This window comes from Pseudomonas sp. SDO5532_S415 (genome assembly GCF_054071155.1).
Genome location: NZ_JBSVWS010000025.1, coordinates 1 through 47554, shown reverse-complemented (window position 1 = coordinate 47554; position 47554 = coordinate 1). Strand labels below are relative to the sequence as shown.

Genomic DNA, 47554 nt, shown 5'->3' with positions numbered 1-47554 from the left:
AGCGAGCTCGCTCCTACAGAGGCTTTGCGTACGACACGGATGGACTGTAGGAGCGTGCCGTTAACCCGGGATCGATTCCCGGCTGAATGCCCCCACTTCCTTCACCAGCCCCTCGGCGGCCAACATCACCAATGCCCGGCCTTTTTCCGCTGTCGCCTGCGCCGGGTCCGAGCCCATGCGCCCGTCCGGATGGCGTGCGCGGAAATCCCGGGCTTCGCGGATGGGACCCCAGTTAGCGATCTGCGGCGAATAGCCCGCCGACTTGATCGAGTCAGGATAGGCCCACTGGGTGACGGCGATTTCCGAAGGCGTTGCATGCACACCGTGCCCCGTCGGGAACTGTTCCTTGGCAAGTTCATTGACCCCTTCCAGGTCCCACCAGTTGCACAGCTTCAGCGCGAACCCCGCTGGGCGTCGGGCGAAACTCGCTTCTGCGTAGAGCTCCGAGAATGCCGCTTCAATCGATGCAACGTTGCCACCGTGGCCATTGAGAAACAGGATCTTTTCAAAGCCGTGCGCGGCCAGCGATCGCACCCAGTCGCCAATGGCGGCGATGAACGTTGAAGGGCGCAGTGAAATGGTGCCCGGGAACCCGAGATGGTGTTGCGCCATGCCGATGTTGAAGGTCGGCGCGATCAGGATGTCGGCCCTGCTCTGAGCTTCGTGGGCAATGATTTGTGGACACATCCAGTCAGTGCCCAACAGGCCGGTCGGGCCGTGTTGTTCATTCGAACCGATGGGAATCACGATGGTGCGGCTGCGTTCAAGAAACTGGCCGATCTCGGCCCAGGTCGACAGGTGTAGAAGCATGGAAGTGCTCTCCTTTGGATGGTTCCTTGCGGAACGCGACGATTCAATTTCAGGGTTCAAAGTGACTGATCAGCCTGCACTGTATTGAGGCGCGACGTGTTCAGTCGAGAGTGATCTGTTGAGCGTGATGATAAGCACCGCGCACAGGGAGGCGCAGCCGACGACTACGATGCCGAGGTTCATGTTTCCGGTAGCGGTTTTTGCCCAACCAATGACCGCCGGCCCCCAGAAGCCACCGCACAGGCCGATGGTGTTGATGAAGGCAATGCCTCCCGCCGCCGCCTCACCCTTGATGTGTTCCGAGGGCATGGCCCAGAACACGGTATACGCCATGAAAATCGTAGCGGTCGCCCCGGTCAGCAGCGCCAGCGACACCAGAACATGTCCCTCGGCAAAAGGGAACATCAGCAGGCACAAGGCGGCGATGCCCGCCGGTACCGCGCAGTGGTAGCGGCGCTCACCGAGCCGGTCGGAGCGGCGTCCAATCAGGTACATGCCAATGGCGGCGCCTACGTAGGGAATGGCGGCATACCAACCCAGCTGCAGGGTGTCATTGACTCCTTGGGCCTTGAGAATGGCTGGCAGCCAGAAGCTCATGGCGTAGATCGAGAAGATGATGCAGAAGTAGGCCGACGCCAGGATGTAGGTTTTCGGGTCGCGCAACACGGCCCGGAACGAATGGACCTGGCTCGTCGATGTCCCCAGTTCAGCCTCCAGCAGATGCTTTTCCTCGACACTCAGCCAACGGGCCTCCGAGGGTCGATTGGCAAGCACGAAGTACGTAAGGATGCCGAGGAACACGCAAGGCAGGCCTTCAAGCAGAAACATCCACTGCCAGCCGGTCATGCCGCCCACACCGGCCAACGTGGTGATCAGCCACGCGGACAGCGGGCCACCGATAATGCCGCCTACGGGGCCGGCGATAAAGACGATGGCAATGGCGCGGGCCATCCGTGTCGGGCCGTACCAGCACGACAGGTAATAGATCATGCCCGGGGCAAAACCGGCTTCGAACACACCCAGCAGAAACCGCATCACGTAGAACGTCGGCACGTCGCGTACAAAGAGCATGCACGCCGAGGTGATGCCCCATAACACCAGGATGCGGCTGAAGGTCTTGCGTGCGCCAACCCGTGGCAGCATCAGGTTGCTCGGCAGCTCAAACAACACATACCCCAGGAAGAAGATGCCCGCGCCCGCGCCATAAGCCGCGTCGGAAAGCCCCAGATCACTTTGCATCTGCAGTTTGGCAAAGCCGACATTGATCCGATCCAGATACGCAAAGACATAGCAGATGAACAGCAGCGGCAGCAGCCGCCAATTGAGCTTGCGGTACAGGGCCGCAAGGGCCTTGCTTCTTGCCGAGGTGTCGAGGGTTGACATGCACGTCTCCGATTCTTGTTGTTGATCTGCGGTCGTGCCAGGGATGTTGAACCCACAGCCAAAGCCCAGCAAGAGCAACTAAGTTCGCGTATCGTTGCCCTACGAGCAACACTGAAACAACGGAGAGACGTCAGCCATGCGCGAAATAAACCAACAACGCCTGAGGTATTTCCACGAAGTGCTGGTCCACGGCTCGATTCGTGGCGCGGCAGACAGTATCAACACGTCGCCATCGGTGATTACGCGCCAGATCAAGCTGCTGGAAGAGGAACTGGGGGCGACACTGTTCGAACGCCAGGCGCGGGGTGTGCAACCGACCGAAGCGGCCGCGCACTTGCTGGAGTTCTGGCGCGGTTATCGATCCCATCAGGAGAAGCTCGAAGACCAGTTGCAAGCGATCAAGGGCCTGCAGCAAGGCCATGTGCGGGTGGTCATCAGCGAGGGTTATGTCGATGCGTTGGTTGACAACGTACTCGCGCCCTTCTGCAAGCAATACCCGAAACTCAACGTCACGCTGGACACGCTGCCGGTCGTCGACGTACTCCACGAAGTCGCCGAAAACCGCGCGCACATCGGCCTTGCCTACAACCCGCCCCTGCATGCGCACATCGATTTTCGCGCAACCTCATCGCAGCCGGTGATGCTGCTGGTTCGCCCCGATCACCCGCTGGCCTTGCGAGGGGGGCCGGCGACGGTCGCGGACATTCTCGACTGCCCGTTGGTGTTGACGCCCACCACCTTCGGCATCGGCCAGGCGATTGAAATGCTTGAGTACGCGGAAAAGATTGAGATCCGCCCGGTGCTGGTCAGCAACTCCCTGGCAGCACTCAAGCGTCTGGTGGCCGCCGGGGACTTCGCCTCGTTGCTCGGAGAATTCGCCGCCTACAGAGAAATCGCCCAGGGCAGCCTGGCCGCCATTGCGGTGGAACATCCGCTGTTTCAGGGGGTTGAGGCGAAACTGCTGGTGAAGTCCGGTCGACCGCTGGCGGCCCCGGCTCAGGAGTTGCTCAACTGGATGCTCAAGCGCCTGCCGATGTTTTCGCCTGACGGGTGCCCGGGCCCGGAAGGAAAAGTGACGACCTGAAGCGGAGGCTCCGGGGCCGAGCAACCGATGCAAGCGTTCACTGAAAATCACATTGTGGGAGCGAGCCTGCTCGCGAAGGCGGTGTGTCATTCAACCTGGATGTTGAATGGTACGTCCTCTTCGCGAGCAGGCTCGCTCCCACAGTGGGTCCGGTACATCTGTCAGGCCGCCTTCGCGAGCAAGCTTCGCTCCTACAGGTTTTAGTCCGCCAACCGGACCTGCAACCGGCTGCGATGGGACAAACCGGCCTGCAAGGCAAAGGCGACGATCACCGTTGCGGGCGCGGAAAAGCTACTCGCTGCGCCTGCGGAAAACATCAATGCCAGCCCCAACGCCGTCGCACCAAACCACGCGGTCAGGCCCACTGGATTGAACGCGGCCACACGCTCCAGCGCCGCTGCGTCATAGCGCCCGTAAACGATCTGCGCCAAGGCCACGCCGACCCAGGCCACCACGAAAATACCCTGATAGGCCAACGCCTTGAGCAAGTACGCAAACACATCCGCCAGCATCAGGCCGTAGACGATCACACCGACCGCCAGCGCCCACATCAGGTACGAACCCCGCAGGCCGAAACGAGCGAAGAACGCCTGCATGTTCAAGGTCGCCAGGTAGTAATTGGCGGTGTTGATCCGGGTTTGCGTGGCCCAGACAAACAACAATCCCCACAGCCCCATCAACTGCAGGATCGCCATCACCACCGACACTTCGTTGAGCGCGCCTTCGTGGGGAATGCTGCTGACCAGGTAGATGCCCGCCGCGCCGTTGAGCAAAAACGTCACCGCGTAGAACGGCATGCCGAAGTTCCAGCGGCCGTGATATTCGGCGTCCTCGGCCCTGCCGAAACGGGCGTAGTCGAAAGTGAACAGCATCAGGATCCACACGCCCATGTAGGCGACGAAGCAGTCCCACCAGCCGAAGGCGCTAGGGGTAGCCGGGCCGAAATCCAGCCATTGCGGCTGGTAGCCGTAACGGCTGATCGACAGCCCCACCGCCACCAGCAAGCCACCCAGGTACACCGGCAGCAACACGCCGTTGAGCTTGTCCAGCCAGTGCTGCACGCTGCCCAGGATCATCGGCACGCTGTACAGCACCACCAGCAATGCGGCCAGCGGATAGACCAGTTCCGGGTACAGGTGATTGAGCGCCACGGCGATCACCGAGCCTTCGAACACGGCGTAGTAGATCGCCGTCGAGAAGAAGATCAAGGTCGCCAGGCAGGCGCCGGTGCTGCCGAACAACAGCCGTGAAAACAACGCCACCGACAAGCCGCTGCGGATCGCAAAGCGACTGAGTACGGTGTTGACCAGTCCGTAGCTGATCACCGACAGCACCATCCCGATCAGCGCATTGCGCGCGCCATAGGACAACGCCAGGGACGCGCCGACCACGATGTAGAACATCGCGCTGCACACCGCCCACCAGGCCATGGTCAGCGACAGTCGGCCCATGCGCGCGCCGGTTGGAACGGGATGATTGGCCGGGTCTTGCCCGGTTTGACTCGATTGCGATAAAGCAGCCATGTGCGTGAACTCCAGAACCAGTCAAAGGTTGAAGCGCGGGCAGCCGTCACCGCACCGAAGTGCGGCGTTGGCTCACCGTTTGGCATGACCCGCGCAGTGCGGCGGGCAGAATCAGGAAGGGAACAGCTTGCTCAGGCAGCTGAGTTTTTTCTTGTAGGAACGTCGCGCTTGCAGCGCCTCTTCGAGGGTCACCGCCACGAAACGGGCTTTCTGGTTGGGTTGCATCTGGCCGATCAGGTCGAGATCGGCGCTGATCACCGTGCCGATCATCGCGTAGCCGCCACCGGATACCGCATCGCGGTGCAACACGATGGGCTCGAGCCCGGCGGGCACCTGGATCGAGCCGATCGGGTAGCAGCTGTCGACGATGTTCGACGGATCGGAACCGGCACCGAACGGCTGCTCACGGGGCTGAAAGCTCAGCGGGCTGCCGCCCTTGAAGCGATAACCAATGCGGTCTGCTTCAGAACCGACGGTCCAGGCCTCGGCGAAAAAGCTGTCCGCCGCCGCTGGGGTCAAGCGGTCGTAGTACAGCCCCGGCACCACGCGCAGGGTGATTTCGCCCCCCAGGGATTGGCGCAACGCCATGGGCAGGCTGGCCCCGGCGCGGCCCTTGCCACTGGCGATGCCCACCGGCAATTCGTCCCCGGCAATCAGCCGACGCCCCTGAAAACCACCGAGTGCGCCCAGGGCATAGGTGGAACGACTGCCGAGCACCACCGGCACATCGATGCCGCCGGCCACCGCCAAATAAGCCCGCGCGCCCGCCTTGGGGAAGTCAAAACGCAGCACTTGCCCGGCCTTCACCTCGAAAGCGGTGTCCAGGTGCATGTCCACGCCATCGACCTTTGGCGTCATGTGCGCACCGCACACCGCCACCAGCGCGTCTTGCCGGAACTCCAGTTCCGGCCCCAGCAAGGTGCATTCCAGCGCCGCCGAATTGGCCGGGTTGCCCACCAGTTGGTTGGCCGCGCTCAGGGCGTACTGATCCAGTGCGCCGGAAGGCGGAATGCCCAGGTGGTAATACCCTTCGCGGCCCAGGTCCTGTACCGAGGTGGCGAGACCGGGTTTGAGTACCTTGATCATGCCAGCACCTCCTGCAGCGACTTGGGATAGCCGATCGGGTCGGCGAGAAACGCATCCAGCGAGAATTCCACCGGACGAATCCGCAGATCGAAGCGCCCGGCTTCGACCTCGGCCACGGCCTGGTCATAGGCCTCCCGGTCCATCGGCTTGAACTGCACGATGTCCCCCGGACGGAAGAACACCATGTGCTCTTTCAGGTACGCCAGGTTTTGCTGCGGGTCGTAGATCGGCGCCGGCGTGACGCCGAACATCTGATAACCACCGGCACCGCGCACCGAGTAGATGCATCCGAAGCAACCGCCGTGACCGAGGGTCAATTTAGGCGTGTCAGTGCGCGGTCGCAGGTACTTGGGCACCTGCAACTGACGCTCGCGCTCGACCATCTGGAACATAAACGGCAGGCCGGCAACGAAGCCCACCATCGAGACAAACCACGGCGCGCCACTGTGGGCGGCGATGAACGCCTCGACGTCGGCCAGGCCGTTGATCCGTGCGGCGTATTCCAGGTCCGTGGCGCTCGGATCCTGATGGCGGTCGCGAAAACGCATCAGGGTTTCATGGGTCCAGGGATCGTTGTACAGCACCGGAATTTCGATGATCCGGGTCTGCAAGGTGCGCTCGGCAACCGCCTCGGCTTCTGCGCCTTTCACCGCTTCGAGCAGGTCGGAAGGTGCGATGCGGTCCGGGTCGAAACGGATCTGGAACGAGGCATTGGCCAGGCACACATCGAGTACGCCATCCAGTGCCAGTCGCTCCACCGCACGGGTCACGGCCATGCCCTTGAAGAACGCTTCAAGGGACATGCTGTCGCTGACTTCGGCAAACAGATGCTCATCGGCGCCAAAGCTGTAGCGGATTGGATTGCTCATGCTTCACCTCCGCTGCGGCGCGCAGCCAGCCAGGTTTCCAGGGTGCCGGTGTGGAAGTCGGCGCTGTGCAGCCAGGGTTGCTCCAGCAGTTCAGCGTGCAACGACAGGGTGCTCGCCATGCCGGTGAGCGTGGTCTGCTCCACTGCAAGGCGCGCACGGGCCAAGGCTTCGTCGCGATCCCGACCGTGAACAATCAGCTTGGCCAGCAACGAGTCATAGTAAGGCGGCACGCGGTAGCCTTGATACAGATGAGTATCGACCCGCACGCCCTCGCCTTGCGGCCAGACCAGCGATTCAACCAGACCGGGACTGGGGAAGAAATCCCGCGCCGGGTCTTCGGCATTCAGGCGCATCTGCAACGCGGCGCCATTGAGCTGGATATCGCTTTGTTGCAAGCGCAACGGCTCGCCACCGGCAATGCGTAGCATGGCCTGCACCAGGTCGATGCCGGTGATCAACTCGCTGACCGGGTGCTCCACCTGAATCCGCGTGTTCATCTCGATAAAGAAAAACTCGCCGGTGGCGTCGTCGTACAGATACTCCAGGGTGCCGGCGCCCTTGTAGCCCAGCGCTTCGGTCAAGCGTACGGCACTGGCGCACAGCGTTTCGCGCTGCTGCGGATTGAGAACCGGCGACGGCGCTTCTTCAAAGATTTTCTGCCGACGACGTTGCAGCGAGCACTCGCGCTCAAACAAATGCACCGCGTGCTTACCGTCGCCCAACACCTGCACTTCGATGTGCCGGGCCTTGCCGATGAACCGCTCCAGGTACACCGCGCCATTGCCGAATGCTGCCTGGGCTTCGCGCTGGGAACGGGGGAACTCTTCGCTCAGTTGTTGTGCGTTTTGCGCCAGACGAATGCCACGCCCACCGCCACCGGCCGAAGCCTTGATCAGCAGCGGAAAGCCAACGGACTCGGCCGCCTTGAGTGCCGACTCGACGTCGAACAGCTCACCGGGGGAACCGGGCACCACTGGCACACCGGCCGCTTGCGCAGTGCGCCGGGCTTCGGCCTTGTCGCCCATGCGCCGGATCGTCTCGGGGCTCGGCCCGACGAAAATAGCACCGGCGGCGAGGACCGCTTCGGCAAAATCCGCGTTCTCCGACAGAAAGCCGTAACCGGGGTGGATCGCATTGGCACCCGTGGCTTTCAAGGCGCCGAGCAATGCCTCGACGTTCAGATAGCTTTTATCGGCGCGGGCCGGGCCGAGGATGTGAACCTCGTCGGCCATGCGCGCGGCCTGGGAGTCGACGTCCGCCTCACTGCATGCCGCAACGGTGGGGATTCCCAGTGCTTTGGCGGCACGGATGATCCGCACGGCAATTTCGCCACGGTTGGCGATCAGTAATTTACGAATAGCTTGGGTCATGATCGTGCCCTACCCTCAATGGCCGTCGAGTGTTGCGATGACCTGACCCGGCTCCACCGGATCACCGTCTTCCACCACAAACGCACTCAGGCGACCGGCCGTCCCGGCGGTCAGTTCGGAAAACTGCTTCATGACTTCGATCAGGCCGATGACGGTGTCGGCGCTGACTTCTGCGCCCTCCTCGACGTAGTTCGCCGATTCCGGTGTGGCTTTGCGATAGAAGGTCCCGGGCAACGGGGTAATGATGGTGTGTTCGGCCATGTCTGTTCCTCTTGGAATAGTTGTAGAAAGGCAGGCAAAAAAGATGAATCGTGTATAAACCCTGGCGTCTCTGTACCGGGTGTTTCGTTCTGATCAGCGCGGTGCGCGAACCTTGATTCCCGCATCATCGAGCGCTTTACGCGTGGCTTCGACCAACGCCAGGGCACCCGGTGTATCGCTGTGCAAACAGATGGAATCGAATTCGATCGCCAGGTCTTCGCCTTCGACGGTGCGCACCACGCCTTCCTGACAGGCACGCAGCACCCGCGCCGCGACCTGGGCCGGATCGTAGGCACGCACATTGCGGGTAAAGACGATGGAACCGCTGAGGTCGTATTCGCGGTCGGCGTAGAACTCACGGATCACCGGTTGGCCAAGCTGCTTGGCGACGCGCCAGATCACGGAGTTGGGCATGCAATACAACAGCAGTTCAGGTTCCAGGCGCTGCAGGTTTTCCACCAGCAAACGCGCGGCTTCCTCGTCCCGGGCCAGGTGCATGTACAGCGCGCCATGGGGCTTGATGTGTTGCAGGGCCACGCCTTGAACCCGGGCGAGTTCACGCAGCGCCCCCAACTGATACAGCATGTCGTCCACCAGCTCCTGGGCCGGTGCATTGATGTGCCGGCGGCCGAAGCCGACCAGGTCGCGAAACCCCGGATGCGCGCCGATGGCCACGCCCAGGCGCTTGGCCTGCTCGACGGTGCGGCGCATGGTGCCGGGATCGCCGGCATGGAAACCGGTGGCGATGTTGGCGGTGCTGATGAAGCCCATCAGCTCATTGTCGACGCCATCGCCGATGGTCCATGGGCCGAAACCTTCACCCATGTCCGAGTTGAAATCTACTGCCTGCATGACGCTTGCTCCTGACGCTTGTGACTTCATGCAGACCACGTTAAATTCCAGCCAACCCCTTGGGAAGATCTATTATCAGATAGGTCATCTTCTGAAAAACAGATAGCTCTAAAAACAGAAAGCCCTGAAAAACAAAAAGCCCGTCCACCGGAGTGTTCATGTCACTGACCCTGCGCCAGGTCCGCTATTTCGTCGCCACCGCCGAGATCGGGCAAATCTCGCAAGCCGCGATCCATCTGAACATTTCCCAATCGGCGGTGACCACGGCGATCAAGGAACTGGAAGGCATGCTCGGCACCCTGCTGTTCCAGCGGTCGGCCCAGGGCATGAGCCTGACCGATGCCGGGCGGCACTTTCTCAATCGGGCCTACGTGATCTTGCGCAGCGTCGACGATGCCCTGAACAGCCCGCTGCCCGACGTGCGCGCCAGCGGGCTGCTGCGCCTCGCCGCCAGCTACACGGTGATCGGTTACTTCCTGCCGCACCATCTGCAGCGACTGGAGCACTGGCACCCGGACGTGGCCATTGAAGTCCACGAACAGGAACGGCAAGCCATCGAACAAGGCCTGCTCGAAGGTCGGTTCGACATGGCGGTGGTGCTCACCGCGAACCTCACGCACCCGGACATCGTCTCCGAAACCCTGTTCAACTCCGAACGCCGGCTGTGGCTGCCCAGCCACCATCCGCTATGCGAACGCTCGGCCGTCAGCCTGGCCGATGTGGCCAAGGAACCCTACATCCTGCTCACCGTCGATGAAGCCGAACAAAGCGCCATGCGCTACTGGGAACATGCTCATCAGCAGCCCAACGTCAGGGTCCGCACCAGCTCCGTGGAGGCGGTGCGCAGCATGGTCGCCAACGGCAGCGGCGTGGCGATCCTCTCGGACCTGGTGCACCGCCCCTGGTCGCTGGAAGGCAAACGCATCGAAACCGTGACCATCACCGACAAGGTCACCCCCATGAGCGTCGGCCTGGCCTGGCATCGCGAGCGCGAATTCAGCCCGGCGATGCAGGCGTTCCGCAATTACTTCCACGATGCGTTTCTGGCACCGCAGCAGCATTCGGCACGGCGGTGAAGGCGAGTGGAAAAAGACTGTGGGAGCGAGCCTGCTCGCGAAAGCGGAGTGTCAGTTGACATAAACCTCGCCTGATACACCGCCTTCGCGAGCAGGCTCGCTCCCACAGGAGTTAAAGTGTTCAATACACCGACCCGATTGGTTTCCCATTTTTTAAGGATGATCAAGGCATGTCCACCCTCGACACCTCCCTGCAAGACTCCGCCGCGCCGGATGGCGTTTGCTACGGTTGCGGCGGCCGCAATCCCCACGGGCTGCACATCAAGAGCTACTGGCATGAAGACGGCGAGCACGTCGTGGCCGAGCATGTGCCGGATGCCATGTACTGCGGCTGGCCGGACCTGGTGTACGGCGGCTTGATCGCGATGCTGGTCGACTGCCATTCCAACTGGACGGCGATGGCTTATCACTACCGCGCGGAACAACGCGAAGTCGCCAGCCTGCCCCGCATCAACTGCGTCACCGGCAACCTGGGCATCAAGTTCATCAAACCGACACCGATGGGCGTGCCGCTGATCCTGAAGGCAAAAGTGGAAGGCGATGTCGGGCGCAAGACCCGTGTCATCTGCGAGGTCTACGCCGGGGACGTGCTCACGGCGGTGGGTGACTCGGTGTTTGTCCGGGTTGATACCGAACAACTGGCGGATGCGGCACATGGTCGGTAATCCAACCGTGGGAGCTAGCCGGCTCCGGGCTGCGCTCCGACGAAGGGGTTGTGTCATGCAGCATAAATGTTGACTGACACACCGCTTTCGCGAGCAGGCTCGCTCCCACAGGGGATTGGGGTATATCCGTAATAGTCAGGTCGGTTGTCGGGCCGCCTCGCTTTGGTTGTTGCGGTGTACGCCCCCTCTCAATTTGAGGCCCCCAACCACCCGCCCCATTTCGGCTAACCTCTCAATGCGCCTTCGCCTCAATAACCCTGTACCCTGCGCACCGAAAACCCAGCGTAAATGAAACGGAGATCTTCCATGCTCAAGCGTACCCTGGCATTGGCCATCGGCTTGACCCTGTCGGTTTGCAGCGTGCTCGCGCAGGCCGCGGACACCCTGAAAGTCAGCGCCATTCCCGATGAGGCACCGACCGAACTGCTGCGCAAATTCAAGCCGCTGGGCGCCTACCTGGAGCAACAGTTGGGTATGAAGGTCGAGTTCGTGCCGGTGAGCGACTACCCGGCCGTGGTCGAGGCGCTGGCCACCGACCGCCTCGACCTGGCCTGGCTCGGCGGTTTCACCTTCGTACAGGCACGGCTGAAAACCGGCAATGCCATTCCATTGGTGCAACGCGAACAGGACGCGAAGTTCACCAGCAAATTCATCACCGCCGACCCGAACGTCAAGTCCCTGGCCGATCTCAAGGGCAAGTCCTTCGCCTTCGGCTCGGTGTCGTCCACGTCGGGCAGTCTGATGCCGCGTTACTTCATGCTCAAGGACGGCATCAAGCCGGAAACCTATTTCAGTCGCGTGGGCTATTCCGGCGCCCATGACGCGACAGTGGCCTGGGTGCAGGCCGGCAAGGTCGACGCCGGGGTCCTGAACGCCAGTGTGTGGGAAAAACTGGTCGCCGCCGGCAAGGTCGATACCGACAAGGTCAAGGTGTTTGCCACCACCCCGGCCTACTTCGACTACAACTGGACCGTGCGCGGCACCCTCGACCCGGCGCTCGCCGGCAAGATCAAGGCCGCGTTCCTGGCACTCGATCCGGCGAAGCCTGCGGACAAGGAGATCCTGGATCTGCAAGCCGCCAGCCGCTTCATCGAAACCAACCCCGAGAACTACAAGGGCATCGAGGAAGCCGCACGCGCCGCCGACTTGCTCAAATGACCATGCAATTGACCGGGGTCACCCTGACCCACGCCAACGGCGTCCAGGCGCTGCGTGGCGTGGACCTGCACATCGGTGCGGGCGAACAAGTAGCTATCATCGGCCCGTCTGGCGCAGGCAAGTCGAGCCTGCTCAATCTGCTGGCCACCGCTTTGCGCCCGGGCAGCGGTGAGTTGCAAGTGCTGGGCGAACACGCCTGGCAGCTGTCGGCCCGCCAGCGCCAGCGCCTGCGCGCCCGTATCGGCCTGGTGCATCAATCACCGCCCCTGCCCCCGCGCCAGCGCGTCGTCACGGCGGTACTCGCCGGCAAACTGGGGCAGTGGGGTCTGGGCAGGAGCCTGCTGAACCTGCTGCACCCGGTGGACATTCCCGGCGCACGGGCGGCACTGGCCCGGCTGGACCTCGGTGACAAGCTGTTTGCACAATGCCAGCAACTGTCCGGAGGCCAGCTCCAGCGTGTCGGCGTGGCCCGGGTGCTGTATCAGGCGCCCGAGGTGTTGCTGGCTGATGAGCCGGTGTCGGCCATGGACCCGGTGCTGGCCGGGCACACGCTGTCAGTGCTCTGTCGCCATGCCCGGGAGCACCACGTCACCCTGGTCGCCAGCCTGCATGCGGTGGAGCTGGCCCTGGCGCACTTTCCACGGATCATCGGCCTGCGTGACGGACAGATCCTGTTCGACCTGCCGGCCAGCGCCGTCGACCACGAGCTGCTCGACAAGCTCTACGCCAACGAGCAACTGCAATCGCCACCGGCGCCCCCGCCGCCCTTGAGCGTGCAGATTCCCCGATGCTGACCCGCGACTCCCGAGACCCCGCCACCCGCCCCCGCCTGCTGCTCAGCTTGCTGGCGATTGCCTTGTTGTGGCCCGGCATCCGCTTCAGCGAACTGGATCTGGGGGTACTGCTGGCGACCGACAGCCAGAGCGAAATGGGCCGCTTCGTCTCGACCTTCTGGCCTCCCGCCTATGGCGAAGAATTCCTCCAGCTCTTGTGGCAAGCCACCTTGCAAACCCTGGCCATCGCCACGGCCGGCATGACCCTGGCGTTGCTGCTGGCAGTGCCCGCCAGCCTGCTGGCCAGCCGTGCCCTGTCGCTGTCGGCGGCCTCCCGCGCCGGCCGCCCTAGTTACCTCGGCCGCCTGCTGCGCTGGCCGGTGCGCGGCTTGCTGATCTTCCTGCGCAGCGTGCCGGAAATCGTCTGGGCCTTGCTGTTCGTGCGCGCCGTCGGCCTGGGCCCGACCGCCGGGGTCCTGGCCATCGCCATTACCTACAGCGGCATGCTGGGCAAGGTTTACGCGGAGATTTTCGAGTCGGTGGACCAGCGTCCGGCCCACGCGTTGCTGCAAGCGGGCAGCGGTCGGCTCGCCTCGTTTTGCTACGGCATCCTGCCCAATGTCGCGGCGGAGCTGCTGTCGTACACGGTGTACCGCTGGGAATGCGCCATCCGCGCCTCGGTGGTGATGGGCTTCGTCGGAGCCGGCGGCCTGGGCCAGCAAATGGACCTGTCGCTGCGCATGTTCGCCGGCGGTGAAGTGGCCAGTCTGTTGCTGACCTTCCTGTTGCTGGTGCTGCTGGCCGATCAACTCAGCCGCCTGTTGCGCTGGAGGCTGGAATGAATCGCCTGATCAATCTGACCTTGCTGCTGTGCATCGGCGTCGCAGTGGTTGCCTCCTTCAGCTATCTGGGTATCGACCTCGGTGCGCTGGGTGGCAGTGACAACATCAAGCAGATGGGCACCTATGCGCAGCGCTTTCTCAGCCCCGACCTGAGCCCGGCCCACCTGCAGGCCATCGGTCATGGCGCGCTGGAAACCCTCGCCATGTCCGCCCTCGGCACGTTGCTCGCGGCGGTGTTCGGGCTGATCCTGGCGCTGCCGGCGGCGGGTCGGTTCGGCTGGCCGTTCAAGAGCGTATCGCGCCTGGTACTCAACGCCCTGCGGGCGATTCCGGAACTGGTCTGGGCCGCGCTGATGGTGTTGGCCGCCGGCCTGGGTCCGAACTCCGGCACCCTGGCGCTGGCCCTGCACACCACCGGTGTACTTGGCCGCTTGTTTGCCGAAGCGCTGGAGAACACCCCGCCGCAACCCGCCGAAGCGATCCGTCTGCAAGGCAGCAATGCCGTGTGGGCATTCTGTTACGGCACCCTGCCCAACCTGTTGCCCCAGCTGCTGGCCTATATCCTTTACCGCTGGGAAAACAATATCCGCATGGCCAGCGTGCTCGGCTTCGTCGGTGCCGGCGGCCTGGGGCAGATGTTGTATGTCAGCCTCAGCCTGTTCCAGGAAGCCCAGGCCAGCACCGTGATTCTGGCCATGCTGTTGCTGGTGCTCGCCGTCGACTCGCTGAGCAGCTGGAGTCGCCAGCGCTGGGTCAAGGCCTGACCTCAGGCTTCGCTGATCTGGTTGACGCTGGTGATCTGCCGGTTCCAGATCATCTCGTAATGGGCGCTCTGGACAATCGACAGAACCGCCCGTGGCGTCATCAATGCCCAGCAATGGCTGCCTGGCCTGCGAACGGAGTGATAACGCAGCCCCGGACACCCGGCCTTCCGAATGGCTTTGCCGAAGTGATGGGAGTCGGTGTAATCGTCCGGGTCATAGATCGGATCGGTCATCGAAATGGCCGTCGCATCTTTCATCGCCTTGTCCACGAAAGCACAGGACAGCCCCCGAAAAACAAAGCGCTCATAGTTGAGGTTGCGCACGTTGGACCAGTACCGCGTTTGATGATGCTGCACCTCGGCCAGCGCCGTTTCCATGCTGTCGGCCAGGTACAACACGCCAAAGCTGCCATCGCTGAACCGCGACCCCGCCGGGTTGACGTGGGTAAAGGGCGCGGTGGCATACGAGCAGCCGGGAATACCGAACGGAATCTCACTGCGGGCGACCAGCTCAAGTTGCCCGACCTCGTTTTTCAACCGCGGATTGGTCAGCGCCTGAATCTCATACAACACGTCGAATTCGTCGGCATCGGCCACGTCATCAAACATCGCAATCGGCGGAAACTTCGAATTAACCAGCCGATAGGCTTGCAACGACTCACCGGCAAACACCGGCAGCCGGTTCAGCCTCACCATTGTGCGCCCCGCAGCGCGTCGATCCGCCGAAACGTCTCGTACAGCGAAATCATGTCCCCTTGGGCCATGATCTCCAGCGGGGTCCGTCCGTTGAAAAACTCGTTGTCGTTGGCCATCGACGCAAACCCGTAGACGTTTTCCGGGTTATCGAAGATCAGGCGCAAGGTGGCGTGGATGTTCAGCACAAAACTGATGCGTTGCATCTGGTCCGCGTCCAGGGCCACGGCCCAGTCGGGATCGCGCTGCCTGGCGCGGGTGTAGGTACTGCGGGAAATGCGCAGGATGCGGCAGGCCTGCTCGCTGGAGGCCGCCCATTTTTCGAGGATGCCGACAGCGGCGCGCAGCCCGGTCACACACTGGTTCTTGGTAAACCCCTGCTGCGCCTGAAGGGCAACTGGCATGTAGAACATCTCCTTGCTAATCCATAGACTCAAACATAGGTATTTTGAATCTGTAGATCAACCACACTTCGACCAGTGGTACAGGCCATATTTCGCCCCCATGCCATGCTGACTACCAAGGATCGCTTCGCGCCCCTCGGCTGAGGTAATGAAGATGAAACACGAATTCGCGGCTGCCCTCGCCCTTTGCGTTTGCGCCCTCTTCAACGTGGCTTCAGCCGATGACAGCGTCCGCCCTTTCAAGGTCGCCATTGAAGAAAAGGTCCTGGTCGACCTGCGCCAGCGCATCGCGGCCACCCGCTGGCCGGACAAGGAAACCGTCGGCGACGCATCCCAGGGTGCGCCACTGGCACAGTTGCAACCCCTGATGCGCTATTGGGGCACCCAGTACGACTGGCGCAAGGCCGAAGCGCAACTCAACGCCCTGCCGCAATTCGTCACGACCATCGATGGCGTCGACATCCATTTCATCTGGGTGCGCTCGCCGACGCCCAACGCGCTGCCGATGATCATGACCCACGGCTGGCCGGGCTCGGTGTTCGAATTCATCCAGGTCATCGATCCACTCTCCAACCCGCTCGCCCACGGCGGCAAGGCGAGTGATGCCTTCGACCTGGTGATTCCCTCCATTCCCGGCTACGGCTTTTCCGGCAAGCCCGGCGGCACCGGCTGGGACCCGGATCGCATTGCGCAGGTCTGGGCGCAGCTGATGCAGCGCCTCGGTTACCCGCAGTACGTCGCTCAAGGCGGCGACTGGGGCGGGCCCATCACCGGTGCCATGGCGCGCCAGGCGCCAGCGGAGTTGCGGGGCATTCATTTGAATTTGCCGGCGACGATACCGCCTGAAGCGGGTGCCGCGCTGGCGGTGGCGGGTCCGGCACCGACGAGTTTTGATCCGCAGGAACGCGCGACCTACGAGGCCGTGGCCACCCTGATCAAACAGGGCAACCTGGCGTACAGCGCCATGATGGCGGCCCGACCGCAGACAATCGGCTACGGCGTGACGGACTCCCCGGTCGCCCTCGCCGCGTTTCTGCTGGTGCATCCGGGTTTCTCGCAATGGACCTATGGCACTGACGCGCAACAGTCGCCATCCCGGGATCAGGTGCTGGACGACATCAGCCTCTACTGGCTGACCAACAGCGGCGCTTCGTCCGCCCGGCTGTACTGGGAAAACAAAGGCCGCAGCCCACTGTCCTCCAGCGCCCAGAAGACCAGCGAAATCTCATTGCCGGTGGCGATCACGGTGTTCCCGGGTGATGTCTACTGCCCACCGGAAAGCTGGGCCCGACGCGCCTACAAAAACCTGATCTACTTTCGCCAGGCAGAAAAGGGAGGCCATTTCGCCGCCTGGGAACAGCCACAGCTGTTCACCGAGGAACTGCGCACGGCGTTTCGGTCGTTGCGTTGAAAGCCGGCAAAAATCCAAATGTGGGAAATCCTCCCCTGTGGGAGCGAGCCTGCTCGCGAAGAGGTCCTCACATCCAACATCTATGCTGACTGACCCGACGCTTTCGCGAGCAGGCTCGCTCCCACAGGTCGATGTACAGCCCTCGCAAGCAAGCTCGCTCCTACTCGGACACCACCACCTGGTTGCGCCCCCGAGCCTTGGCCCGATACAGCGCCTTGTCGGCGTTGCTCATCAAACTGTGCAGGTCCTTGTCACTGGAATCCATGGACGCCACCCCCACGCTGGCCGTGATGCAGTGCACCGGCCCGGTCATCAGCCCGGCAATGGAATGCACCAGTTCCTCGGCGATGTTCTGCGCAGCTTCAAGGGACGTGTCCGGCAGCAACACGGCAAACTCCTCCCCGCCCAACCGGCCATACACATCGGTTTCGCGAAATGACCGGCAGATGACCACGCCCATCTGCCGCAGCACCTGGTCGCCGACCTGATGCCCATAGGTGTCGTTGATGTGCTTGAAATGGTCCATGTCCAGCATCACCGCACACAGCGGCAACTGGTAGTTCTGGCAATGGTTATAGAGCCGCTGGGCATGCTCGAAAAACGCCCGGCGATTTTTCAGGCCCGTCAGTTCATCGGTCTGTGCGGCGCGGGTGGAAATGCTGTGCGCCAGCTCCATTTCACGGGTTAACCGGAAAGCCGTTTCCAGGGCATCGGAGAGCTTGCGCGTCGCGCTGCACACAAAGGAGGCGAACACCAGAACGGCCAGGCCCATGCCGACCTGAAGGGTCGTCGACTGCAACAACAGCCAAAACGTACAGGGCAACAACACCAGCGCGATGGAGACCACCGTCATGTAGCGATAGGCCGAGTAACAGGACACCGCACTGACCGACATGCCGACGGTAAACAACATGACCAGCGCCTGGGCCAACAGGTCGTCGGCCGGCATCACGGCCAGCGCGCCACCGCCCCAGATACTGGCGGACAGCACCAGGGTGACCAGATAAATGCGCTCCCAGCGTTGCGGCGTGCGCGCCGCTTCCGGGCTATGGAAATACACCACGAACATCGTGATGCGCACCAGCGTCGAGGCCGTCAGCAGGGCCACCCACCAGGCGACGACGACATGATCAAAACGCTCCCAGCACAGCCAGCAGAGCATGACCATTGCCAGGAAACTACCGAAAACGGCTGAAACCGACTGCCGAAACAGCTGTTGCAATCGGTCTGTACGCACCTGCTGGGCGATGAAGCGTTCCTGCTCTTGCCGAAATCCAAGGCCATCCATTGAGTTCGCCTGATAATGCTGCGGTGACGTTAACCATTGTGGCACATCGTTCGGGGGCCACTGCAAATCTGCGTAGGAGGCGCGCATTTCTCCTGCCGCCCCCAAATACCGAGCCCCTGTGGGAGCGGGCTTGCCCGCGAAGAGGCCGGTACACCCAACATTGATGCCGGTCGACACACCGCTTTCGCGAGCAGGCTCGCTCCCACAGGAGTGCGTTTGGTGAGTGGTTATATCCGCTTACATAAACCGCAGGCAATGAACGACTACCTGCCCGTGGCTTGCAGTTATCGGATAGCGAAGCGTGACGCCACTGAGCATCATCGCCGCGTCAAATTCAAACGGTAACTTGCTGATGCGCGCCAACCTCCTGATTTCTCTAGTGTTTCTTACTGCCTTGACGGGCTGCACAACAATGCCCGCTCCCGAGACACGACACACCGGATTCCTCGAAGACTACAGCCACCTTTCGAAGGATCCGAAATGGCCCGATAGCGAATACTGGGTCAAACCGACACTGGATATAAAAAAGGACTACCAAAAGCGCATCTACCTTGAACCGCCGCGCTTTTACTACGTGGGCAAAGACATTGAACTGGTCACGGAACAGCCCACCGATACCGCCACGATGTTGAAATATCTGCACCAGGCGATCCTCCTTGAGCTACTGACCAGCGGCTACGATGTCATCGCCCGCCCCGAACCCAATACCCTACGATTGCGCACGGCGGTCACCGGCACCGAGCGCACCCCACGGGATCTGTCCATTCCGGAATACCTGCCAGTGGGATTCATTGTCGGAGGCGTCATGCAACTGACCGGCACACGGGATGAGAGCTTGCGGATCTTTTTTGAAAGCGAACTCAGGGACGGCAAGACCGGAGAGTTGCTAGCGCAATCCGTCAGTGCCACGACGGGAAATGAAATTTCGCCTTCCGATAAAACCAAAATCGAAGACACCTTCCCGGCCCTCGATGCCTGGGCCAGGCAATTGCGCGAACGCGCGGACCAGGCATTTGCCGCCAACTGAGACCTTGGCGCTACTTCAAGACAATGGACTGTCTTGAGTCGCCGATTGAACAAGACCCGATCCTTGGCCCATCCAAATCGTTCCTATACTCTGCGCGAGCCCCTTTAACAGAGGATGTCCATGAACTACGCCTTCAAGTTGAAAAATGGTGCGACGGCTGTGTTCGATCCGCAGAACGCAACGTTGTCCATTACGACACCCCATGGCGATGTTCAGAACTCCCCGCTGGCGCGAGCCGAGGCGCGATTGCTGGAATTGCTCCTGATGGAGCCCGGTGTCACCAAAACCCGTGACGAGATCATTGAATACACCTGGAATGATCGCATCGTCGCCTCCGGCAGCCTGAACCAAGCGGTTTTCTCCCTTAGAAACATACTCAATGACAGTCGGGACCATGAAATCCTGATGACCATTCCTCGACGAGGCTATTGCTTCAATCGCAACTATGTCATCAGTGAAACAGCCGACTCGCATTTGCCCCTGGATCAACCAGAGACGCCAGTTGTACCCTCCCCCGAAGAACATGATCCAACGCATCGGGCTGAGCATCCCTTAGCCGGGACAAAACCGGACACGTTGAGCAACGCTACAAAAATCTTGCTGGCGGGTTATGCCCTGACCTTCTTGGTGTGCGCGTTCACCCTCTCCCGCTTCGACTTTCCCTTCGACACGCCGACCATCGAGGTCTCCAGCACCCGGCAGAACCAGATAACCCTGCATGCACTGGGCGACAGTGTGGCTGGCGCCCAATCGCTCAGGGACAGTTCCGCCCGGCAAGCTCAAACATTGCCACCACACCTCAGCGGTGAAGTCTGGATCAATCGCGTCAAATCCAGTTATTCCATCTCCTGCATTCGCGCCGACCTGAGCACGGCCAACCTGCAGTCAGACAGTGAACAAAAAGAACTCGCACCGTTGATTCGGCAATGCCTGGAAGCGGCCCTATGACGTTGCCGAAGCCATCAATCATCCAGTGGGTAGCACTTGGAGCCATCAACCTGCTCTGTCTGGTTGCACTGGCCTGGTCGCCGTCGCCCTATAAAGAAAATGCCAGTTACCACACCACAACCCGACTGTGGCTCGCCGACCATAGCCAGCTCAACACAGAGGAATACCTCACCCTCGGGCACGGCCGATTTACCCACTCGGTACTGGAAAGCATGAATGGAAAAATTCGCAACGCCACACTTTCCGCAGAAGTGACCCGGGCGAGCAAAGACCGCATCCAGGTGAAAATCACTAACGTCAAGCTCAGCCAGGATGACGAGTTATTCGCTATCGACAAGAGTCCGGATCTTTTCTTCAAGCGCCAGTATGTTTTCCAGGAAGGCGCCATTCTTAACTATCAGTTTCTACCCTCCCCGAATGACAAGTCGGTGTGCTTTTACATTCATGAGCTCACTCGCTTGCGCTGCTTGAATCATTAAACACAAACAAAAAATAATAATCATTGATTTGAATTAAAACGGACGCTCTTCAAAAATCCTCGCACCCGTTACTTTTGGAGTCGAGCGTGCTTAACCTTCCGCTGAACAAGTTGCCACTCAGGCATAAAATCGTGTTCGCCGTTCTTGCATACACCAGTGGACTGGCACTGGGGTGGATACTGGATTATTGATTCCGTCTACAACCATTATTCGATAAACAAAAGGAACAGTGATTCATGGCCAACCCATGGTTGCGCATCTTGCTGGTCGATGAAGATCATTCCACGCGGATGAATATCGAAAAGAATCTCGCCAGTCTCGGCTATCACCGCGTCGCACCGCTGAGTTCGCTACATGAACTGTTGGTCATCATTGACAGTGCCCTGTGCACATTTGATCTTCTGATCATCAATGAAGCGGTATTAAAGCGTGCTGGCCCAATACTTGATCAAGGTATTCGCGGCTACCCGGACATCCGGCACTCACTTATTTATCAGGACGCGAGCTTGCACTTCTCGCCCTTCGTTGACTGCTCGATGTCAGCGATGAATTTCACCCTGTCCGGCCCCCCGGACAGAGCCTCCATCAATCAGGTCATGAATTTCATTGATAAACCGGCCTGCTTGAGAACCACGGCCAAAGCGCCTGCGTGACCGTGGAAATACCAATTTTTGACTGTGATTAACGCCACCGCCGCTGAAAAATCCACACGCTGACCATTTGGAAAACCTGCTTAAGGAAGCACCCCCATGCTGCTCAAAAACATTGCAATCATCTCGTTCGCCTCCTTGCTTTCTTTCAAGGCAATGGCGGATGACAAAGGACTCTATGTGGGTGCCGGCGTCTCCAGCATCGAGACCGATAAAAAGACCCTGAGCGATGAAGAGACGGGATATAAGGTTTATACGGGTTATCGCATGAATGATTTCTTTGCCTTCGAAGGTGCAGTCGTCGATTTGGGAAACTTCAAAAACGAAAATATTAAGTTCGAAGGCAAGTCGGCGCAGATCGCGACCCATATTGGCTTCCCCATCGGACAACGTATTCGTGTGTTTGGCAGCGTCGGCGCTCACGCCTGGGATGCTGACGGAAATGCCACAGATGATGATACCGGGGTTGATCTGACTTACGGGGCCGGGGTCGAGCTGGATGTATTCCGTAATGTCGGACTGCGCGCCGAATACGAGGTACTGGAAGTTGGCAAGATCGAATTAAACCAAACAACCGCATCAGCCTATTTCCTCTGGTAAATCATCTGCCGGGAGCGGTCCGATTGATCGCTCCTTAAACTTAAGTCAATTTTTCAATTGCTTTAATGTTGAACTTCATGACCTTTGTAAAATCGGTTAAAACCCTTGGCGCCCGCCACATTCCAGAAAGACAAAAGATCGCGTTTAAAGCCATCGAATACATTCATGAAAACCTGAACGTTTCGCTCAACATGAACACATTGGTAGAACAACTTGAAACTACCAATCGCACCTTGCACCTGGGCTTTTTCGAGGCATTCGGCATTTCGCCGATTGCTTACGCCAAGAACCTGAGACTGGCGAATGCCCGGCGGGACCTGATCAAGAAAACCTGGCCAACCGTCACCGAAATCGCCATGCATTGGAATTTCCAGCACCTGGGTCGTTTCTCCCAGGATTACCAGCAAGCCTTCGGGGAACCGCCGTCGGAGACGATCCGACGCAATGCTGTGAAGCCGTAAGCCCCCTTCAGCGACGGAATGCTGTTCACTTGAGAAATTTTGAGCCTTACCAATCCTTGTGGCGAGCGAGCTTGCTCGCGTTGGGCTGCGCAGCGGCCCTAAAAACATCTTACAACCTTCATGATTTTTGTGAGTGCTGCGCACTCAAGCGGGAGCAAGCTCCCTCGCCACAGGTTTCTTGTTCGCCTGAACAGCATTACTTTCAGCCACGGCACCATTCCCCTCACGGACCGTTAAGAGATTGCGCCTATCAGCCCCTAATACTCGCGCTATTAGCTGACTTGCCTTTACGGGTCTACCTTTATTTAGCGTCGGCGTAGTCTGGCCGGCACAGACCTGATGTGAAGATAAGAATGAGTCGGAAACTGACCAGGCGTAGTGAGGGTCGTCACCACAACGATCAACGGATCGAAATGCGGGTCCGGCAACCTGAGTCATTGATTTCGCTCGCTTCTATTCCAGGCCCGCATCGGGCCGGGTAGCTGAATGAACTCGACCGAGGGTAGCTCACACATGGCAAATGAATCGAAATGCCCGTTCAACCACGCCGCCGGTGGTGGCACAAGGAACCGCGATTGGTGGCCGAACCAACTCAACCTGAACATCCTGCACCAGCACTCGCCCCTGTCCGACCCCATGGGCAAGGACTTCAACTATGCCGAAGCCTATAAAAAGCTGGATTTTGCGGCCGTCAAAAGAGACCTGACCGCACTGATGACCGACTCGCAGGAATGGTGGCCCGCTGACTTCGGCCACTACGGTCCGCTGTTCATCCGCATGGCCTGGCACGCCGCTGGCACCTACCGCACCGGTGACGGCCGCGGTGGCGCAGGCTCCGGCCAACAACGCTTCGCGCCGCTCAACAGCTGGCCGGATAACGTCAGCCTCGACAAGGCCCGCCGGTTGCTGTGGCCGATCAAGCAAAAGTACGGCCGCAACATTTCCTGGGCCGACCTGATCGTGCTCACTGGCAACGTCGCGCTGGAGTCCATGGGCTTCAAGACCTTTGGCTTCTCCGGTGGCCGTCCGGACGTCTGGGAACCGGACGAAGACGTGTACTGGGGCTCGGAAAACAAATGGCTGGGTGGTGACGTCCGTTACGACAAAGCACAAAAACCCGTGCAGGCACCCGGCGATGTTCCACTGGTGGCCGAACCCGGGAGAAACGAGGACAGCCGCACCGACCAGGGTCGTAATCTGGAAAACCCGTTGGCCGCCGTGCAGATGGGTCTGATCTATGTGAACCCGGAAGGTCCGGAGGGTAATCCCGACCCGGTCGCCGCCGGCCTGGACATCCGCGAAACCTTCGGCCGCATGGCGATGAATGACGAAGAAACCGTGGCGCTGATCGCCGGCGGTCACGCCTTCGGTAAAACCCATGGCGCCGGTCCTGCCGATAACGTCGGGGCCGAACCGGAAGCCGCTGGCCTGGAGCAACAAGGCCTGGGCTGGAAAAGCAGCTTTCGCAGCGGCAAGGGTCCCGACACGATCACCAGCGGACTGGAAGTGACCTGGACCACAACACCCACAAAATGGAGCAACAACTTTCTGGAGAACGTGTTCGGCTTCGAGTGGGAACTGTCGAAAAGCCCGGCCGGTGCCCATCAGTGGGTACCGAAAAACGGTGCGGGTGCCGGCATTATTCCGGACGCCTTTGATCCGTCCAAACGCCGCAACCCAACCATGCTGACCACCGACCTGGCCCTGCGATTCGACCCGATCTACGAGCCGATCTCGCGGCGCTTCCTGCAGAACCCGGATCAACTGGCCGACGCCTTTGCCCGCGCCTGGTACAAGCTGATCCACCGTGACATGGGGCCACTCTCGCGCTACCTCGGCCCGGAAATGCCCAACGAAGAACTGCTGTGGCAAGACCCGATCCCAGCGGTTGATCATCCGCTGGTCAACGACAGCGACGTCGCCGCGCTCAAGAGCAAGATCCTTGCCTCGGGCCTGAGCGTTTCGCAGCTTGTGTCGACAGCCTGGGCGGCGGCTTCCAGCTTCCGGGGCTCCGACAAACGCGGCGGTGCCAACGGTGGGCGCCTGCGCCTGGAGCCACAAAGATCCTGGCCAGCCAACCAGCCTGATCAACTGGCCAACGTGCTGGCAAAACTCGAAGGCATCCAGAAGGAGTTCAACGCCGGCGGCAAGAAAGTCTCGCTGGCGGACCTGATCGTGCTGGCCGGGTGTGCCGGCGTCGAGCAAGCCGCGAAAAATGCCGGGCAAACCGTCACGGTGCCATTCACGCCAGGGCGGACGGACGCGAGCCAGGAACAGACGGATGTCGAGTCTTTCGGCTTCCTCGAACCCATCGCCGACGGCTTCCGCAACTACCTGAAGACTCGTTACAAGGTATCGTCCGAGCATTTGTTGATCGACAAGGCGCAGTTGCTGACATTGACCGCACCAGAAATGACCGCGCTCATCGGCGGCCTGCGCGTGCTCGACACCAACGTCGGCCAAACCGCCCACGGCGTCTTCACCACCCGCAAGGAAGCGTTGACCAACGACTTCTTCACCAACCTGCTGGACATGGGCGTGGAATGGAAACCCATCTCGGACAGCAATGAAGAATTCGAAGGTCGCGACCGCAAGACCGGCCAGCCGAAATGGACTGCAACCCGTGTGGATCTGGTGTTCGGCGCCAACGCACAGTTGCGGGCGCTGGCGGAGTTCTATGCCAGCGCCGACAACAAGGAGAAGTTCGTGAAGGACTTTGTGGCAGCGTGGACCAAAGTGATGAACCTGGATCGCTTTGATGTGAAGTGACATAGCAGGCAAGACCCTTGGCCACCTCGGCATTGAATGCCGGGGTGGCCATTTTATTTCCCGCCCCCCCCGAATGATCGACCAGTGCATTCTTTGAATTGAGCAGCGGGACTACCTCTGCAACCTCAGCTCAATATACTATCCCGGCTATAATAGCCAGCACTGCGAAGACACTTATAACAATATGCATTAACACCACCAACCTTGTATTGTCCGGCTTGTTCAGATCCAAAAGTGGTGAGAACTGAGTGGGCACTGTCTGTGCCAATTGCCCCTTGTAGCTTTGTATTGAATTCCAAATTATTACTGCTTCCGCCTGCGACGAGGCAACCAACCGACAATTAAAAAATGAAAACATTACATAACCAAGCACAAACCAAAACAGTAACCCGGCTTTGGGACCATCGACTGACCAAGCGACCGCAACCGCTGCTGCTGTTACAGCTTGATAATAACCCCAGAACTTGTGCGTCTGATCCGTAGTGTTTCGAAGGTACGAAATTGCATCAGTCAGTTCCATGATCACTCCCGTATTCCTGCTTAGCCACCCATTACGATCCCATTGAAATTTTAGCGCCAGATCAATCCATTCATAATCATTCACCTGACCCATCAACGCTTCCAGATCAATATAGGTGGTAAAACAAAATCCGCCACTTTACCAGTCGCCTACTCCAGCCCCGGCAATGATGCCTTGCCAGTGAATTAAGGCACTAAGGGCCCAGGCCAGCGGGAGTCCGACCTGGACTTTTTCTATATTACTTCGCCCTATTTACATAATTGCGGAGTGATATAAGAAACAACCCATAGTCATCTATCTTTTCATGGAGTGATCGAGACTCCGTGGACTGCCCCTCTGCTCCACTAAAGGAAATATCGAGATCAATTAAAAGGGGCAATTAAAAGGGACAGTTTTATTTTCTCCTCAGGTCAAAATAGATCCGCCCCTTCCGACCTATAGTGCAACCCTAGACTGAAGTGACATTCATCATGCCGCCATCCACGCTAACCAAAACTTCTATTGCGCGCCGCTCCGCTACCCATCCTCCGTGACAGCCTCCCACCGTCAACCTCCCACTAATCGCGAGTCCGCTCCGTGCCGTATCCGAGCGCTCACATGCGACGGATAGACCTGACACGGTGAATGATCATGAAGATCCTGCTGATTCTTGGTGTGTGCCTGTTGACCGCCTGTACTGGCAACACCCCGATTCGAGACGACAAAGTGACGACATGCGACAAAGTCGAATCTTGCAGCAACAGCTACTACGAGCAGCATCCTAACTACGAGATTGGCTTCGTCGAGTACAGCGAGCGGGGCAACGATTTCGCCCCGGCGAGAACACAAAAGCTGCTCGATCGCCTGGAGAAGTATTCCGCCAGCGGCAAACTCGCCATGGTGGTCTTTATCCACGGTTGGAAGCACAACGCCGAGCAGAAAGATCCAAACGTCACCAGTTTCACCAAAGCGCTCGCCAACTTATCCAAATCTGGCGTACTGGGTGATCGCAAGTTGGTTGGCATCTATGTTGGTTGGCGTGGCTTGTCCCTGCACGGACTCGGGAGCGAGAACATTACCTATTGGGACCGAAAGTCGGTAGCGGAGGAAGTCGGCCGCGGTGGTGTCACCGAATTGCTCACGCAGTTGGAACAAATCGACCGTAACCAGGAAACGAATTATCTAGTCATCGTCGGCCACAGTTTCGGTGGCGCAATCGCCTTGAGTGCCTTGCATGATCAGCTACTCGAACGACTGCAGAATCAACAGGATGGACATCCGGTAAAAGCTTTCGGCGATGCTGTGATCATGCTGAACCCCGCGATTGAAGCCAACATGGGACTGCTGCTCAAGGAGAACAGCCTGAAGGTTGGCGCCTCAAAGGTGCGTGCACAGCCACTGCTTTACGTCATCAGTTCGGAGGGGGACGAAGCCACCCATTATGCTTTTCCGGCGGGACAGTGGCTGGGGGTAAATTTGACGTGGAGCCAGGTCGACCTCAACAGAAACTACAACGGCCAGGCCTATTCGATCAGGGAAGAAAAGATGGACACCACCGCCATCGGCAACTACACCCTGTTTCACACCGCACTGATCAAAGATCCTGACCTTAAGCAAACACATCCCCAGCCCACTGCCCTGGACTCCGCGACAGTCGTCAACAAGGCGATGGCCACACCCAAGGTACTGGAGGACACGAAGTTCGGCGACTGGGAGCTCGTAAGCTACTGCACACCTGATGGCAGCAATGGCGACCCCAACGTACCGCGCATGCCCTGCTATAGAAATGAGCCGGTAAACTTCATCTATACAGCAGACTCCTTCATCGATAACCACAACGATATCTTCAACCCTGCGGTGATCGCGTTCATGTCCACGGCTGTCAGCAAGGCCATCTACGAACGCACGAACGGAGAGTCTCGTTTCGATCAATGCCTGGATGAATCCAAGCTCCGGTTCAGCTTCAGCCTTTGTTACAACCACCACTTCACAGCGGCAGAGAAGGCAGAAAAAGAACTGAAGGAGCTGAATAAAGGCTAACGCCAGCGTCACACTCCCCCTGTAGGAGCTGCCGAAGGCTGCGATCTTTTGATCTTGATCTTCTTGCGACCACCCAAAATCAAAGATCGCAGCCTCGCATCACTCGACAGCTCCTACAGAGGATCAATCTGATCCAGCACCCGATTGGCCGTGATCTCCGCCAGCATGATGCTGTTGGAAATGCCCAGCAGCGCATTGCGATCTCCACCCTCCAGATGATCGACCAGTTGGTGGACCATCACATCAACCGAAGCCAGCGTCTCGACCAGATACACCATCAGGGTTTCGGTCGTGGTCTGCGGGTTCACGGTAAACAGGGTGCTGGGTGTTCGTGGGGTGGCCTTGATGTCGGCGGTTGAGGGGAAGTGGAAATCGAGGGCGCGTTCGGCGGCTTCGTTGTGCTTTTTTGAGTCGGGTTCGTACGGGGATGTGGGATCAGTATCTGGCGGGTTTGGCGTTACTTTGAACATAGTGAAACCCCTAGTTGGAATGAAGGAGCCTTCACCTCGCTACCAAACGAGGGGTGGCGGCCATACGCGGGTTGGTAGACCGGTAACTAGGACCCGGCGCCCCCGAAGGAGCCCTGCGCATGGCCACCATAAACCAGAGTCCGAAAAAGACCTGAGAGCAGTGACCTATGCGACTAGTTAATCCGGGCTACCAAACCCGGCCGCTGTTTTTCAGCGACCGGAAAACGATAGAACCCGGCCCCCAGGCGCACAAGCCGGCGGATTCTGGCGTAACCGTAGGCAACGACGCAAGGCTTTGTAGCTTTCAGGAAATGAGCGTAAGACCCGTTAAACACGCGACACTCGAAGATGTTTAAGAGGCGGTTCACCCCCTGAACGCAGGAACGATAATCCTCCTCTACCGATCTGCTCTAACCCCCAGAAAGCACGGCCGGATCTCCCGAACGCCAGACGTTGTCCACCGTAACGCTCTGGATGAGCCAGCCCTCGCCTTCTCTCACCAGCTTTACGTCGTAGCGGTTCTTCATCAGGTAGTGGCGTGAGTGATCATTTTGCGGCACGTGCTGGGCTTCCACGAGTGCATCAAGCTGCGCCCGATCCCCGTCAACACTGACTCGGGGATTGCTGACCGAGTGTGTGGTGTCGATCCGCGCGAGTGAGCCGGACAGCGCCGCGACGATAGTCTCTCGACCTGCCAGTACCGGGTATTCAAACCCGGCCTTTGCGGCGGCAGGCCTGAAGTCGGATATCGCATCTTCGGTAAACGCCGATGCAAGCAAGGCGTTGTCGCGCAAGTCGATACCGGCGGCAAACCGGTAAAGCGTTTCCACCACCGCGAGCTGGTCTGCGGTGTCCTGGGAGTATGTGGCTGACATGATTGACGCCTTAAGTGAAGTGAATCCGCATGGTATCTGTTGTATACCTGATATCAATTACGCACTTTGAAGTCATCAGGTATATCGGAGGAAACCCCATGGGCGAAATTGGAGACCGCACGCTGGCTCAAACCGGCTCGCACACCGACGCCAAAGTCGACTGTTCGAGCCGTTTTTTGCTGGATCAGATCGCGGATAAATGGTCAGTGCTGATCCTCGCCGCGCTGTGCCAGAAGCCACTGCGTTTCAATGAACTCAAACGAGGCCTGGAGGGCATCACCCAAAAGGCGCTGACGCAGGCGCTACGCCGGCTGGAGCGCAATGGCATTCTGGCTCGCCGGGTAATCCCCTCCTCGCAGATCGCGGTGGAGTACAGCATCACGCCGCTGGGCCGCACGCTGGAGGAACCGTTCAGGGCTTTGCATGCCTGGACCATCAATTACGTGGACGCCGTGGTGCAAGCGCAGGCGGATTTCGATGCACGCGACACCGAAGCGTTGTAGCGCTCTAGTATTCGGTGATGGTGGTTCCGTAGATGGTCTCGGCGAATCCGCTGCCGAATACCCGGGCAGGCGTTTCGAACCCCGGCCGTCGATCGCCCTCCAACACTCGCCGCGCGGCTTCAACAGCCACCAACGGTGTGTAGGAGTAGCCGTTGACGGTTTCAATGATCGAGCGCGCCACGCGGCCATTGGCGCCTGAGACTTCCACCACCGCTCGGGCACGATGCGCTTCGCGTTGTTCGACGCTTGGGCCATCAGGCAATTGCGACAGATCGCCTTGCGGGAACGCATCGCCGCTGACATGCACATACATGGCAATGTCGGGTATGCCGGTGGAGTGCCAGGCGGTCACCAGGTCACCGAACGACAGCGGCGCGCACAGCACCGGGCCGTCACCAAAATCGAAGTGCCGCGGCGGCGCGTCGGGGGTTGCAACCAGCAGTCCATCGACCCGCGCCAGAAGGCCTGCATCCATGATTTCGCTGACACTCAGGGCCGATCCCCGTGACATGGAACCTGCGACTTGCAGTGCGATCCTGAGTGAATGCGGTTCCTGCACACGTCTGGCGACCTGTATTGCCAGGCAATCCGTGGGCACCACATCCCAGCCGACACCGGGCAGTAACATGACCCCCGCCCCGGTGGCCTGGGCGCCGAGTTGCTCCGCCTGCCGATAGACGTTGATCTCCGCCGTGATGTCCAGGTAGTCGACGCCAGCGTTGATACACGCCTGCATCAAAACGTCCGCCGTATGAGCGAACGGCCCTGCGAAGTTCAGCAGCACCGCGATGCCCTCCAGTGCATTCGCTGCCTGGGCATCAGGGCTGAACACGCGATAAGGAACGTCCAACTGCGCGGCGAGCGATTGCAGTTTTTCGGCATTGCGCCCCGCGATGACAACGTCCAGCCCCTGCCCCTTGGCATGCTCGGCCGCCATGCGACCGGTGTACCCCGTCGCCCCGTAAATCATTAATGTGCTCATGGGGTGTGCTGCCAGTTTTTGTAGACGAATTCGAGACTGTAGCCGTCGGGGTCGAGGACATTGGCGGCGTAGTAGTTGGGGTCGTAATGCAGACGTGCGCCCGGGGCGCCGTTGTCGACAGCTCCACTTTGCAGCGCCGCCGCATAGGCTGCGTCGACGTCGGCCTGACTGCTCGCCACAAAGCCGACATGCACCGCCCGCCCCTCCACCACACCTTCGCGCAACCAGAAAAACATGCGTCCATGGGCACCGAAACCTTTCAGATCGGGATGCCCTGGCGGCCCGTCCTTGCCGTCGTAATCGAGCCGTGCGGTGATGCCCAGCGGGGTCAGTGCCGCGGTGAAGAAACGAACGGAACGGTCGATGTCACTGACCGACAGAAAAATGTGATCAAGCATGGAGAAGCCTCGCAATCGGATACTGATTCAAATGAAATAGCCGCCCGCCACTTCGATCGATTGGGCGTTGATCCAGCGCCCTTCTTCGGACAGCAGCATGGCGATCACGTGAGCGACGTCCTGCGGTTCGCCCACTCGGCCGAGCGCCGTTTGCGAGGCAAGCAACGCCTCGAGATCATCATTCAAACCGCCACCCAGCTCCGTACGAATAGCCCCCGGCGAAACAGCGTTGGCGCGTAGGCGTCGATCCGCGAACTCCTTGGCCATGTAACGGGTCAGCACTTCCAGCCCGCCCTTGAAGGCTGCATAGGGCGCCACACCGGGGGTGGCGACGCGGGTGGTGGCGCTGGTCAGATTGACGATACTCGCGCCCTCGCCCAGCAAGGGCAGCAGGGTTTGCGTCAGAAAAAACGGACCTTTGAGGTGAACATTGAACAGGCCGTCGAACTGCGCTTCGGTGATCGACGCCAGCGGATTGAACAGGCCATGACCCGCGTTGTTGACCAGCCCCGCCAGCGTTTCCACGCCCCAGGTTGCCTGCAGGGTCTGTCGCACGTTTTCGCGGAAATGGCCGAATTGGCTGACATCCCCAACGTCCAGTTCAAGCGCCACGGCGTTGCCGCCCGAAGCCTGGATACGCTGGACCACGGAATTGGCCGCAGCGACATTGCTTTTGTAGGTCAGAATGACGCCCATGCCCTGTCGGGCACAATGCTCGGCCGTACTGGCGCCGATGCCCCGGCTGCCGCCGGTAATAACGATAACGCTCATGCGCTGCTCCACGGTCACTGAGGTGAGTCACCACAGTAGCCACCTGCCTCGCGGCGAGCGCAGCCGTTCCTGCTCGAAACCTGCCTGTTTCTGCTTTTTGCTTGCGTGCCCGCCTGCGCGTGAGTTCAGATGAACGCCATGAAAACCCAACTGACAGAACTTCGCGCCTTGGCGCACCGCGCCGAAAACCGCCGCACGGACACAGGCATCCCGCGCGTCGCCATGGTCCAGGGTGAAATCCCTGAACACCTGCTGGCCGCCGTTTACGAACCGATGATCAACCTGATTCTGCAAGGCAGCAAATCCATGACCATCGCCGACCGCACGCTTCGATATGACCCGGCGACTTACTTCGTCATGTCCATCGACCTGCCCGCGGTCGGCCAGGTTCACCCCTCTGCAGGCGGCGAACCTTACCTGGCGGTGAGCCTGACACTGGATCCGGTTGTCCTGACGACGCTGCTGGCCGACTTGCCCAAACCGCTCGGACAGCATGAACAGGAAGCCGGCTTTTCGGTGGCCGCTGTCACGCCGGAATTGATGGATGCCTGGGTGCGGCTGCTGCGCTTGATGAACAAGCCCGAAGAAATCGCAGCCCTCGCGCCGGTCTACGAGCGAGAAATTCTGTACCGCGTCCTGCAAGGCCCCCACGGCTGGATGCTGCGCGACATCGCCGCCCCCGACAGCGCCATGGCCCGCGTCAACCTGGCCATTGCACACATCCGCCAGGACTTCGCCGACCCCATCCGGGTGGACGCATTGGCACAGCTGGCGTCAATGAGCGTGTCAGCCTTCCACCGCCACTTCAAAGCCGTCACCGCGCTGAGTCCATTACAGTATCAAAAACGGGTTCGCCTGCTACAGGCAAGGACACTGATGCTGGCCAATGCCAAAAGCGTCACTGGCGCGGCGTTTGAAGTCGGTTATGAAAGTGCTACGCAATTTAGTCGAGACTATGCGCGGGTGTTTGGATTGCCGCCTTCGAGGGATGCGGCTCGGATACTTGGGGAGATTCGGAGGGGAGCTGGGGGTGGTTGAGTTGGTTTGGGGGGTTTTTGTGTATGTTCTTAAAACTGGCGAAGAGCGTCCGTTTGGTCGGATTACACCGTTTGTGGCTGGGCACGATCGGCCAAAAGCGGCCCTTCACTTTAAAGTCTGAAACGCATGAAAAAGCCTTTTCCTTAACTGGCCTCCACACATGTGAGAAAGCCCGCTTGCGGCTCAGCCGCAAGCTGTGCTCTTGCTGTTTAGTGGCAGTGGTAGTCGTTCGTTTTATGGTTACGATGGCAACCTTTTGAATCAGTACCGCCACTGTGCGCGAAGACAGTAACGGACGTAATCGAAAGTAAAACGGCGATCAAAATGGCGGACAGTTTCATCAGGGTTTGCTCCATGCTCATGTTTTTTTATCCGTGAGATATCTCACGCTTCGCAGCGTATGGCTAATTGCCTTCATTGGGCAAGCGACTTCCTAACTGTCTACCCAACATTAGATGAACGGCTGAGCGCCTACTTCTTGAGCAGAAAAAGCAGAAAAAGGCGGACAAGGGATCTCGGTCACTCACCGGTTTTGCGCACACCGTAAATCTACTGTGGGAGCGAGCCTGCTCGCGAAAAATGCCCGGACAACGCGATCGTTCGGAAAGCACGCGTTATCGTTGACCTCCATCGCGGCGATGCGGCGACCCGACAAGCCCGCTCCCACAGGGGAAGGCGAACAGCAGACAGGTCGAGTGTCAACTCGCCTCGCTTGCTTTTGATCTGCCCGCCCCTCCACCCCTGAGCCTGTCCGTCAACCTGTGACGACCTCCATCGGCGCCTCTACCAACGTTGATCCGCGCCGGGGTGAAGCCTTTTGGTTCCTTTTTGACGTTTGAAAAAGGGACTCGCCGTAAGGGCGAAACCATAAGTCGCCGTTACCGCAGTAATGGATATGTACACCATCAAAAACTATGTCGCCTGACAGAAAGCCTTCGCGAGCAGGCTCGCTCCCACAGTTTTTTTCGGTGGATGTTCAGGCGGCCAGCCCACCATCAATCAGGTAGATCGCAGCAGAGAACGTCACGATTGAAAGCACGGTACTGACCAGAATGGAGGTGGCGGCTTCACTCTGGTAGGCGCCGGTCTGGTTCGCAAACATCGCCGGAATCGTCGCCGATGGCAGCGCGCAAAGCAGGATCATCTGTTGTGCGTAAAGGCCATGGGTGCCCAGCAGAACAGTGGCTGCGAACATCAATACCGGGTGAATCAACAGCTTGAGCCCAAGGTTGCCCCACACCTCGCCGGACATTTTCAGTTTCTCTGATGACATGATCAATCCCAGGCACAGCAGCGAAACGCCAGGTGTCGCCTTGCCCAGAAGATTGAATGATTCGGCAGCCAGAGGGGGCAGTTTGACCTGCAGCAGGGAGAGGATAATGCCCAGGGCCGGTGCCCACATCAGTGGGCGGCGTACCGCCCCCGACAGGCTCGACACAAAGGCCTGGGTGCCACTGCCCTTTCCATCGGCGAGGGTGAGCAACATGGTGGTCAGCGGGATCATCACCAGGCTCGCGACGAGGTTCAGCACGAGCACCGAATAGATGCTGCCCGATCCGAACATGGCGCCGAGGATAGGGATGCCCATGAAGGCAGCGTCCGGATAACCGTTGACGAAGCCCTTGAGCGTTGCAACCTTGAGATCGCGTGTGGTGAACCAGCCGATCGCCAGCGCTATCGTGTACATGCCCATGATGCCGATGAACGTGGCCACGATGAACTTGAAGTCGAAAAGCTGTTCACGAGGCGTGCTGGCCATCCCGACAAAAAGCAGCGCCGGGAATATCCACCCGAGTACCAGCCGGCTGATCAGCAGGCTGTCCGACTGGGTGAGCCGCCCGCGCTTGCCGGCGATGTACCCAAGGGCGATCACAAACGCCACGGGCAGAATGGGCCCTACAATTCTGTCTAACATGTCCTCAATCCTCGTATTTATTTTTATCAAGAATGTCGCCATGGCTGATCGAGGCCGGCGCAACGGCTGTTGCGCCGGCCTCGATCAAACGGCGTTTGTGGTCAGGGCTTGAAGCGATAGTCGCGAATGACGTCCGGGTCCGGCTCGATGCCGAGTCCCGGCCCTTGCGGCACGTCGATGCGTCCGTTACGCGGAATGATGGCGTCGCCGTAGAGTTGCGCTTCGAGATCGAAATAACGCCATTCCACCAGTGACTTCGCACCGCCAAGGGCGGCACTGCCATGCACGGCGGCCAGCAGGCCGGGGCCGTCGTAAAAGGCGTGGACCATCACGGTGACGCCATGGGCATTCGCCAGTGCGTAGACTTTTTGCAGTTCGGTGATGCCGCCCATTTTCGCCGGGCTGGGCTGAATGAAATCGACCGCGCCGGCTTCAAGCAGATGCTGGAAGTCCATCAGCGTTGAAGCATTCTCGCCGGCCGCCACCGGAATGCCGCCTTGCTTGCGCACCGTCGCCAGGCCCGCATAGTTTTCCGGCGGCCACACCGGCTCTTCGATCCAGCGCAGGTTCAGGGGGCGAAGCTTGTCGGTCATATCCAGCGCTTCGCGCACTGACCACGGGGCGTTGACGTCGAGGGTGATTTCCACCCCAGGACCGGCGGCTTCACACGCCGCGCGGATGACCTCGACATCAACCTCGTGCAGCTTGAGGTGGCGGAAGCCGCTGTTGACCGCGCGCTGCACATTGATGCGGATGAGTTCGGGGTCGGCATAGCGGATCAGGCTGGCATACGCCGCCAGCGACGTGGCCTCGCTGCCGCCAAGCAGTTGGTAGATCGGTTTGCCGGCCGACTTGCCGGCGATGTCCCACAGCGCAATATCAATCGCCGACAGGCCATAGATGAATGCGCCGCTGCGACCGAAGACGTGGAATTTCTTCTGCAGGTCGCCCTGCAACTTCTCGCGCCGCGTCACATCACTGCCGATCAATTCAGGCGCGAGGATCGTGTCGATGACGATTTTCACTGCCGGGATCGCGGTGAAGCCGAAGGTTTCGCCCCAGCCGACGATACCGTCATCCGTGGTGATCTTGACCACCAGGGAATCGACCATCTGCAGGTCTTTCGGCCCCCAGACCCCGCCCGCCGACTTGCCTCCGGTGGTGAAGGGAATCCGAAGCGGAATGGTTTCAATGCTGGCAATTTTCATAGGACTTCGCCTCAAGCAGGTTGCAAAGATGTCGCGGCGATTTCGGGTTTCGCCAACGCCAGGTTGAGGACAACGTACATGACGTCCTGTTGTCCTTCAACTGAACAACTAGCTCTCTCCTACAGACTTTCGTCTACTTATCTGACAACCAATTGATTTAATTGATTTTATTTATTTAACAGATTTCGTAATTTCAGTTTTAACTGACGGGAACAAGTCTCCTGATGTAGATTAAGAAGACAAGTGAGAGGGATGAACGAACATGAGTGAAATGACTGTGCAACCCGTGGAGCGGCGACCTCATCTGGCCGAGCACATCGCCAAATCCTTGAGCGACGAGATCGCTTCTGGACGTTTGCGGCCCGGAGACCGCTTGCCGACCGAACAGTTTCTCTCGCAAAACTTCGGCGTCAGCAGGAACGTTGTACGCGAGGGCATCGCGACGCTTCGAGCACAGGGATTGATACAGTCGCGCCAGGGCGTGGGCGTATTCGTCTCGGCCGCTCCCCCCTCTGCGGAGCCGTTGGCACCGCGCGAGAGCGCGCCCTTGCTGGACGGCGACAATACGATTCGCAACATGTTCGAAGTGCGGGCCGTACTGGAAAGCCAGGCTGCCGCCCTGGCGGCGTCGCACATGACGCCCCGCACGCTGAAAACGATCCAGGCAGCGGTCCTTCGCATGCAATACGAAGGCGAACCGACCCTGGACACGGTCAACGCGGACCTCGACTTCCATCGAGCGGTGGCCGCAGCGTCAGGCAATGACTATCTCGAAACGATGATTCGCACGGTGCTAGAGCCGATGCGCGCCCTGATCACGATGAACTTTGCACGCCGAGGCCCGGTGTTCAGCAATATCCCCCATGCCGCACGCGGCGAGCATGAAGAGCTCGTGCAGGCACTCACCGACCGGAATGCGGCGGCGGCGCGTCAGATCATGGGACAGCACATCGTCAGCGCGGCTTCACGGTTCGGCTATGAGATCAAGTTCTACTGACCTCAGCTGTCTTGTTGTTCTACAAGTAAAGAACAAGTGAGGTTCTGCGCGGTATGCGCCGCCTTCCTTGCTACTGCGCAAACTCGTCCCGATAACACACCGGCGAGCTGGCGCCCTGGAAGCGATCAAGCTCATCTTCCAGCCATTGGGCGAGCACGACGCCAGGGTTTTGCAGTGGATCATCCGCCGTGAACACCAGCGTCAAACGCTCTGATTGCCCGTACTGCAAAAGCGTCCACCAATGCGTCGGCTGGGCGGCCAGTTCCCGGCGATAGGCGGCAGTGAATCCGGCAAAATCCAGCTGCCCGGACATGAACGCCTGGTGTACATCCGCCGAGGGCGCGACGTCGGGGAGCCAGGCATCGAACGGCATAGGCTCCTTGGGGCAATCTTGCGGCCATAGACGGTCCACCAGAATCCGCCGCCCGTCTTCGGGCGCGGCAGGGTCGCAGGTGCGTTTGCACTGAATCATGATTACTCACCCCCTCCACTCTCGCGGACTGACCCCGGTTTTACGGCGAAAGGCCCGGGCCAATGCCGACGGGCTTTCGTAGCCGACTTCTTCGGCAATCAACGCAATCGGCTTGCCTTCGCGCAAACGCTTTTGAGCCAGGCTGATGCGCCAGCTCACCAGGTAATCCACCGGTGCCTGGCCGACGACGCGCTTGAAGTGCTCGGCGAAGCTGGCCCGGGACATGTTGGCCAGCACCGACAGCTCAGCCACGCTCCAGGCCTTGCCCGGCGCTTCGTGCATCTGGCTCAAGGGCCGCGCCAGACGCGGGTCAGCCAACCCGGCCATCATGCCCGGCTGCTGATTGCGCGTGCTGAGGATGTAGCGCAGCAACTGAATCACCAGCAGTTCGAACAAGCGATCCATCATCGCTTCACGGCCACAGTTGCCTTCAAACGCTTCGGCGAACAACCATTGCAGGGTAGCGGCCAGGGTCGGAATTTCATCGAGCTTGAGCACCAGGTACTCGGGCAATGCCGCCGCCAGGGCATTGCCCGAGCCGCCATCGAAGTTCAGCGACGCGCACACTAACTGCGTGCCGCAAGCTTCGGTGGCGAACAAGCGATGACGGTAGGGTCGCGGGAAAAAGATCAGTGTCGGTTCGCTAAGGCGCAGTTCGCGCTCATCGGCCAGTTTCAGCACGACCTCGCCGGCCTGCAGCAAATGCACATGACCGCATGCCTGGCTGCCGTCGAAGGCCGTCGTGCCGCAAAACGTCCCGCTGTGAAAGGTGCCGGCGTTGACGCCGAAATGCGCAAGCAAGGTGGACAAGCGATCCATGGGCGGGCTCCCGAAAGCAGTTCTGGACGATCTGTCGCATATCGTCGACGATTCGCATCCAATAAACCAGCACGAATCACTAGCATGGACTCCGTACCCAGCGCCTGTCGCGCTTCACATCACGGAGATTCACCATGACCCGCATTGCCCCTGTCAGCCTTGAACACACCACCGACGCCACCCGCCCCTTGCTGGAAGGCGTGCAGAAGAAAATCGGTTTCCTGCCCAACGTATTCCGGGTGCTGGCCCACGCCCCCGCAGTGCTGGCCTCGTACCTGCAAAACTCGGCGGCCCTGGGTAAGACCTCACTGAGCGCCACGGAGAAAGAGGCGATCTCCCTCGCCACCTCGCAGGTCAACGGCTGCGATTACTGCCTGGCGGCGCACACAGTGTTTGCCGGCAAGGCCGGGCTGTCCAGCCAGGAAATCCGCAGCGCCCGTGAAGGCCGGCTCGACGCCTATGCCCTGCTCGCCCGGCAGATCACTGAAAGCCGCGGCCACCTGAGCAGCGAACAGATTGCCGTCGCCCGCGCCGCCGGAATCAACGACGCGAAGATCATCGAAGTGATTGCCCACGTAGCTTCGCAGACGCTGACCAACTACCTGAACAACGTCGCCCTGACCGATATCGACTTTCCGGCCACCGACGCCTGATTGCGGGCAAATTCCTGTAGGAGCGAGCTTGCTCGCGAGAAACGCAATGACGCCGCGTATATCCAGAATGCACGTGTCATCGTTGACGACCATCGCGAGCAAGCTCGCTCCTACAGTTACAACCAGTCCAATGTGGAGAAACACTATGAACACCGTAACCCTGTACACCACCGACACCTGCCCGTACTGCCGCAGCGCCAAATCCCTGCTGGCCAGCAAAGGCATCGCAATGCAAGAGATCAACATTCAACGCGAACCCGGCAAACTCGAAGAAATGCTCGAGCGCAGCGGACGACGCACCGTGCCGCAGATTTTCTTCGGCGACAGGCACATCGGCGGCTTCGACGACCTGGCCAAGCTGGATCGCCAGGGTGGGTTGATGTCGATGCTGGCCTGAACCGATTCTGAGGCACACCCAATCCCTGTGGGAGCGAGCCCGCTCGCGAAAGCGCCGGTAGACTCAATGCAAGTGGTGAGGCTGCAATCGCATTCGCGAGCAGGCTCGCTCCCACAGGGTTCCATGGTTCTATCAGGTATTGGTTTTGAGTGCCGCAGATCTTCTTTGGCAACACGCACATCGGCGGCTTCGACGACCCGGCGAAACTGGATCGCCAGGGTGGGCTGATGTCGATGCTGGCCTGAACCAAGTTCGCCTCCCCCCAATCTCCTACAGGGCTTTGTGTGGAGCACAAAATGGGTGATCGAACCCGAACATCTGTGGGAGCGAGCCTGTTCGCGAAAGCGTCGCATCTGTCCCATCAATGCAGTATGTGCCGCCGTCTTCGCGAGCAGGCTCGCTCCCACAGGGCTCCAGGGTTCTATCAGGTATTGGTCTTGAGCTTGGTCCACAACCGTGTGGTCAATCGCGCAATGGACGCCGGCAGGTCTTCCACGGTGAACAGCTTGTCCATCACCGTTTTCGGCGGATAGATTGCCAGGTCCTGTTTCACCGCAGGCACCACATAGGCATCCGCTGCGCTGTTGGGATTGGCGTAGTGGATGCTGTTGCTGATGTGGGCGATCACCTGAGGCTGCAGCAGGTAGTTCATGTAGCTGTAGCCGTTCTTCTCGTGGGGTGCGCTCTTGGGCATCACCACCATGTCGAACCACAGCGTCGAGCCTTCGTCGGGGATTGAATAGGCAATGTCGATCCCGTTCCCGGCTTCCTTGGCGCTGGCCGCTGCCTGCACGATGTCGCCGTTGAAACCGATCACTGCGCAGACGTTGCCGTTGGCCAGATCGCTGATGTACTTGGAGGCGTGGAAGTACTGCACGTAAGGTCGGATCTTCAGCAGCGCCTGTTCAGCTTTCTTGTAATCCGCCGGCGTGTGGCTATGGGGTGGCAGTCCCAGGTAGTTCAGGGTGATCGGCAGCACCTGGGTCGGGTTGTCGATGATTGCCACGCCGCATTCGCTGAGTTTCTTGATGTTGGCCTCGTCGAAAAACAGGCTCCAGGAACGGGTGACGTCGGTGTTGCCGAAGATCGCCTGGATCTTCTCGACGTTGTATCCGATGCCGGCGGTGCCCCACATGTAGGGGTAACCGTACTGGTTGCCGGGGTCGTTGACTTCGAGCTTTTTCAGCAGCGCCGGGTCGAGGTTTTTCCAGTCCGGCAACTGGCCCTTGTCGAGCTTCTGGATGGCGCCGGCCTTGATCAGGCGCGACAGAAAGTGGTTCGACGGACTGACCACGTCGTACCCGGTGTTGCCGGTCATCAACTTCGATTCCAACACTTCGTTGCTATCGTGGATGTCGTAAGTGGCCTTGATCCCGGCTTCCTTGGTGAAGGTGGTCAGAGTGTCGTCGGCGATGTAGCCGTTCCAGTTGGAAATGTTCACGGTTTCATCAGCGTAAGTGGTGGCGCAACAGGTCGAGAGCAGAGCCACCAGGGAAATTGTATTGACGCGCATGTTCGATCACCTTCGTGCAGAAGTGTTTTTGTTGGTGTTGAAAATGGGTGTTTCAGATTTCTGATTTGGCCCGGGCCGTTTCGATGCGCATGCGCAGCATGGCACCGATATCGAGCAGAGGCTTGGGCGGCAGCCAGCCGGGCCGGGCGCGCGCCATGACTGATTGCAGCAAGGGCGAGCCACCACCCGACGCCAGTTCCGCGAGCAACCGTCCCCACAGCGTGCCCCGCGCCACGCCGGAACCATTGCACCCGGCCACGGCGAAGACGCCCTCCTCGACCTTGGCGAAATACGCTTGCCCGGAACGCGATGCGCTGAGGTGACCGGTCCAGGTGTACTGGATGTCCTGTTCGCCCAACATCGGAAACCGGCGCTGCAAACCCAACACGTGATGCTGGCGGCGGGTTGCCAGCTCACTGAGGGACAAATCCTGCGCGCGGTATTCGGCGGTGTTGCGGATCATCACCCGTCGATCCGGAGTCAGGCGCACCGTGGCCCCCAGCGGCCGGGTCGACAGCACGCCCCAGGGCTGCGGTGCACCGATGGCTTGGAATTCTTCGTCGCTGAGCGGCCGGGTGAGGCTGGCACTGAGCTCCATCGCGAAGGTGCCGCTGTCGCTGATGCCCGAACGAGGAATGAAGGCGTTCAGGCAGACCAGCACCTGCTTGGCCTCGACGCAGCCATTGCGGCCGTTGGCTCGAACCCGACCGTTGCCCATGCGTTCCATACCGGTGATCTCGGTGTTCTCGAACAGCGTCACCCTCTGCGGCAGCGCATCGAGCAACCCCTTCACGTACTTCGCTGGCTGCAGCAGTGCGTTGCCATTGCCGCACCAGATTGCCGCCTGGTAGTGCCGGGTGCCCAGCTTCTGGTGCAGTTGCTCGCCCTGCAGAAAATGCGCGGACGCACCGACGGCACGCAGGGTCTGCAACTTGGCTTCGACATCGGTCAACTTGCGCGGATCGCTGACCGCAAAGAAGTAGCCCGACTCACGGAAATCGCACTCGATGCCATGCCGGGCAATGCGCTTGCGCACCTCATCGCTGGCGGCGCGGGAAATCGATGTGTCCACCTGGAAACCGGCGAACCCGGCATTGCCTTGCAGCTCGCAAGCGCCCGGGTGTTCATGGGCCACCACAAACCCGGAGTTACGCGCCGAGGCCCCTTGCGCGGCGCGTTGCCGGTCGACCACCACGATCCGCGCCTGGGGATGCATTTCGGCCAGTGAATGGGCAGCACACAACCCGGTGATGCCGGCGCCGATGACCAGCCAATCGGCCTGTTGCGTACCGCTCAAGGGATCGCGCAGCGGAGAATCCCCGGCCTGCGCAATCCAGCCACATCTGTTTTCCATGCATCACCTCGTTGACGTTCGTTCCGCAACTGTCAATTCGTATGCACTCATTGCATGAATGGTTTGAGATGACAGCGGCCATAGCTAGAATCTAAAGGGTCTTCATGGCCACAACCAACGTTATTAAATCATCCAGGTATTCTGAAAACGCATGGATAAAATTCGCCACATTCCCTCGCTCCAGGGCTTGCAGGCGCTGGTCGAAGTCGCCGATTCGGGCAGCTTCACCCAAGCGGCGCAAACGCTGTGCCTGACCCAAAGCGCGGTGAGCCGCAAGGTTCAGCAACTGGAAAGTCACTTTGGTGTGGCGATGTTCGTCCGCAGCAGCCGCAGCCTGAGGCTGACGCCCGAGGGCGAACAGGTGCTCGCCAGTGCGCGCATTATTTTCGAACAACTGAAAACCCTCGAAGACCGCATCGCCCCACAGAAACGCCCGTTCCGCATCCGCATGCATGTGTCGCTGGCGGTGCGTTGGTTGCTGCCCAAACTCAGCGACTTCTATCGCCATCACCCGGAGGTTTCCCTGGCCATCGAAACCGTGGCCACCGAGGTGGTGGAACCGGCCAGCGACAGCGATGCGTACATCCTCTACCTGCCCGAACCGTCCGCAGCGCCGGACTGCCTGACCTTGTTCGAAGAGGCGCTGGTGCCGGTGTGTGCGCCTGGTTTGGCATTGGCGTCGCAGGAGGACCTGGCAGACTTTGCGCTACTGCATCGTTCGAGCGATAAAAACGACTGGCGGTATTGGCTGGCGACCAACGATGGCAGATCACTGGATGAGTTTCGCCACATCCCCTTCAACCTCGACGAACTGGCACTGGATGCCGCGGCACGGGGATTGGGCGTGGCCATGACCGACATGACCCTGGCGGGAGAGTCGATTGAACGCGGTGTGTTGCACATTCCTTTCGGCGAGCCGTTGAAGACGCGGGGGATTTACTCGCTGTGCCTGCAGCCTTCGGCGGCGTCGCATCCGGCGTGCGGGTTGGTGATGCAGTGGTTTGCCGGACAGACAAGTTAAGTTACCCCCCCACAAGGGAGTTGTGCCGGGCACAAAAATCCCGCCCCCCCCAATCCACTGTGGGAGCGAGCCTGCTCGCGAAAGCGGTGCATCTGTCCCATCAATACTGAATCTGCTGCCGTCTTCGCGAGCAGGCTCGCTCCCACAGGGTCAGCGCACGGAGTCAGTCATCCTCATGCAACTTGATCCCCCGCGCATGCAGCAGGTGCGGCACTATCAGTACCAGCAACGTCAGGGCCAGGAAAAACGCCGAGATCGGCTGCGTGAGAAAAATCATCCAGTCGCCCTCGCTGATGGACAGGGCATTGCGCAATTGCTTCTCGGCCATCGGCCCCAGCAGCATGCCCACGATCACCGGCGCGACCGGAAAGTCGAAACGCCGCATCAACACGCCGGCCCAGCCAATCCCCAGCATCAACAGCAAGTCGAAAGAAGAATGGCGCATGCCATACACGCCGATGGTGGCGAATACCAGAATCCCGGCGTTCAGGTAGGGCCGGGGGATTTGTAGCAGCTTGACCCACAGCCCCACCAGCGGCAGGTTCAGCACCAGCAGGATGAGGTTGCCGATGTACAGCGAGGCGACCAACGCCCAGACCAGCTCGGCGGAGGTTTCGAACAGCAGCGGCCCCGGTTGCAGGTTGTAGTTCTGGAACGCCGCCAACAGAATCGCCGCCGTGGCGGACGTCGGTATGCCCAGGGTCAGCAGCGGCACCAACGACCCGGTCGCACTCGCATTGTTGGCCGCTTCCGGCCCGGCAACACCTTCGATGGCGCCTTCGCCTTTATTGGCGGAAAACTCTTTCGGAAATTTGCTGAGCTTGCGTTCGGTGGAATAGGACAGAAACGTCGGGATTTCCGCACCACCGGCCGGGATCGAACCGAACGGAAAGCCAATCAGCGTGCCGCGCAACCAGGCGGGAACCGAGCGCTTCCAGTCGGCGCGGGTCATCCACAACGAAGTCAGGCGATGCCGGCCTTCCGCTTGCTCCTGTTGATACAGCAGGCTGTAAAGCGCCTCCCCCACCGCAAACAAACCGACCGCCACCAGCACCACTTCGATGCCGTCCACCAGTTCGGGAACGCCCAGGGTGTAGCGAGCGATGCCCGACGTCGAGTCCAGACCGATCATGCCGATGGTCAGCCCGATTCCCAGTGATGCGAAACCCCGCAACATGGAAGCGCCGAGCACCGCCGATACCGTGGTGAAGGACAGCACCAGGATCGCGAAGTATTCCGCCGGCCCGAAGTTGAGCGCCAGCCGGGCGACGACCGGGGCGAACAGGGTCAGCAAAATCGTCGCAATGGTCCCGGCCACGAAAGAGCCAATGGCAGCCGTGGCCAACGCAGGTCCCGCCCGGCCATTGCGCGCCATGCGGTTGCCTTCCAGGGCCGTGACCATGGAAGAAGATTCGCCGGGCGTGTTGAGCAGAATCGAAGTAGTGGAACCGCCGAACTGCGCGCCGTAATAGATCCCGGCAAACATGATCAACGCCCCGGTCGGGTCGACCTTGGCGGTGATCGGCAGCAGCAATGCCACTGTCAGTGCCGGGCCGATACCCGGCAACACGCCAATCGCAGTGCCCAGCAGGCAACCGATGAACCCCCACATCAGATTGATCGGCGTCAGCGCCGCGCTAAACCCCATCAACAAACTTGAAAGAATGTCCACGCAGTCGATCTCCTTGGCGCTGGATCAAATCCAGGCATTGACCAGCGGCGGCAGGGAAACCCCCAGCCCGGCGTTGAACAACCAGTAGATCGGCAGGGTCAGGGCAATGCCGATGGCCAGGTCCCGCAGCGGATGACGACTGCCAAAGCCCCGCGCCGAACAGGCAAACAGCAAGGCCGCGGCCAGCACAAAGCCGATCAGGTTGATCAGCAACGCCACGCCCAGTAACCCGCCCGTCACCCAGGCCGCGCCGGTTTTACCGCCGGGAATCACACCGTTACGGCTATCCAGCTCGCGAAAACCGCCGGTGAGCGCCTGATAACTCAGCAACAACCCCACCACGGCGAGAAACCCGGCGACGAGGTAGGGATAGACGTAGGCCGGCAGAATCACGAAACCCATCTCGGGCGGAAAGCGGTAAGCCCCCACCGCCAGCACGGCGCTGAGGGCGATCAGTCCAAGGCCGATCGCCAATTGCGTCGGCACGATTGCGCGCGGCCCGGTCATTCTTTAAGCAGTCCGACCTGGACCAGCATCGCGCGCAACCGCACGTGCTCTTCATCGACGAATTTGCCGAACTCATCACCGGTCACAACGTTTGCCGTCCATGCGTTGGTCTGAATATTCTCTTGCCAGACTTTGCTTTTGCTGGCGGCCAGGACCGCATCAGTCACTTCCTTGCGCTGCTCGGGTGTGAGGTTGGCGGCGCCGTAGACCCCGCGCCAGTTGCCGATGATCACGTCGTAGCCGCTTTCCTTGAGAGTTGGGGCATCGATTCCGGGAACACGCTCGGGCGCACCGATGGCAAGGACGCGGATCTGCCCGTTCTTGATGTATTGACCCAGTTCGGCGTAGCCCCCGGTGAGCACCTTGATCTGCCCGCCCAGCGTCTGGGCCACAATTTCACCCCCGCCGCCGGTGGCGATGTAATTGACCTTGTTGACCGGAACATCCAGCTTGCCAGCCAGCTCGGCAATGCCGATGTGGTCGATCGACCCCTTGGAACCACCGCCCCAGGTGACACTGGTTGGTTTTGCCTTGAAGTCTTTGATCAGGTCGTCGAGGGTCTTGTAGGGCGAATCCTTGCGCACGGCAATCACGTTGTATTCAGTGAATAGCCGGGCAATCGGCGTCACGTCCTTCAGGGTGATTTGCGGTTTGTTCTGTTCGATGCCCGCGACCATGATCGCGCCGACCACCAGCAGCGCATTGGGATCGCCCTTGGTGCTGTTGGCGAACTGCGCCAGGCCCAGGGTTCCACCTGCACCCCCCTTGTTTTCAAAGGTGGTGGATTTGGCCGCGTTGGCTTCGATCAGGGCCTTGCCCAGCACCCGTGCGGTCTGGTCATAACCGCCACCCACGGAACCGGGAGCCATGAACTTGACGGTGTCCAGCGCAAGCGCGGGGGTGGTGAGTGCGACAGCGGTCATGCCGACTGCCAGGTAACGACTGAAGCGGCGCAACAATGCGGACATGGTGTATCTCCCTGGATTGTTTTTATAGGTGCCGTCAGCCCGTCGATCAGGGGGTCAGTCCTGTTCAAGGAACATTGGCCTGCGCATAAGCGTAGGACATGGTTGCGTTTATTGACGTTCTTTCAAACGAAGGCCCGCCGGCCCCCGCGAGGCCTGCGTCACAGATGGAAACATTCCTTTGGTCCGGGTGTGTCAGGCCACGAAATGCGCCGACTATCCTGAAAAACATCGACGAACACGCTGTCGGGCATCCATCTACGACTTGAACAGGAGAACGTGTCATGAACGTCATGCTCAAGGGCTTTGGCGCGACATTGCTGCTGGTTGCCACAGCGGCATTCGCCCATCACGGCTGGAGTGAGTACGACTCCAGCAATCCATTGAATCTGACCGGCACCATCGAAGCGTCCGGATACTCCCATCCCCACGGTTTCGTGAACCTGAAAACGGCGGACAAAACCTGGAACGTGGTACTCGCGCCCCCGTCGCGTATGGAAAACCGTGGTCTGTCCAAGGAGATGCTGGCGGTCGGCACCCAAGCGACCGTGGTCGGTTACGCCAACCGCAACAAACCTGATGAGATGCGCGCGGAACGCATCACGATCGGCGGCAAAACCACCGAGTTACGCTGATGCAAGCCTCGCAGAACTGGATGGACTGGTTGAACGACTCACCGCTGGGCGAAGCCATGCGCGGCGATCTGTGGCTATACCCGCTGGTTGAGGTGATGCACATCGTTGGCTTTACGATACTGGTCGGTGCGGTGGTGATGTTCGACCTGCGGGTGCTGGGGCTGTCGCGCAGCATTCAGGTCACCGCCCTGGCCCGCCATCTGCTGACCTGGGCCATCATGGCGCTGCTGTTGATCGTACCGGCCGGGCTGATGATGTTCACCGCCCACCCTCACGATTTCGCCTCCAATGACATTTTCATCCTCAAGCTGTGCCTGATCGCCACGGCGGGCCTCAATGCCTTGCTGTTCCATGTTGGCGTGTACCGTTCCGTCCCGGCGTGGGACACCGGTGCACCGGCGCCCGGGGTGGCCAAATTGCAGGCGCTGTTTTCGATTGTGATATGGGTCAGTGTGATTCTGTGTGGGCGGTTGTTGGCTTATACCTGAGGGAGCAGAAGGATCACGGGGCTGACAGCCGACCTGATTTTTTGCGGATATACCCAATCCCCTGTGGGAGCGAGCCTGCTCGCGAAGGCGGTCTCGCAGTTGCCATTGATAGCGGCT

At 59.9% G+C, this 47554-nt stretch carries 50 protein-coding genes and 2 pseudogenes; 25 read left to right on the top strand and 27 right to left on the bottom strand.

Translation table 11 applies throughout. From position 1 onward, the window contains the following. Positions 1–60 precede the first annotated feature (60 nt). Both ACW9HW_RS09515 and ACW9HW_RS09510 read right to left on the bottom strand, forming a co-directional pair. A complete protein-coding gene (locus ACW9HW_RS09515) occupies positions 61–810 on the bottom strand; it encodes a creatininase family protein (RefSeq protein ID WP_457399618.1) in 750 nt (249 codons plus the stop codon). 69 nt (positions 811–879) lie between these two features. Continuing rightward, complete coding sequence (locus tag ACW9HW_RS09510; RefSeq protein WP_457399616.1) at positions 880–2193, bottom strand: MFS transporter; 1314 nt, start codon at positions 2191–2193, stop codon at positions 880–882. 136 nt (positions 2194–2329) lie between these two features. Here ACW9HW_RS09510 and ACW9HW_RS09505 point away from each other — a divergent pair, with 136 nt between their 5' ends. Next, positions 2330–3277: a LysR family transcriptional regulator gene (locus tag ACW9HW_RS09505; RefSeq protein WP_095196094.1), complete on the top strand. Its 948-nt coding sequence runs from the start codon at positions 2330–2332 to the stop codon at positions 3275–3277. A gap of 200 nt (positions 3278–3477) precedes the next feature. Here ACW9HW_RS09505 and ACW9HW_RS09500 read toward each other — a convergent pair whose 3' ends face one another. The 6 genes from ACW9HW_RS09500 to ACW9HW_RS09475 all read right to left on the bottom strand — a co-directional run bounded on the left by ACW9HW_RS09500 (position 3478) and on the right by ACW9HW_RS09475 (position 9238). After that, entirely contained in the window at positions 3478–4800 is a 1323-nt protein-coding gene (locus ACW9HW_RS09500; RefSeq protein ID WP_457399614.1) for a purine-cytosine permease family protein, read from the bottom strand. A 111-nt stretch (positions 4801–4911) separates the two neighbouring features. After that, positions 4912–5886 carry a 5-oxoprolinase subunit C family protein gene (locus ACW9HW_RS09495; RefSeq protein ID WP_457399611.1) on the bottom strand — a complete coding sequence of 325 codons (975 nt, stop codon included), beginning with the start codon at positions 5884–5886 and terminating at the stop codon, positions 4912–4914. Next, a complete protein-coding gene (locus ACW9HW_RS09490; protein ID WP_095196091.1) occupies positions 5883–6755 on the bottom strand; it encodes a 5-oxoprolinase subunit B family protein in 873 nt (290 codons plus the stop codon). Before ACW9HW_RS09490 ends, ACW9HW_RS09495 begins: the two co-directional genes overlap by 4 nt. Then, positions 6752–8125 carry an acetyl-CoA carboxylase biotin carboxylase subunit gene (locus tag ACW9HW_RS09485; protein WP_457399609.1) on the bottom strand — a complete coding sequence of 458 codons (1374 nt, stop codon included), beginning with the start codon at positions 8123–8125 and terminating at the stop codon, positions 6752–6754. The genes ACW9HW_RS09490 and ACW9HW_RS09485 overlap by 4 nt, the downstream gene beginning before the upstream one ends. 15 nt (positions 8126–8140) lie before the next feature. Further along, positions 8141–8386 carry an acetyl-CoA carboxylase gene (locus ACW9HW_RS09480; RefSeq protein WP_095196089.1) on the bottom strand — a complete coding sequence of 82 codons (246 nt, stop codon included), beginning with the start codon at positions 8384–8386 and terminating at the stop codon, positions 8141–8143. Positions 8387–8479: 93 nt separating this feature from the next. Further along, entirely contained in the window at positions 8480–9238 is a 759-nt protein-coding gene (locus ACW9HW_RS09475; protein WP_457399607.1) for a 5-oxoprolinase subunit PxpA, read from the bottom strand. Positions 9239–9396: 158 nt separating this feature from the next. On the opposite strand from ACW9HW_RS09475, the gene ACW9HW_RS09470 reads away from it, so the two are divergent. The 6 genes from ACW9HW_RS09470 (at position 9397) to phnE (ending at position 14516) form a co-directional block, all read left to right on the top strand. Beyond that, positions 9397–10314 carry a LysR family transcriptional regulator gene (locus tag ACW9HW_RS09470; protein ID WP_095196087.1) on the top strand — a complete coding sequence of 306 codons (918 nt, stop codon included), beginning with the start codon at positions 9397–9399 and terminating at the stop codon, positions 10312–10314. 170 nt (positions 10315–10484) lie between these two features. Continuing rightward, the gene (locus tag ACW9HW_RS09465) at positions 10485–10979 is read left to right on the top strand and encodes a PaaI family thioesterase (protein WP_095196086.1); all 495 of its coding nucleotides are present in this window, start codon (positions 10485–10487) and stop codon (positions 10977–10979) included. A 306-nt stretch (positions 10980–11285) separates the two neighbouring features. Beyond that, positions 11286–12137, top strand: coding sequence for a putative selenate ABC transporter substrate-binding protein (locus tag ACW9HW_RS09460; RefSeq protein ID WP_095196085.1), 852 nt, complete (start codon positions 11286–11288; stop codon positions 12135–12137). Continuing rightward, positions 12134–12931 carry a phosphonate ABC transporter ATP-binding protein gene (locus tag ACW9HW_RS09455; RefSeq protein ID WP_457399604.1) on the top strand — a complete coding sequence of 266 codons (798 nt, stop codon included), beginning with the start codon at positions 12134–12136 and terminating at the stop codon, positions 12929–12931. The genes ACW9HW_RS09460 and ACW9HW_RS09455 overlap by 4 nt, the downstream gene beginning before the upstream one ends. Then, the gene (locus ACW9HW_RS09450; protein ID WP_457399603.1) at positions 12925–13752 is read left to right on the top strand and encodes a PhnE/PtxC family ABC transporter permease; all 828 of its coding nucleotides are present in this window, start codon (positions 12925–12927) and stop codon (positions 13750–13752) included. Before ACW9HW_RS09455 ends, ACW9HW_RS09450 begins: the two co-directional genes overlap by 7 nt. Next, positions 13749–14516 (top strand): phosphonate ABC transporter, permease protein PhnE, encoded by a 768-nt coding sequence (gene phnE / locus ACW9HW_RS09445; RefSeq protein ID WP_457399601.1) that lies wholly within the window; start codon positions 13749–13751, stop codon positions 14514–14516. Before ACW9HW_RS09450 ends, phnE begins: the two co-directional genes overlap by 4 nt. A 2-nt stretch (positions 14517–14518) precedes the next feature. Here phnE and ACW9HW_RS09440 read toward each other — a convergent pair whose 3' ends face one another. Further along, positions 14519–15211 carry an RES family NAD+ phosphorylase gene (locus ACW9HW_RS09440; RefSeq protein WP_095196081.1) on the bottom strand — a complete coding sequence of 231 codons (693 nt, stop codon included), beginning with the start codon at positions 15209–15211 and terminating at the stop codon, positions 14519–14521. After that, entirely contained in the window at positions 15205–15612 is a 408-nt protein-coding gene (locus ACW9HW_RS09435) for an antitoxin Xre-like helix-turn-helix domain-containing protein (RefSeq protein ID WP_095196210.1), read from the bottom strand. The genes ACW9HW_RS09440 and ACW9HW_RS09435 overlap by 7 nt, the downstream gene beginning before the upstream one ends. 154 nt (positions 15613–15766) lie before the next feature. On the opposite strand from ACW9HW_RS09435, the gene ACW9HW_RS09430 reads away from it, so the two are divergent. Next, the gene (locus ACW9HW_RS09430) at positions 15767–17023 is read left to right on the top strand and encodes an epoxide hydrolase family protein (protein ID WP_457399599.1); all 1257 of its coding nucleotides are present in this window, start codon (positions 15767–15769) and stop codon (positions 17021–17023) included. A 160-nt stretch (positions 17024–17183) separates the two neighbouring features. Here ACW9HW_RS09430 and ACW9HW_RS09425 read toward each other — a convergent pair whose 3' ends face one another. Beyond that, positions 17184–18311, bottom strand: a complete 1128-nt coding sequence (locus ACW9HW_RS09425; protein ID WP_095196080.1) for a GGDEF domain-containing protein — start codon at positions 18309–18311, stop codon at positions 17184–17186. A gap of 301 nt (positions 18312–18612) precedes the next feature. Here ACW9HW_RS09425 and ACW9HW_RS09420 point away from each other — a divergent pair, with 301 nt between their 5' ends. The 7 genes and pseudogenes from ACW9HW_RS09420 to katG all read left to right on the top strand — a co-directional run bounded on the left by ACW9HW_RS09420 (position 18613) and on the right by katG (position 25245). Continuing rightward, positions 18613–19338 carry a DUF3313 domain-containing protein gene (locus ACW9HW_RS09420; RefSeq protein WP_095196079.1) on the top strand — a complete coding sequence of 242 codons (726 nt, stop codon included), beginning with the start codon at positions 18613–18615 and terminating at the stop codon, positions 19336–19338. Between the two features lie 120 nt (positions 19339–19458). Continuing rightward, positions 19459–20286 (top strand): winged helix-turn-helix domain-containing protein, encoded by an 828-nt coding sequence (locus ACW9HW_RS09415; RefSeq protein ID WP_457399596.1) that lies wholly within the window; start codon positions 19459–19461, stop codon positions 20284–20286. Further along, a complete protein-coding gene (locus ACW9HW_RS09410; RefSeq protein ID WP_095196077.1) occupies positions 20283–20765 on the top strand; it encodes a hypothetical protein in 483 nt (160 codons plus the stop codon). Before ACW9HW_RS09415 ends, ACW9HW_RS09410 begins: the two co-directional genes overlap by 4 nt. Positions 20766–21001: 236 nt before the next feature. After that, a complete protein-coding gene (locus tag ACW9HW_RS09405) occupies positions 21002–21418 on the top strand; it encodes a histidine kinase (protein ID WP_457399594.1) in 417 nt (138 codons plus the stop codon). Positions 21419–21514: 96 nt separating this feature from the next. Next, entirely contained in the window at positions 21515–22015 is a 501-nt protein-coding gene (locus tag ACW9HW_RS09400) for an outer membrane beta-barrel protein (RefSeq protein ID WP_457399593.1), read from the top strand. Between the two features lie 113 nt (positions 22016–22128). Further along, positions 22129–22476: pseudogene (locus tag ACW9HW_RS09395) on the top strand (helix-turn-helix domain-containing protein); the annotation flags it as partial. A gap of 513 nt (positions 22477–22989) precedes the next feature. Continuing rightward, positions 22990–25245: a catalase/peroxidase HPI gene (gene katG / locus ACW9HW_RS09390; protein WP_457399591.1), complete on the top strand. Its 2256-nt coding sequence runs from the start codon at positions 22990–22992 to the stop codon at positions 25243–25245. Between the two features lie 130 nt (positions 25246–25375). Here katG and ACW9HW_RS09385 read toward each other — a convergent pair whose 3' ends face one another. Next, the gene (locus ACW9HW_RS09385) at positions 25376–25858 is read right to left on the bottom strand and encodes a hypothetical protein (protein ID WP_457399590.1); all 483 of its coding nucleotides are present in this window, start codon (positions 25856–25858) and stop codon (positions 25376–25378) included. Between the two features lie 537 nt (positions 25859–26395). Between ACW9HW_RS09385 and ACW9HW_RS09380 the strand changes: the two genes are divergently transcribed. Then, positions 26396–27784, top strand: coding sequence for an alpha/beta hydrolase (locus ACW9HW_RS09380; protein WP_141233007.1), 1389 nt, complete (start codon positions 26396–26398; stop codon positions 27782–27784). A gap of 113 nt (positions 27785–27897) precedes the next feature. Here ACW9HW_RS09380 and ACW9HW_RS09375 read toward each other — a convergent pair whose 3' ends face one another. Both ACW9HW_RS09375 and ACW9HW_RS09370 read right to left on the bottom strand, forming a co-directional pair. Continuing rightward, positions 27898–28254 (bottom strand): DUF6124 family protein, encoded by a 357-nt coding sequence (locus ACW9HW_RS09375; protein ID WP_457399588.1) that lies wholly within the window; start codon positions 28252–28254, stop codon positions 27898–27900. A gap of 410 nt (positions 28255–28664) precedes the next feature. Beyond that, on the bottom strand, positions 28665–29129 hold the full coding sequence (locus ACW9HW_RS09370; protein ID WP_095196068.1) for a nuclear transport factor 2 family protein: 465 nt from the start codon (positions 29127–29129) through the stop codon (positions 28665–28667). Positions 29130–29227: 98 nt separating this feature from the next. Here ACW9HW_RS09370 and ACW9HW_RS09365 point away from each other — a divergent pair, with 98 nt between their 5' ends. Beyond that, a complete protein-coding gene (locus ACW9HW_RS09365; protein ID WP_457399586.1) occupies positions 29228–29632 on the top strand; it encodes a winged helix-turn-helix transcriptional regulator in 405 nt (134 codons plus the stop codon). A gap of 4 nt (positions 29633–29636) precedes the next feature. Here ACW9HW_RS09365 and ACW9HW_RS09360 read toward each other — a convergent pair whose 3' ends face one another. The 3 genes from ACW9HW_RS09360 to ACW9HW_RS09350 are packed head-to-tail and all read right to left on the bottom strand — an operon-like array spanning position 29637 to position 31783. After that, positions 29637–30614: a saccharopine dehydrogenase family protein gene (locus ACW9HW_RS09360; protein WP_457399584.1), complete on the bottom strand. Its 978-nt coding sequence runs from the start codon at positions 30612–30614 to the stop codon at positions 29637–29639. After that, a complete protein-coding gene (locus tag ACW9HW_RS09355; RefSeq protein WP_457399582.1) occupies positions 30611–31012 on the bottom strand; it encodes a VOC family protein in 402 nt (133 codons plus the stop codon). The genes ACW9HW_RS09360 and ACW9HW_RS09355 overlap by 4 nt, the downstream gene beginning before the upstream one ends. 27 nt (positions 31013–31039) lie before the next feature. Continuing rightward, positions 31040–31783, bottom strand: coding sequence for an SDR family NAD(P)-dependent oxidoreductase (locus tag ACW9HW_RS09350; protein WP_457399580.1), 744 nt, complete (start codon positions 31781–31783; stop codon positions 31040–31042). Positions 31784–31921: 138 nt separating this feature from the next. On the opposite strand from ACW9HW_RS09350, the gene ACW9HW_RS09345 reads away from it, so the two are divergent. Further along, entirely contained in the window at positions 31922–32821 is a 900-nt protein-coding gene (locus ACW9HW_RS09345) for an AraC family transcriptional regulator (protein WP_170948711.1), read from the top strand. 209 nt (positions 32822–33030) lie between these two features. Here ACW9HW_RS09345 and ACW9HW_RS09340 read toward each other — a convergent pair whose 3' ends face one another. The 3 genes from ACW9HW_RS09340 to ACW9HW_RS09330 all read right to left on the bottom strand — a co-directional run bounded on the left by ACW9HW_RS09340 (position 33031) and on the right by ACW9HW_RS09330 (position 35944). After that, positions 33031–33162, bottom strand: coding sequence for a YHYH domain-containing protein (locus tag ACW9HW_RS09340; protein ID WP_095196207.1), 132 nt, complete (start codon positions 33160–33162; stop codon positions 33031–33033). 635 nt (positions 33163–33797) lie between these two features. Next, positions 33798–34778, bottom strand: a complete 981-nt coding sequence (locus ACW9HW_RS09335; RefSeq protein WP_256590313.1) for an AEC family transporter — start codon at positions 34776–34778, stop codon at positions 33798–33800. Positions 34779–34837: 59 nt separating this feature from the next. Continuing rightward, a complete protein-coding gene (locus tag ACW9HW_RS09330) occupies positions 34838–35944 on the bottom strand; it encodes a mandelate racemase/muconate lactonizing enzyme family protein (RefSeq protein WP_457399578.1) in 1107 nt (368 codons plus the stop codon). A gap of 262 nt (positions 35945–36206) precedes the next feature. Here ACW9HW_RS09330 and ACW9HW_RS09325 point away from each other — a divergent pair, with 262 nt between their 5' ends. Further along, entirely contained in the window at positions 36207–36941 is a 735-nt protein-coding gene (locus ACW9HW_RS09325; protein WP_095196057.1) for a FadR/GntR family transcriptional regulator, read from the top strand. Between the two features lie 70 nt (positions 36942–37011). Here the strand turns inward: ACW9HW_RS09325 and ACW9HW_RS09320 are convergent, their stop codons facing one another. Both ACW9HW_RS09320 and ACW9HW_RS09315 read right to left on the bottom strand, forming a co-directional pair. Next, positions 37012–37413: a DUF488 domain-containing protein gene (locus tag ACW9HW_RS09320; RefSeq protein ID WP_095196056.1), complete on the bottom strand. Its 402-nt coding sequence runs from the start codon at positions 37411–37413 to the stop codon at positions 37012–37014. A 6-nt stretch (positions 37414–37419) separates the two neighbouring features. Further along, positions 37420–38232 carry an AraC family transcriptional regulator gene (locus ACW9HW_RS09315; RefSeq protein WP_095196055.1) on the bottom strand — a complete coding sequence of 271 codons (813 nt, stop codon included), beginning with the start codon at positions 38230–38232 and terminating at the stop codon, positions 37420–37422. A 134-nt stretch (positions 38233–38366) separates the two neighbouring features. Here ACW9HW_RS09315 and ACW9HW_RS09310 point away from each other — a divergent pair, with 134 nt between their 5' ends. The 3 genes and pseudogenes from ACW9HW_RS09310 to ACW9HW_RS09300 form a co-directional block, all read left to right on the top strand. Beyond that, complete coding sequence (locus ACW9HW_RS09310; protein ID WP_095196054.1) at positions 38367–38885, top strand: carboxymuconolactone decarboxylase family protein; 519 nt, start codon at positions 38367–38369, stop codon at positions 38883–38885. A 145-nt stretch (positions 38886–39030) separates the two neighbouring features. Next, complete coding sequence (gene grxC / locus ACW9HW_RS09305) at positions 39031–39282, top strand: glutaredoxin 3 (protein ID WP_457399576.1); 252 nt, start codon at positions 39031–39033, stop codon at positions 39280–39282. 149 nt (positions 39283–39431) lie between these two features. Next, positions 39432–39527, top strand: a pseudogene (locus tag ACW9HW_RS09300) (glutaredoxin); the annotation flags it as partial. A 179-nt stretch (positions 39528–39706) separates the two neighbouring features. Here the strand turns inward: ACW9HW_RS09300 and ACW9HW_RS09295 are convergent. Next, positions 39707–40795 carry a polyamine ABC transporter substrate-binding protein gene (locus ACW9HW_RS09295; protein WP_457399573.1) on the bottom strand — a complete coding sequence of 363 codons (1089 nt, stop codon included), beginning with the start codon at positions 40793–40795 and terminating at the stop codon, positions 39707–39709. Positions 40796–40847: 52 nt separating this feature from the next. After that, entirely contained in the window at positions 40848–42149 is a 1302-nt protein-coding gene (locus ACW9HW_RS09290; protein ID WP_457399571.1) for an NAD(P)/FAD-dependent oxidoreductase, read from the bottom strand. Positions 42150–42300: 151 nt separating this feature from the next. On the opposite strand from ACW9HW_RS09290, the gene ACW9HW_RS09285 reads away from it, so the two are divergent. After that, a complete protein-coding gene (locus ACW9HW_RS09285) occupies positions 42301–43170 on the top strand; it encodes a LysR family transcriptional regulator (protein WP_457399568.1) in 870 nt (289 codons plus the stop codon). Between the two features lie 163 nt (positions 43171–43333). On the opposite strand, the gene ACW9HW_RS09280 is transcribed toward ACW9HW_RS09285, so the two are convergent. Genes ACW9HW_RS09280 through ACW9HW_RS09270 form a run of 3 tightly spaced genes read right to left on the bottom strand, consistent with a single transcriptional unit; the run spans position 43334 to position 46317 of the window. Beyond that, positions 43334–44842, bottom strand: coding sequence for a tripartite tricarboxylate transporter permease (locus ACW9HW_RS09280; RefSeq protein ID WP_457399566.1), 1509 nt, complete (start codon positions 44840–44842; stop codon positions 43334–43336). A 24-nt stretch (positions 44843–44866) separates the two neighbouring features. Beyond that, positions 44867–45349 carry a tripartite tricarboxylate transporter TctB family protein gene (locus ACW9HW_RS09275; RefSeq protein WP_095196048.1) on the bottom strand — a complete coding sequence of 161 codons (483 nt, stop codon included), beginning with the start codon at positions 45347–45349 and terminating at the stop codon, positions 44867–44869. Continuing rightward, positions 45346–46317, bottom strand: a complete 972-nt coding sequence (locus ACW9HW_RS09270) for a Bug family tripartite tricarboxylate transporter substrate binding protein (RefSeq protein WP_457399564.1) — start codon at positions 46315–46317, stop codon at positions 45346–45348. The genes ACW9HW_RS09275 and ACW9HW_RS09270 overlap by 4 nt, the downstream gene beginning before the upstream one ends. Positions 46318–46598: 281 nt before the next feature. On the opposite strand from ACW9HW_RS09270, the gene ACW9HW_RS09265 reads away from it, so the two are divergent. Then, positions 46599–46949, top strand: a complete 351-nt coding sequence (locus ACW9HW_RS09265; RefSeq protein WP_095196046.1) for a DUF6152 family protein — start codon at positions 46599–46601, stop codon at positions 46947–46949. After that, positions 46949–47437, top strand: a complete 489-nt coding sequence (locus tag ACW9HW_RS09260) for a DUF6644 family protein (protein ID WP_095196045.1) — start codon at positions 46949–46951, stop codon at positions 47435–47437. Before ACW9HW_RS09265 ends, ACW9HW_RS09260 begins: the two co-directional genes overlap by 1 nt. Positions 47438–47554: the final 117 nt, after the last annotated feature.

Excerpts from the sequence above, each read along its gene's own strand:
- ACW9HW_RS09320 (WP_095196056.1), bottom strand. The coding sequence starts at position 37,413 with ATGATTCAGTGCAAACGCACCTGCGACCCTGCCGCGCCCGAAGACGGG.
- katG (WP_457399591.1), top strand. The coding sequence starts at position 22,990 with ATGGCAAATGAATCGAAATGCCCGTTCAACCACGCCGCCGGTGGTGGC.
- ACW9HW_RS09400 (WP_457399593.1), top strand. The coding sequence starts at position 21,515 with ATGCTGCTCAAAAACATTGCAATCATCTCGTTCGCCTCCTTGCTTTCT.
- grxC (WP_457399576.1), top strand. The coding sequence starts at position 39,031 with ATGAACACCGTAACCCTGTACACCACCGACACCTGCCCGTACTGCCGC.
- ACW9HW_RS09350 (WP_457399580.1), bottom strand. The coding sequence starts at position 31,783 with ATGAGCGTTATCGTTATTACCGGCGGCAGCCGGGGCATCGGCGCCAGT.
- ACW9HW_RS09290 (WP_457399571.1), bottom strand. The coding sequence starts at position 42,149 with ATGGAAAACAGATGTGGCTGGATTGCGCAGGCCGGGGATTCTCCGCTG.
- ACW9HW_RS09515 (WP_457399618.1), bottom strand. The coding sequence starts at position 810 with ATGCTTCTACACCTGTCGACCTGGGCCGAGATCGGCCAGTTTCTTGAA.
- ACW9HW_RS09450 (WP_457399603.1), top strand. The coding sequence starts at position 12,925 with ATGCTGACCCGCGACTCCCGAGACCCCGCCACCCGCCCCCGCCTGCTG.
- ACW9HW_RS09460 (WP_095196085.1), top strand. The coding sequence starts at position 11,286 with ATGCTCAAGCGTACCCTGGCATTGGCCATCGGCTTGACCCTGTCGGTT.
- ACW9HW_RS09365 (WP_457399586.1), top strand. The coding sequence starts at position 29,228 with ATGGGCGAAATTGGAGACCGCACGCTGGCTCAAACCGGCTCGCACACC.
- ACW9HW_RS09260 (WP_095196045.1), top strand. The coding sequence starts at position 46,949 with ATGCAAGCCTCGCAGAACTGGATGGACTGGTTGAACGACTCACCGCTG.
- ACW9HW_RS09465 (WP_095196086.1), top strand. The coding sequence starts at position 10,485 with ATGTCCACCCTCGACACCTCCCTGCAAGACTCCGCCGCGCCGGATGGC.
- ACW9HW_RS09425 (WP_095196080.1), bottom strand. The coding sequence starts at position 18,311 with ATGGATGGCCTTGGATTTCGGCAAGAGCAGGAACGCTTCATCGCCCAG.
- ACW9HW_RS09405 (WP_457399594.1), top strand. The coding sequence starts at position 21,002 with ATGGCCAACCCATGGTTGCGCATCTTGCTGGTCGATGAAGATCATTCC.
- ACW9HW_RS09335 (WP_256590313.1), bottom strand. The coding sequence starts at position 34,778 with ATGGCGACATTCTTGATAAAAATAAATACGAGGATTGAGGACATGTTA.
- ACW9HW_RS09480 (WP_095196089.1), bottom strand. The coding sequence starts at position 8,386 with ATGGCCGAACACACCATCATTACCCCGTTGCCCGGGACCTTCTATCGC.
- ACW9HW_RS09510 (WP_457399616.1), bottom strand. The coding sequence starts at position 2,193 with ATGTCAACCCTCGACACCTCGGCAAGAAGCAAGGCCCTTGCGGCCCTG.
- ACW9HW_RS09375 (WP_457399588.1), bottom strand. The coding sequence starts at position 28,254 with ATGTTCAAAGTAACGCCAAACCCGCCAGATACTGATCCCACATCCCCG.
- phnE (WP_457399601.1), top strand. The coding sequence starts at position 13,749 with ATGAATCGCCTGATCAATCTGACCTTGCTGCTGTGCATCGGCGTCGCA.
- ACW9HW_RS09385 (WP_457399590.1), bottom strand. The coding sequence starts at position 25,858 with ATGGGTCAGGTGAATGATTATGAATGGATTGATCTGGCGCTAAAATTT.
- ACW9HW_RS09315 (WP_095196055.1), bottom strand. The coding sequence starts at position 38,232 with ATGGATCGCTTGTCCACCTTGCTTGCGCATTTCGGCGTCAACGCCGGC.
- ACW9HW_RS09345 (WP_170948711.1), top strand. The coding sequence starts at position 31,922 with ATGAAAACCCAACTGACAGAACTTCGCGCCTTGGCGCACCGCGCCGAA.
- ACW9HW_RS09440 (WP_095196081.1), bottom strand. The coding sequence starts at position 15,211 with ATGGTGAGGCTGAACCGGCTGCCGGTGTTTGCCGGTGAGTCGTTGCAA.
- ACW9HW_RS09380 (WP_141233007.1), top strand. The coding sequence starts at position 26,396 with ATGAAGATCCTGCTGATTCTTGGTGTGTGCCTGTTGACCGCCTGTACT.
- ACW9HW_RS09340 (WP_095196207.1), bottom strand. The coding sequence starts at position 33,162 with ATGAAACTGTCCGCCATTTTGATCGCCGTTTTACTTTCGATTACGTCC.
- ACW9HW_RS09485 (WP_457399609.1), bottom strand. The coding sequence starts at position 8,125 with ATGACCCAAGCTATTCGTAAATTACTGATCGCCAACCGTGGCGAAATT.
- ACW9HW_RS09505 (WP_095196094.1), top strand. The coding sequence starts at position 2,330 with ATGCGCGAAATAAACCAACAACGCCTGAGGTATTTCCACGAAGTGCTG.
- ACW9HW_RS09495 (WP_457399611.1), bottom strand. The coding sequence starts at position 5,886 with ATGATCAAGGTACTCAAACCCGGTCTCGCCACCTCGGTACAGGACCTG.
- ACW9HW_RS09275 (WP_095196048.1), bottom strand. The coding sequence starts at position 45,349 with ATGACCGGGCCGCGCGCAATCGTGCCGACGCAATTGGCGATCGGCCTT.
- ACW9HW_RS09295 (WP_457399573.1), bottom strand. The coding sequence starts at position 40,795 with ATGCGCGTCAATACAATTTCCCTGGTGGCTCTGCTCTCGACCTGTTGC.
- ACW9HW_RS09410 (WP_095196077.1), top strand. The coding sequence starts at position 20,283 with ATGACGTTGCCGAAGCCATCAATCATCCAGTGGGTAGCACTTGGAGCC.
- ACW9HW_RS09470 (WP_095196087.1), top strand. The coding sequence starts at position 9,397 with ATGTCACTGACCCTGCGCCAGGTCCGCTATTTCGTCGCCACCGCCGAG.
- ACW9HW_RS09475 (WP_457399607.1), bottom strand. The coding sequence starts at position 9,238 with ATGCAGGCAGTAGATTTCAACTCGGACATGGGTGAAGGTTTCGGCCCA.
- ACW9HW_RS09455 (WP_457399604.1), top strand. The coding sequence starts at position 12,134 with ATGACCATGCAATTGACCGGGGTCACCCTGACCCACGCCAACGGCGTC.
- ACW9HW_RS09490 (WP_095196091.1), bottom strand. The coding sequence starts at position 6,755 with ATGAGCAATCCAATCCGCTACAGCTTTGGCGCCGATGAGCATCTGTTT.
- ACW9HW_RS09360 (WP_457399584.1), bottom strand. The coding sequence starts at position 30,614 with ATGAGCACATTAATGATTTACGGGGCGACGGGGTACACCGGTCGCATG.
- ACW9HW_RS09310 (WP_095196054.1), top strand. The coding sequence starts at position 38,367 with ATGACCCGCATTGCCCCTGTCAGCCTTGAACACACCACCGACGCCACC.
- ACW9HW_RS09285 (WP_457399568.1), top strand. The coding sequence starts at position 42,301 with ATGGATAAAATTCGCCACATTCCCTCGCTCCAGGGCTTGCAGGCGCTG.
- ACW9HW_RS09435 (WP_095196210.1), bottom strand. The coding sequence starts at position 15,612 with ATGCCAGTTGCCCTTCAGGCGCAGCAGGGGTTTACCAAGAACCAGTGT.
- ACW9HW_RS09430 (WP_457399599.1), top strand. The coding sequence starts at position 15,767 with ATGAAACACGAATTCGCGGCTGCCCTCGCCCTTTGCGTTTGCGCCCTC.
- ACW9HW_RS09325 (WP_095196057.1), top strand. The coding sequence starts at position 36,207 with ATGAGTGAAATGACTGTGCAACCCGTGGAGCGGCGACCTCATCTGGCC.
- ACW9HW_RS09270 (WP_457399564.1), bottom strand. The coding sequence starts at position 46,317 with ATGTCCGCATTGTTGCGCCGCTTCAGTCGTTACCTGGCAGTCGGCATG.
- ACW9HW_RS09265 (WP_095196046.1), top strand. The coding sequence starts at position 46,599 with ATGAACGTCATGCTCAAGGGCTTTGGCGCGACATTGCTGCTGGTTGCC.
- ACW9HW_RS09355 (WP_457399582.1), bottom strand. The coding sequence starts at position 31,012 with ATGCTTGATCACATTTTTCTGTCGGTCAGTGACATCGACCGTTCCGTT.
- ACW9HW_RS09500 (WP_457399614.1), bottom strand. The coding sequence starts at position 4,800 with ATGGCTGCTTTATCGCAATCGAGTCAAACCGGGCAAGACCCGGCCAAT.
- ACW9HW_RS09415 (WP_457399596.1), top strand. The coding sequence starts at position 19,459 with ATGAACTACGCCTTCAAGTTGAAAAATGGTGCGACGGCTGTGTTCGAT.
- ACW9HW_RS09330 (WP_457399578.1), bottom strand. The coding sequence starts at position 35,944 with ATGAAAATTGCCAGCATTGAAACCATTCCGCTTCGGATTCCCTTCACC.
- ACW9HW_RS09370 (WP_095196068.1), bottom strand. The coding sequence starts at position 29,129 with ATGTCAGCCACATACTCCCAGGACACCGCAGACCAGCTCGCGGTGGTG.